Source organism: Billgrantia sp. Q4P2, assembly GCF_052806135.1.
Genome location: NZ_JBRBAI010000005.1, coordinates 227,907 through 285,577 on the forward strand (window position 1 = coordinate 227,907; position 57,671 = coordinate 285,577).

Genomic DNA, 57,671 nt, shown 5'->3' on the forward strand with positions numbered 1-57,671 from the left:
AAGCGCACGAGGTGAGCCACAAGGGCGAGCGAACCCCGGCACTGCGCGGCACTACCCTGGAGGGCGAGGAGGTACTGGTGTTTCCCGGCGAGGTCCCGGCCAGGCTGCCCGAGGCCGAGTTCTGGGCCCGTCAAGGGTTTGACTTTCGCGCCTTTCGCCCCGCTCCGCGGGAAGGCGGCGCCCTGCCCCACATCCGGCTCGATGCCGCTCTCGACTGGCTGATAGGAGACAAGCTGCAATGAGCGACCGCCGTGACGAGCCGCGGGGCGACGACCCACGGCCGGCTCGCCGTTTCACCCTCGATGAACCAGCCGCACCAGACCTGGAATCGCCGCGGCCACGCCTGGAGTTCGACAGCCAGCTACCCACACGCCCAGTGGAGGAGACCCCGGTCAGTCGCGCCGAGCGCGACCTGGCGGCAAGCCTCGGCCGCCCGCGCAAGCGGCGCTGGGGGCTGCTGGCCCTGCTGGGTGGCGGCATCGCGCTGGGCACCGCCGAAATGGTCCTGCGCCTTCCCGATGCCCTCCTCGGTGGAGATTGGCTCAGCGGCGGCTGGCACCTGCTGGGGCTGGGTGCCATCGCCTTGGGTGCCGGGGCACTGCTGCGCGAGGCCTGGCGCCTGCGCCGGCTTAAGCGCCACGATGCCCTGCGTAGCCGACTAGCCGAGCTGCCCCAGGCCGATGCCAAGCAGGCGCTTGACCTTGCCCAGGTTCTCAAGCATCAGCTCGGCCTCGACGACGACCACCCCCACTGGCAGGCCTTTCTCGCTGCCCGTGAGCCGCACCACGGCGGTGCGGAAGTGCAACAACTGCTGGCCCACCACCTGCTGGCTCCGCGCGACCGCCAGGCCCGGCGCATGATCTCGCGCATGGCCGGGGAAACGGCAGTGATGGTGGCAATCAGCCCGCTGACGCTGGTCGACATGTTCCTGGTGGCGTGGCGCAACCTGGCGATGATCGATCGTATCTGCCGTTTGTATGGGCTGGAACTGGGCTATGCCAGTCGCCTGCGCCTGCTGCGCAACGTGCTCTACAACATGGCCTTCGCCGGCGCCACCGAGATGGCCAGCGATGCCGGTGTGGATCTGCTCTCACTGAATCTGGCCGGGCGACTCTCGGCACGCGCCGGCCAGGGCATGGGGGTAGGCCTGCTGAGTGCCCGCCTCGGGCTACGCACCCAACGCCTGACCCGCCCGCTGGTGTTCGGTGAAGGCGAGGCACCGCGCATGGCTGACCTGCGCAGCGAACTCTGGCAGCAGCTACGGCGGCTGGAGGAAACCCAGCGACCGGGCGACGACCCGCCGAGACCTTGATCCGGGTCATGACGTCTCGGGTTCAAGGGTCTAGGCTCGTGGGTACGGACCGCTCAACTGCCGCATAAGGAAAACGCCATGTACACGTCCATCCTGGTACCCGTCGACGGTTCCGAAGGAGCCAAGAAAGCCCTCGAGGTTGCCTGTCAACTGGCCAGCCAGGCCGATGCCACCCTGCACATCCTTCACATCCCCGAGGAGTTCACTCACGAGACCACGCTGGTGTGGGGCATCGGTGCCATTGCCATCGAGGCATCCCGCCAGGAGCGCCAGGAGCCCCGGGTGCGCCGGGACATCGGCAAGCAGATCGTCGACAGGGCAGCCGAAGCGGCACGTGCCAACGGCGTTACCCAGGTCGAGACGGTAATCGGCCAGGGCGACCCGGCGCGCGGCATCGTCAGCGAAGCTCGCCGCCGCGGGGTCGAAGCCATCGTCATGGGCAGCCGCGGCCTGAGCGACCTGCGCGGGCTGGTGGTGGGTAGCGTGTCGCACAAGGTCAGTCACGTGGCCGAATGCACGGTGATCACCGTTCGTTGATCTGCTGCCAACAAGGCCGCCGCCCGGCGGGCGGCGGCCAGACATGGCTCAGGCCAGACGCTTCTCCGTCTCGCTGTCGAATAGCACCGCACGGCCCATGTCGATACGCAGCGTCAGGCGCTCGCCTGCCTTCACCCGGCACTTGGGGCCGACCCGAGCCGTGGCCTCACCCGCGCCCAGCTTTAGCTGCAGCAGGATATCCGCCCCGGTGGGCTCCACCACGCTGATACGCGGCGTGAACGCCACACCCTCGGCGAACTCGCCGAGCCGGGCATCGTCCTCGGCGAAGTGCTCCGGCCGCAGCCCCAGGATCACCCGCTGCCCGATCCGCTCGGCCATGGCCGGGGTTTCCCGCTCGCGCGGCCAGGGTAGCTGCAGGCTCTCCTCTTCCGGCGTGTCCACACGCAGCCGGTATTCTCCCGCTTCCTCTTCCAGCGTGGCAGCCAGGAAGTTCATCGACGGCGAGCCCATGAAGCCGGCGACGAAGATATCCACGGGGTTGTTGTACACCTCATCGGGCGAACCGAGCTGGAGGATACGGCCATCGCGCATCACCGCGATGCAGTCGGCCAGCGTCATCGCCTCGATCTGGTCGTGGGTGACGTAGACGATGGTGGTACCCAGGCGCTGGTGCAACTTCTTGATCTCGGTGCGCATGTCCACGCGCAGCTTGGCGTCCAGGTTGGAAAGCGGCTCGTCGAAGAGATACACCTTGGGCTCACGCGCCAGCGCCCGCCCCATGGCCACCCGCTGGCGCTGACCGCCAGAGAGCTGCGAAGGCTTGCGCGCAAGCAGGTGTGTGATCTGCAGCAGGTCGGCGACCCGCTCCACGGCTGCCTCGCGCTCGGCCTTGGGCACCTTGCGCATTTCCAGGCCGAAGCTGATGTTCTGGCCCACCGTCATGCTCGGATAGAGCGCATAGGATTGAAACACCATGGCGATGTCACGTTCCGCCGGGGTCTGCCAAGTGACGTCCTCGCCGGCGATGCGAATCTCGCCGGAGGTGACCGGCTCGAGCCCGGCAATGGCGTTCATCAGCGTCGACTTGCCGCAACCCGAGGGCCCCACCAGGATCAGGAACTCCCCCGAATCGATCGCCAGGCTCACATCCTTGAGCACCTGCTCGCTGCCGAAATCCTTGCAAACATTGTTGATTTCAAGCGCTGCCATGTCGAAAACCTCTGTGATTATTCTGTTTCTCAGCCCTTGACCGATCCGGCCGTGAGGCCGCGGACGAAATATTTGCCGGCCAGTACGTAGACGACCAGCGTGGGCAAGGCCGCAATCATCGCCGCCGCCATGTCGACGTTGTATTCGCGAGCCCCGGTCGAGGTGTTGACCAGATTGTTGAGTGCTACCGTGACCGGCTGGGTGTTGTGGGCCGAGAACGCCACGCCGAACAGGAAGTCGTTCCAGATCTGGGTGAACTGCCAGATCACCGAGACCACGATGATCGGTGCCGACACCGGCAGCAGGATGCGCCAGAAGATGCGAAAGAACCCGGCACCGTCGAGCTTGGCCGCCGACACCAGCTCGGTGGGTACTGCCACGTAGAAATTGCGAAAGAACAGCGTGGTAAAGGCGATACCGAAGATCACGTGGACCAGGATCAGCCCCGCCCGCGAACTCGACAGCCCCAGCCAGCCCAGTGTCTGCGCCATGGGTAGCAGCACTACCTGGAACGGGATGAAGCAGCCGAACAGCATCAGCGCGAAGACCAGCTCCGAGCCCTTGAAGCGCCACTTGGTCAGGGCGTAGCCGTTGAGTGCACCGATGATCGTGGAGATCAGCACGGCGGGCACCACGATGGCGATGGAGTTGAAGAAATAGACCCCCACGCCTTCGCAGCGCATGCCGGTGCAGGCTTCGCCCCAAGCCTTGGCCCAGGGCACCAGCGTGGGCTCCCGAGGCAGCGAGAGCAGCGTGCCGGGGGTGATCTCGGCCAGCGGCTTGACCGAGGTGATCAGCATGACCGCCAGCGGCAAGAGGTAAAAGAGCGCGGCCAGCACCAGTACGGCATAGAGTACGGCCCGACTCAGCCGGGCGCCGAAGGTACGGCGTCGAATCACGTCAGCCATGGCGGCGGTTCCTCAGCTCGGAATAGAGATAGGGAATCAGGATCGCCAGCACGCCGCCCAGCATCAGCATGGCGCTGGCCGAGCCCAGCCCGATCTGGGCCCGGGTGAAGGCGTGGGCGTACATGAAGGTGGCCGGCAGGTCGGAAGCGTAGCCCGGCCCGCCGCCGGTAAGCGCCACTACCAGATCGAAGCTCTTGATGGCGATGTGCGAGAGGATCATCACTGCACTGAATACCACCGGCCGCAGGCAGGGAATCACTACTCGCCAATAGATGCGCGGCAGGCTGGCACCGTCGAGCTGGGCAGCCTTGAGAATGCTGTCGTCGATGCCGCGCAGCCCGGCGAGGAACAGCGCCATGACGAAGCCGGAAGCCTGCCACACCGCGGCGATCACCAGGGTGTAGACGGCCATGTCCGGGTCGACCAGCCAGTCGAAGCGAAAATTCTCGAAGCCCCAGCTGCGCACCATGGCCTGGATGCCGAGACCGGGGTTGAGCAGCCACTTCCACACCACGCCGGTGACGATGAACGACAGCGCCATGGGGTAGAGATAGATCGTACGCAGCGCTCCCTCCTGGCGAATGCGCTGGTCGAGCAGGATGGCGAGCACGAGCCCCAATGCCAGGCAGATGGCCACGAACAGACCGCCGAACACCACCAGGTTGGTGGAAGCCACCCACCAGCGGTCGTTGGCCATCAGTCGCGCGTACTGCGCAAAACCGACGAAGTCGTAGCTAGGCAGCATGCGCGAGTTGGTCAACGAGAGGATGAAGGTCCACAGCATGAAGCCGTAGACGAAGAACAACGAGATGGCGATCGAAGGTGCCAACACCAGCTTGGGCAGCCAGGCCTGGAGCAGGCCGGAATGGCTGCGCCCGGAGCCGGTAGCCGGCCGCACCGCGGGACTCGACAGGGTCATAGTGGGAAACCTCGGACGTGAGCGGCGTGCCACCGGGACCGGGCCTGAAGACTCCAGGCCCGGCCCCACCTTGCGGCGGAGGTCAGGAGAGAGTGGATCTAGAGCGCGGCCTGGGCAGCATTCACCATCCGTCGGGCGGCCTCTTCTGCCGCCATGTCACGCGAGTTGAAGTAGTTGGTCACGACATCGAAGATGGCGCCCTGCACGTCGGCGCGTACCGCCATGCCGTGGGCCATGCTGGGCACCAGGCCGCCTTCGTCGGCGGTGCGCTGGAAGTCCTCCATGGAGCGCTGGGCGCACTGGTCGAACTCGCCCATGTCGAGATCGGGGCGGGCGGGAATCGAGCCCTTGGCCAGGTTGAAGGCTTCCTGGAAGGTCGGCTCCAGCACCAGCCGCGCAAGGGCGTGCTGGGCTTCGCGCTCCTCGCCCTCGACGCGGAACATGGCCAGGCTGTCGATGTTGAAGGTGAAGGCGTCCTGGGTGCCTGGGGCCGCGGCGCACAGGTAGTCCTCGCCGGCGGTGAGGCCGGCGGCGGTGAATTCGCCCTTGGCCCAGTCGCCCATCAGTTGCATGCCAGCGTCGCCGTTGATCACCATGGAAGTGGCGATATTCCAGTCACGGCCCGACATGTCATCATCCATCAGCTCGCGCAGGCGCTTGAAGGTTTCCAGCGCCTCGATCATCTGCTCGCTGCCCAGGGCCTCTTCATCAAGCTCGACCATGGTCTGCTGGTAGAACTCGGTGCCACCGGTAGCCAGCAGCACGGTCTCGAATACGGTGGCGTCCTGCCACGCCTGGCCGCCGTGGGCCAGCGGGATGTAGCCCGCCTCGCGAATCGCCTCGCCGGCGGTGAACAGCTCATCGAGGGTGGTGGGCATCTCGACGCCGGCCGCCTCGAGCACCTCAGGGTTGGCCCACAGCCAGTTGACCCTGTGCACATTGACCGGCACCGCGACATAGCTGCCGTCGTGGCGCATGATCTCGGCCACCGTGGGCGGCAGCAGCTCATCCCAGCCCTCGGCCTCGGCCACTTCGTCGAGTTCGCCGAGCAGCCCAAGCTCGCCCCACTCCTGAATCTCGGGCCCCTTGATCTGGGCTGCAGAAGGCGGGTTGCCGGACATGGCGCGGGATTTCAGCACGGTCATGGCAGTCTCGCCACCGCCACCGGCCACGGCGAAATCCTCCCAGCCATAGCCCTCGGCTTCCATCAGCTCCTTGAGCACGTTGGCGGCCCGGGCCTCGCCGCCGGAGGTCCACCAGTGCAGCACCTCCACTTCAGCAGCTTGGGCAGTGGAAAGCGTGAAAGAGGCCGCCAGCGACGTGGCCAGGGCGAGCGCTGTCTTGTTGAATGAACGCTTGAACGAGGGCATGGCATGCTCCTGCTGTTGTTATTGAATCCGGTAACCACCGGAGTATCAGTAACGTTAACCGAGAGCAGCCACGCCTAGGGTTACGTAGTCCTGCAAAGTATTGAGCAAATATTACAAGGCCGTAACATTTCTCGGCCGCGGCACGATGATGGTAGCCTCCAGCCCACCCCCGGCAGGGTTGGCGAGCACGATGTCGCCGCCCATGGCACGGGCGATATGGCGGGCAATGCCGAGCCCCAGGCCACTGCCGCCGGTGTTGCGGCTGCGTGAGGGTTCGAGGCGTACGAAGGGCGCGAAGACCCGCTCTTGTTGTTCTTTCGGAATACCCGGGCCATGGTCGCGAATGACGATCGTCAGTCGCTCGGGAGTATCGTCGAGTGCGACCTCGGCGCGCCGGCCGTAGAACACGGCGTTCTCCAGCAGGTTCGCCAGGCAGCGCTTGAACGCCAGCGGCTTGACCGGCAGCGGCTCGGCATGCCCCGAGACGCTCACCTCCCCCCCCTGCAACGCCAACGCTTCTGCCAGCTCCTCCAACACCGCCCGCGGATCGATCTCCTCCACCACCTCGTGCAGATCGAACCCTTTCACCGAGGCCAAGGCTCCCTTGACCAGTAGGTCGAGTTCGTCGAGGGATGCGCAGAAACGCTCGCGCTGCAGCGGATCGTCGAGCATCTCGGCACGCAGGCGCATCCGCGTGATGGGCGTCTTGAGGTCATGGGAGATGGCCGAGAACAGACGCTCGCGCTCGTCGACCTGATCGCGTATGCGCTCCTGCATGCGGTTGAACGCCGCTGCCGTGGCCGCTACCTCACGCGGACCGCTCTCGCGCAGCGGCGGCGCGTCGAGATCATCGCCGAGCTGACGTGCCGCCCGCGACAGGCGCGCCAACGGTCGGGTCACGCTGCGGATGCCGAGCAGCGACAGGCCAATCACCGTGAGCAACACCATCAAGCTTGCCAGCAGCCGCTCGCCGGAGAGCCAGCGGTATTCGTTGAACAGATCGGGCACCGGCAGCAGCGTAGCTACGTAGAGCCAGGTCTCGGGTCCGAGTTCCATCTGCACCACCAGGATCGGTGGCGAGAGCGGCTCCATCAGCAGGCTGTGCTGGCCCCAGCGCGGCGGCAGGTCGTACAACAGCACCTCGTTGTTGTAGACGCGCAACGTCTCAGGCCGCGAGAACTCCACCAGCACGTCATCAATGTTCAATTCAGCCGTGAGTATTTCGCGAAAGTTGTCGACCACCAGCGCCTTTTCCGGCCCCGAGCCGATGTCCTGCACCGGAATGCGCCGCTCGTTGACGCTGACGAAGAAGCGCGTGCCGCCCATGTTGCGCAGTTGGTCAAGTACGATGTGTCGATATTCAAAGGGCAGCGAGCGAAAAAAGCGCATGGTCGAGGCCACGCTGTAGGCGACGTTGCGCGACAGCTCGTCGAGCTGCTCGAGCTGGCTGGAGCGCACCTGGGAAGTCCACACGGTGTAGCTGGCCAACTGAGCGGAGAGCACACCGACGAGCATGATCAGCACGAAGCGACCGCGCAGCGTACGTGGCAGGAAACGCACCAGGTGGCGACGCCAGCGCTTGAGACGCCCTTCGTTCACGTCAGCGCTTCGACCCGGGCGGTAAAGACGTAGCCGGTCCCGCGCACGGTGCGGATCAGCTGATGGTAATGGGTGTCCTCACCCAAGCGCTGGCGCAGCCGGCACACGTGCACATCGATAGAGCGATCCAGCGGCGGTGACGGCCGGCCGCGGGTCAGTTCGTACAGCGCCTCACGCGAGAGCACCTGTTCGGGATGCTCGAGGAACACCTGCAGCAGCTGAAAATCGGCACCGGAGAGCGGCGTGCGCACTTCGTTCTCGTCGATCAGTTCACGGGTCATGCGATCGAGGCGCCAGGTGCCGAAAGCCACCAGCCGTGCCCGCACTGGATCGGCGGCCACGCCTCCGCGGGAGCGGCGCAGCACCGCCTTGATTCGCGCCAGCAGCTCGCGGGGGTTGAACGGCTTGCCCAGGTAGTCGTCTGCGCCCAGCTCGAGCCCCAGGATGCGGTCGGTCTCGTCGGCGCTGGCGGTGAGCATGATGATCGGCACCTCGCTCGAGCGGCGGATGTCACGGCAGATGGTGAAGCCGTCGTCGCCGGGCAGCATGATGTCGACGATGAGCAGGTCGGCGGCTTCGCTTGCCAGCAGGCGATGCAGCGCCTCGGCATCCTCGGCGGCCAAGGCGCGGTAGCCGTGGCGCCCCAGGTAATCGACCAGCAGTTCGCGGATCTCGGGGTCGTCATCGACCACGATCAGGGTGGCGGGCGTTGTGGTCATCGTCGTCCGATGGCAGGGGGCAATGCCGAGGCAATAGCCGTGAATCGTTGTCGTTATTCGGCTTCGATGATGGGCAAGCACGGCCGGCGCGGCAAGAGGCTCTAGACCAACGTCGCAACGTCCTATCTACCGGGAGACCGCTCTACAAGGAGAACCGCTGCTGCAGATGCCTGGCCACAGCGGTCTCGGCATGATGGCCGATGCGGCGGGCCACGGGCACCCGTGCGGCCAGCTCAGGGTGAGCATTGGCCATCACGTGCGCTTCACCAGCGAGCCTGAGCATCTCGGTGTCGTTGAGGTTGTCGCCAAAGGCCAGGCAGCGCTCGCTCCCGATCCCAAGTGCGCCAAGCAGCGCCTCGAGCGCCGTGCCCTTGTTGACACCACCGGCCATGATCTCCAGCGAGTTGACGGTGGAATAGGTAACGTGCAGGCGCTTTCCGTGGCTGACGCGAATCGTGGCCTCGAGCCCGGCCAGCCGCTCGGGCTCGCCGATGTAGAGCACCTTGCCCACGCCCTCTCCGTCGAGACTCGCCGGCTCGACCACGCGATAGCCGAAGCCGGTATGGGCATGATAGGCCAGCAGTCGCGGCTCGGGAGCGTCGATCAGCCACTCGTCCTCGAGGTAGAGATTGAGACGTACGCTGTCATGACGCTCCAGTGCGATCAGCTCGCGCGCCTGCTCGGCCTCCAGGTGACGCGACGCCAGCAGCTCGCCTTCGGGGTCGTGCAGGTAGGCACCGTTGGTGCTGATCACGTGGATCGGCACGCCCAGCCGGTCGCGGAAGGCCAGCATGTCGCGAAAATGTCGCCCCGAGGCGAAGGCCAGGCGATGCCCTCGTTCGGCCAGCTGGCGCAGGGTCTCGATGGTTTCGGGGTGCAGGTCGTGATTGGCATCCAGCAGGGTGCCGTCGAGGTCGGAAACGATCAGGTGCGGTGTCATGGGCATCCATTGCATCGAGTACCCGATAGAGGCTAACGCAGCATGCCGGGGGTTGCCCAGCGGACTGGGCGCTTTTAGGCCTGTCGGGCATAGAAGTCCCAGCAAGCGACTGTTTTGTCGTGGCCGACCAGGCAGGGTTTGGCGCCGGCTCCAGGAATCCGTATAGTGGCCCTCCTACCCCGCCACACGTTCGTGATCATGCTGCAGAACAACCCGCTGCTCGCCCAGCTCAAGCAACAGATTCGTGAAGTCACCCCCCGCGCCGAGGGGGTCATCAAGGCCACCGACAAGGGCTTCGGCTTCCTCGAGACCGACGACGGTCAGTCCTATTTCGTGCCGCCTCCTGCCATGAAGCAGGTGCTGCACGGCGATCGCGTCCAGGCCGTGATCCACGAGAATGGCGACAAGACTTCCGTCGAACCGGATACCCTCATCGAAGCGGGCCTCAGCCGTTTCATCGCCCGGGCGCAGAAGCGCGAGGGGCGTCTGGCCGTGGTACCCGACCACCCTTCGATCAAGACTTCGCTCAAGGCGCGTATCAAGAACAGCCTCGACGAAGCGAGCATCGGCGATGCCGACTGGGTCGTGGCGCGGCTGGTACGCCACCCGCTCAAGCCCGACGACCGTGCCTTCTTCGCCCAAATCGACGAACTGGTGGCCAAGGCCGACGACCCGGCCGTGCCGTGGCGCGTCACCCTGGCCCGCCATGCCCTGGAGCAGGAGTGCCCGGAGGCCGGCAGCGACTGGCCGCTGCGCGACGAGGGCCTCGAACGCGAAGACCTCACTGCCGAGCCCTTCTTCACCATCGACAGCGAAAAGACCCGCGACATGGACGATGCCCTGCGCATCGAGCCGCGCGAGGGTGGCGGCTGGCGCCTGACGGTGGCCATTGCCGATCCCACCGCCTATGTCGAGGAGGGGCATGCCGCCGACCTGGAAGCACGCACACGGGCCTTTACCGTCTACCTGCCAGGTCAGAACGTCACCATGCTGCCCGAGCAGCTGGCCGACGACCTGTGCTCGCTGCGCGAGGGCGAACAGCGTCCTGCCCTGGCCTGTACACTCGAGGTGAAAGCCGATGGTAGCCTCGGCGACTACCGCTTCTTTGCCGCGACGGTGCGCTCCCAGGCCAAACTGGTCTACGACCGTATCTCCGACTGGCTCGAAGGTCAGGGCGAGTGGACGCCGGCCGAGGAAATCGCCGGCCAGCTCCAGGCACTGCGCGACATGACCGAGGCGCGCGCCGCCTGGCGCGCCGAGAATGCACTGGTGTTCAAGGACCGCCCCGATTACGTCTTCGACCTCGACCCGGCAGGTAACGTGCTGGATATCCGCATCGAGGAGCGGCGCATCGCCAACCGCATGATCGAGGAGTCGATGATCGCGGCCAATGCCTGCTGCGCCCACCTGCTCGCCGAGCACGTCGGCCATGGCATCTTCAACGTGCACCGCGCCTTCGACCCGGAAAAGGCCGAGGCCGCCCACGAGTTTCTCACCGCCCAGCAGATCGAGGTCGAGCTGGAAGCGCTCTCCGAACTGCCGCGCTACAAGGAACTCAAGCGTGCACTGGAGAGCCGCGACGACGCCTGGCTCGATGCCCGCCTGCGTCGCTTCCAGGGCTTCACCAGCATGTCCGCCCGACCCGGCCCGCATTTTGGCCTGGGCCTGGCCGCCTATGCCACCTGGACCTCGCCGATCCGCAAGTACGGCGACATGGTCAACCATCGCCTGATCAAGCGCGTGCTCAAGGGCGAACAAGCCCCGGCAGAAGCCACCCAGGCACTGACCGAGCAGCTCACCGAGCGTCGCCGGCTCAACCGTATGGCCGAGCGCGACGTCAAGGACTGGCTCTACGTGCGCTACCTGACCCCCGCGGCCAAGGCGCAAGAAGCCTTCGAGGCCGAGATTTTCGGCATCAGCCGCGGTGGCATGCGCGTGCGCCTCACTGCCAACGGTGCCACCGCCTTCGTCCCGGCCCCGATGTTGCACAGCGATCGGGACAAGGTCGTGATTGACGACAAGGAAGGCCGTATCCAGATCGAGGGCGAGGAGCGCTACAAGCTGGGTGACGTGATTCGCATCGAGCTGGTCGAGGCGCGCGAGGAGACCCGCTCGCTGGTGGCACGCCCCTCCGCGTAAGCGGTAAGACGCGCCGACTTCCTGCTTGTCGCCACCGAACGAAAACCACCCGATACCTTGATATCGGGTGGTTTTCTGCTTCTTTTCGCCACTCGCATTACCCCCTGCCTTGTGGCATGTTGTGACTGACAAAAAACATACTTCAAGCATGACCTTTCTCGGTCTTGCCGCAGCGGGGAATCAGTACACACCATGGCCGCACGATGGGGGCTGCGTGGCAAGTCGGTTGCGACGCTGCTGCTCGCCTGTCTTCTCTCGTTGATCCCCGCCGTCCTGCTGGGCTGGAAAGCGATCGACGATATTCGACGTCACTTCGCCAACGCCTATGCGGAGAACTATACCCTGCTGCACATGCAGAGGATCCTCGCACCGGTGTCACGCGAACTGGCCCTGGCACAACGCTTCGCCAACAGCCTGGTGCTGCGGGAATGGCTAGCCAACGAGGAGGATGCGGACAACCAGGCGCGCTTCTTCGCCGAAGCCGAAGGGTTCCGCCAGGACTTCGCCGACCGCTCCTACTTCGTGATCGTCGATGCCAGCGGCGACTACTACTACACCGACGACGACAACGCCGACAGCCGCACGCCACGTTACCGCCTGGACGTCACCCAGCCGAACGACGCCTGGTATTTCCAGCTCCGCCGAACCAACGAGCCCTACAACCTCAACGTCGACCTCGACCGCGGGCTCAACGTGACCAAGGTGTGGCTCAACGTACTGGTACGCGATGGCGATACTCTGCTGGGTCTTGCCGGTACCGGCTTCGAGCTGGACGACTTCCTGAACGCCTTCCTCCGCGACGAGGCCGAGGGCCTGACGCCGATGATCGTCGACCGCCAGGGCGCCTTGCAGGCGCACCCTTCGCTCGATCGCATCGCCTTGGGCTCCGGTATCGGTGGGGGCGAGGTCGATGGCGAACGCACCATCCACGCCCTGCTCGGCAACGACGAGCAGCGCAGCGAGCTGACCCGCGCCATGCAGGCGGCCCGCCAAGCGCCGGAGACGATCCAGACCCTGTGGGGCACCCTCGAGGCTCGCGAGGGCCTGATCTCGGTGGGCTATATTGCCGAGCTGGACTGGTACCTGGTCACCGCGCTGGATATCGGCGTCGCCCAGATTCTCGACCGCCGCTGGCTGTGGCCGCTGTTGTTCGCCGGCGCGCTGATTCTCGGTTTCCTGCTGACCATCATCGCCGTGGCCACCGAGCGCCTGATTCTGGCGCCACTGACCCGCTTCAAGCAATCGGCCCAGGCCATCGCCGCCGGCCACTACGACTCACCGTTGCCCACCGCGCGTCACGACGAGATCGGCGAACTCTCTCAGGCCTTCTCGCACATGGCCGATCAGGTGCAGCGACATACCCGCGAACTCGAGGCCAAGGTGCGCGAACGCACCCAGGCCCTGGAACGGACCAATGCCGAGATGGCCGCCACGCAGAAGCAGCTGGGCGATTCGATCGATTACGCCAGCTTCATCCAGCGTGCCATCCTTCCCGACCGCCAGCTCGATCTACACCTCGAACATCACCATGGCGTGCTATGGAAGCCGCGCGACACGGTAGGCGGCGACTTCTACCTCTTCCGTGCCGATGCCGGCGGCTACCTGTTCGGCGTGGTGGATTGCGCCGGCCACGGCGTGCCCGGCTCGCTGATGACCATGCTGGCCCGGGCCATTCTCGACCACGCCATTCTCAAGGCGGGCTGCCAGGATCCAGCAGCGATCCTCGCCGAGACGGATAGCCAGAGCCGCGAGCTGCTGGGCGCCGAGCAGCTGCCCGCCTCGATTGCCACGCATATGGACGCCGGCCTGGCCTGGGTCGATCTCGCGACCCGCCAGATTACCTTCGCCGGCGCCAAGATCGGCCTCTACGCCAGCGACGGCGAGACGCTGACCCATCTCGCCGGCGACAAACGACCACTTGGCCACAAGCGTCGTATCGAGTATCGCAACCAGAGCGTCGACCTGCGCCCTGGCTGGACCTATTCACTGTGCACCGATGGCTTGCTCGACCAGGCCGGCGGCAGCGACGGTTTCGGCTTCGGCAACACGCGCTTCGAGGCGCTGTTCATGGCCCAGGCGCAGCGCCCCTTGCAAGCGCAGATGGAAGCCTTCGAGCAGGCACTTCGCGATTATCAGGGCGACTTGCCGCAGCGCGACGACATCACCCTGTTGAATTTCCGCTTCACCGAGCAGGACCACCCGCCCGGCAGCGAATCGACGCCCCCGCTTCCTGCCCCGGCAGGTGCCGCATCACAGGAGAAATCGTGATGAACCTGTTGAGTATGCGCCAGAGCTATCTCGAGCAGCGCATCATGCTGTGCTTCAATGGCCCCATCTCGCGTAGCCTGATCGAGGAGATCGGCAACGCCCTGCGCAACTACCTGAACTCCCAGCAGGCCACGCCATCCGACGCCATGGATGTCTTCGCCGCCTACATCGAAATGACCCAGAACATCCGCCACTATTCCATGCGCCTGGGCTACGACGAGGAGTCCGCCTCGGCCACGGTGGCGGTAGCCAAGGACGCCCAGGGCCGCTACACGGTTTCCGCCGGCAACCTGGTGGAATATGGCGATGGTGAACAGCTGGTTCGTACTATCGAAGCCCTCGCCGTGCTCGACAAGCAGGAATTGAAGCAGGCCTACAAGCGGCAGTTGCGCATGCCCCGCGAGGGGGTAAGCTCCGGCGCTGGCCTGGGGCTTCTTGATATCGCACGCAAGTCGAGCGAACCGATGCGGGCCTCGCTCGAGCCACTGCCCGACGGCAGAGGCTTCTTCAGCCTTACTGCCGTGATCTGATCAGCCGAGTGTTAGTGATGACCAACGATCTCGATATTACCGGCAGCCAGTCCACGCCAACCATCGTCAGCGATTGGCAGGCCGGTCTACTCACCATGCAAGGCGACTCCTACCCGGAGAATTCGTTCGAACTGTTCGACCGGGTGATCGATTGGGTCGAGCGTTTCCTCAGCGACGCATCGCGTCCATTGACGCTGGAACTGAAGCTTGTCTACCTCAATACCAGCTCGGTCAAGGCCATGATGGATATCTTCGACCTGCTGGAAGAAGCCCATCAGGACGGCCGAGAAATAGGGGTCACCTGGCTCTACGACCCACGCAACGAGCGTATCGCCGAGCTGGCCGAGGAATTTCGCGAGGATTGCACTTTCCCGTTCGCCATCACCCCGGCACAGGCCTCGACATGACGCGCGAGGAAGCCGAACTGCTGGCACAGGTCGAAGCGCTGCTGGACGACCCTGCCCATGCGGATAATCCGCTGCGGGCAACGCTGGCCCGGCTGCACGCGTTCCATCGGGCCGAGAAGCAGCGCCTGGAACGCCTGGTGACGATTTCCGACAGCTACCAGCGCTACGTTCGCGAGGATGAACTCAACGCGCGACGGCGCTATCAGAAATCGTTGCGCCGGCAAGAGAAGCTGTCACGCATCTCCGATGGCTACCAGCAACTCATGCACGAACACAACAACGCGCTGCGGGAAGCCTCGACCCATGACCCCCTCACCGGCCTGCCCAATCGGCGTCTGATCGATGAGCGCCTGCCCAAGCTCATCGAACGCAAGCAGTACACCCTGGTGATGCTCGACATCGACCACTTCAAGCAGGTCAATGACCTGCACGGCCACGAAGCCGGGGACAAGGTGCTGGTGGCCATCGCCCAGGAGATTCGTCAGGAGCTGCGCGATTACGACCTGTGTGCACGCTGGGGAGGCGAGGAGTTCCTGTTGCTGTTGGCCGACACCGGCCTCAGCGAGGCCAACGCGATCGTTGATCGCCTGCGCCAGCGGCTGGCCGAGCTGTCGATCCTGGTCGGCGACAGCCGGCTCTCCATCACCGCCAGCGCCGGGCTGAGCGAGTACCGCGACGGCGAAGACCTGCTCGACCAAACCTTGCAGCGTGCCGACCAGGCCTTGCTGCTGGCCAAGCGCAGCGGCCGCGACCGCAGCTGCGTGATCGTGTGACGCACCATGGCCGCATATCCTCGCGGCAATGCGGCCCCGGGAACGGCCGCTTCATCAGGGCTCGCCGGTAGCGGACTACCCTGGGTGCCGCCCCCTTCTCGGCCAGCTCATCGTGACCGGCTACGAGAGGCCATGCCCCGCATGGCGAGCGCGACATCAAGGATTGCCTTTGGCATGCAAATGGAAGAAACGCAGCATCTCCTTGGCCGCATCGGGTCCCTTGGGATCCGTGTAGGAGCCACGCGCATCGCCACCTGACCAGGCATGGCCGGCACCGTGGATCACCCACTGCTCAAGGCACGACTGCCCATCCACAGCCTGATGACAGGTTCGCGTATAGGCATAGCCATTGGGGACCTGCCCCCGCTCCACCGTCTTCCCGGCACCGCCCTGACGACCGTTTGCCGGCTCGCCATCCGCACGCGAGGCGGCGTACTGAGCGGCAACGCGATCCGCATTGCTGGGATGCACCGTGGTGTCTCGATCACCGTGGAAGACGATGGCGGGCACCCGCGATGCAGACACTCGTGCCGATGAAGCGTTGGCCATGGGGCCTGTGCCACCCTGCATCGCCGCCAATGCATCGGGAAGACTCTGGGCCACGCCGTGAGGCAGACCTGAGTGCACGCCCACCGCCGCATAGAGGTCCGGATAGGTCATCGCCAGTGTCGTTGCCATGGCACCACCGGCCGACAACCCTGCGACATAGACCCGGCTCGCATCGAGCCCGTACGTGTCGATGACCTGGCGGGTCATGCCGGCAAGGATCGCCGGCTCACCTCCATCGCGCCGCTGGTCTTCGGCCTTGAACCAGTTCCAGCACCTGGAACTGTTGGCGGTCATCGGCTGGGCCGGATAGAGCACGCAAAACCGTTGCTCTTCGGCCAGCCGGTTCATGTTGGTTCCGGCGGCGAAGTCATCGGGGTTCTGCGTGCAGCCATGCAGCATCACCACCAGCGGTAGTGCCTGGCCGTGATAGCCGCTGGGTAGATACAGCTTGTAATCGCGCGAGCCGGCCTGGCTGGTAAAGCAACCCGCGGTGAACGCACCGGGCTGTGCTGCCTCGTTGGTGCCCCGTTTCTGCTCGGGCTGGGGCATGGAATCACGCCACTGGCGCCACTTGTCGCGCCAGGCAGAAGGCAGCCCGATATCACCGCCCGGTATCGTCCCGGAGGCCGCCTGTCGGGTATGGCCAAACGCCGAGGAAGGCGCGCCTCCCGCTGACGATTCACCTGTCCGTTGCGAACCCGACTCGGCAGACGTTGGCCTTGACGCCGACACCGCCTCGTCAACGACCTGCCAGCTCCCCTCGAAGGTGTTCCCCTCGAAGGTATTACGCGCAGAGTAGGATTTACCCGGCGTTTCCTCGCCTCTCGTCCCGCTCTTTTCGTTCTTCCCACCGGGCAACGCGCCCTGGAGGATGGCCATGGCCTCATGCAGCTTCCCGGCGCGGGTGAGCCGCGTCGCTTCTTCCATTCGTCGCGTCATGGTGGCGTCGATCATCGTCAATGTCCCTATTCAATGATTCAGTGAATTCGATCCGCCAGGGCCGCCTTGACCGCCTTGCTGGCATGCAGGGCGCCCAGGACGACCACCGATTCGATGGTGGCGCGGGCCAGCTCCGGTGATACGTCGTCGGCAATGCTGGCCATGCCCAGGACCTGAATCTGCAGTGTCTCTCCCGCCGACTGCAGCGCTTCCAGATCCGCGCGGCTGTAATGCTCGAGCCCCAGCACGAAAGCCTTGCGAGTCACGGTTTCCCTGACCACCTCGGCATGGGCCGACAGCTGGTTACGGATGGCCGTGCGGATCAGATCGGTGCGATTGGAATAGAACCCTTCCTGGACCAGCAGATCGATCTGCCCCAGGTCGACTACCCCCAGATTTATGGTGATTTTTTCGCTGGAGTCGCCAGTCTTGCGGCGCAGTTCATGCACGCTCATGTGTTATGCCTCGCTGCCCTGAAAATAAAACCTTCGGCAAACTTCAACCATCCCAATGGAATCCATTAACCATCCACATGGATGGTATAATAGGCTTGCCGAGTGAATAGTCAACGTGCATGCAAAAAAATGGCCCGCCTGATAGCGGGCCATCAACCACGTCGTGGGGCAGGGGGTGGATCAGAAGCCGCGCTGACGTTTCTCCTCCGCCCAGTCGATTACCGGGCCGCGCAGTCCATGCCCACCGGCATAGGGAGAAGGTACCGGCGGCTGCCAGCCCTCGAGCAGGGCCGCATCGAGGCGGAACACCTCCACCCCGATGGGGTGACAGGTACTCAGTGGATCGCGGGCATCGGGACCCCACAGGTCCACCGACAGGTCGCCCCCCGGACAGCACGACAGCGCACACAGCAGGTCGATCTCGGCGAACAGTTCGAGGTAGTCGCCTTCTTCGGCCGGGCACGCTTTCATGAAGTACTGGTCGTCGTCGTTGAGCCCGGTGCACTGGAAGACGTTGAGCACGTCATGCACGTCGAACTCGGTAAGGCCATGCGGCAGCACCGCGCGCACCAGGTTGGAATGACAGTGGTGATCGAAGTCTTCGCCGGTGAGCAGGCGGTTGACGTAGGGGTCGCAGCGGGTGCCCAGCAGGTCGTGTATGCGACCGCCCTGCTCGTCCATGCCGCTGCCATCGACGCCATAGTTCGCCAGGGTGTCGTCGATGATGGTCGCCATGGGGCGCAGGTACGGCAGCGTCGACCACAGGCGGTCGAAGGTGGAAACATGGGCACGCTGCAACTGGCGGGTACGCGAGGCCCAGAAGCGCTCACGTGGATTGTGCAGGTTCCACAGATTCAGGTCGCCGACCTGAGGCCCCTCCAGGGTAGAGAGCCGCATCACGTGCCCCGCGGGCACCTTCCAGGCCCTCCCCTCGCGGATCGGCACCACCAGCGAGTCGACGCGCTCCCTCGCCGCCGGTTCGGTCAGTTGCGCATAGAATTGCCTGTCGACATCGAGGACGGATCCTCGGGTCGCCTGGTAGGCGGCAGGTACCCTGGCCATTTTCATCGTAGCTCCAAGTTCGTTCGCCACCAGCGTAGCCGATGCCGACGATAGCCGCCGCCATCCGGCGTCAACGCAACTCACCCGGCTAGCCCCTCATGGCCCGGGCCAGCACGTCGGTGAACGGCTTGAACAGGTAACTGGCGAAGGTGCGCTCGCCGGTATGAATCATGACCTCGGCCGGCATGCCCGCCACCAGCCGCATCTCCTCGGGCAGCAGCGCACCATTCACGGCAATGCGAGCCAGGTAATAGTCGCTTGCGGTGGTCTCGTCCACCAGGCTGTCGGCCGAGAGATGGATGAGTTCGCCTTCGACGGCGTGGGTCAGGCGCTGGTTGAAGGCGCTGAAGCGAATGCGCGCTGCCTGCCCGGGATACAGGCTGTCGATCTCGTTGACCGGCACGCGCGCCTCGACCACGAAACCCTCGCCGGCCGGCACGATATCCAGCACGGGATCACCGGCAGCGATCACTGCGCCATTGCTGTGCAGCCTGAGGTCGACGATGGTGCCCGCGACCGGCGCACGTATGGCGGTGCGCTGCACCTCGTCCTCGAGCGCGGTGATGCGTTCCTCGGCATCGGCGATCTGCGCCTGGACCTCCCGCAGCCGCTCGCCGGCCTCCTGATGGAATTCCTGGCGCCGCACCTGGCGCTGCAGCCGGTTCTCGCTGATCTGCGCCTCGATCCGCGAAACGTTAGCCTCCTGCTGGGCCGTTTCCCCTTGCAGTTCGAGGATGTCGCGCTCCAGCTCGCGTAGACGCTGCCGATCGCCGTGGCCGCGCTCGAACAGACCACGCAGGTCGTCCGCCTCCTCTTCCAACGAATCGATCCGCTGCCGGTTGACCTCGAGCAGTGCTTTCAGGCCCTCACGCTGCTCCTGGTACTGATAGGCCTGTTGCTCGAGGGTTTCCAGCGTGCTGTCGAGCGCTTGCCGCCGGGCGAAGAACAGCCCCTGCTGCACCGCCATCACTTCGCTGACCCGGTGCGACTCGCTGTCGTGCAGCTCGGCGGGAAAGCGCAGCGTCTCGCTCTCGGCCAGCTCGGCCGCCAGCCTCACCTCACTGGCCCGGTTGAGCAGGTACTGGTTGCGCGCCAACTGGAGATGCGAGCGAGCCCGGGTATCGTCGAGCACGATCAGGACCTCACCGGCTTCGACGCGATCGCCATCGGCAACGCGGATCTCGCTGACGATCCCCCCTTCGTAGTGCTGCACCGTGCGCGTGAACGAGGCCGCCGCTACCTTGCCCGAAGCGACGACACCGATCGCCAGGTTGGCCGCCACCGCCCAGCCGCCGAAGCCGCCGAAGGCGATCAGCAGCACCAGCAGGCCGATGCGCTGCCAGGGGCGTCCATCGACGGGCGGCTCGGGAGTGGCGGTGGCGTGTGTCGCTTGACCTCGTTCCTGCGGGTACATCAGACCCGATCCTCCTGCCCTACACGCCGGCGCGCCGACGCCTGGCCCTGGTTCTGGTTCTGGTCCCCCGGCGATGTTTCACGCTTGCGTGCTGTCGTACCCAGCCGTGCCAGCACCTCGTCACGCGGCCCACGCAGGCGCAGGCGTCCCTCGTCGAGCAGGAGCAGCGTATCGACGCTCTCCAGCACACTGCGTCGGTGCGTAATCACGATCAGGGTGACGCCATCGCGCTTGAGCTGCTCCAGCGCGGCCGATAGAGCGCGCTCACCGGCATCGTCGAGATTGGCATTGGGCTCGTCGAGCACCACCAGCACGGGCTCGCCATACAGGGCGCGAGCCAGGGCGAGCCGCTGGCGCTGCCCTCGCGATAGCACACCGCCGGCCTGGCCGAGCCGGGTATCGTAGCCTTCGGGCAGGCGCAAAATCATTTCGTGTACGCCAGCCTTGCGTGCCGCCTCGACGACGCGATGAGCGCACAGCTCGCCGAAACGGGCAATGTTTTCACCGACCGTACCGTCGAAGAGCTCGATCTCCTGGGGCAGATAGCCCAGAAAGGGACCCAACGCAGCGCGGTCCCAATGCTCGATACTGGCTCCATCGAGGCGTACCGCACCCCGCCCCGGGGGCTGGGCGCCTACCAGCAGCCGTGCCAGGGTGCTCTTGCCGGCGGCACTCGGCCCGACGACCCCGACGTGCTCGCCGGGGTCGATGCGAAAGGAAACGTCATCGAGTATGGCCCTGTCTGACCCCGGCGCCAGCACCGTGATCGATTCGACCGCCACATCGCCAAGCGGCGCGGGCAGGGCCAGCCGTTGCCGTTCGGCGGGCATCTCCCTGAACAGCGATGCCAGCCGTCGATAGGCGTCGCGGGCGCCCACGAAGCCCCTCCAGCCCCCGATCATGCCGTCGATGGGCGCCAGGGCGCGCGCCAGGATGATCGAGGCTGCGATCATGACGCCCGGCGTGATACGACCTTCCAGCACCAGCAGCGCACCCAGGCCCAGGATCAACGACTGCGAGGCCAGCCGCAGGGTCCTGGCGAGCTGGGTCAGGCCACTGGCCCGGTCGCTGGAGCGCGACTGCATGGCCAAAGCGGCCCGGTGCCTGGCGAGCCAGCGCTGCCGTAGCGCCGGCAACATGCCCAGCGATTGAGCGACCTCGGCGCCGTTGAGATTGTCGGCAACCTGCCCACGCGCCTCGCGGTACCTCTCGCCCGCCTCCCTCAGAAGCCCCCGTGTCGCCTGCTCGTTGGCCAGCGCCAGGCCGAGCAGGACCAGGCCTGCCAGGCTGGCGAAAGCGCCGAGCCAGGGATCGAAGAGAAACAGCAGGGCCAGGTAGAGCGGTACCCAGGGCGCATCGAAGAAGGCAAAGAGTCCATTTCCCGCAATGAATTGCCGTAGCGTGCGCAGGTCGTCCAGGGGTTGGACCGATGAGCGCCCCTCGCCGGAGAGACGCTGAGCGAACACGGACTGGTGCAGGCGTGCGCCCAGTCGAGCGTCGAGGAAGTTGCCGATGCGCACCAGCAGCCGGGCACGCACGACGTCGAGAAGCCCCATGACCGCCATCAGGAAGAGTGCCACCAGGGTAAGCAGCAGCAGCGTCTCGCGACTGCCGGTGGTGATGACCCGGTCGTACACCTGCAGCATGTAGAGCGCCGGCACCAGCATCAGGGCATTGACGAAAAGACTGAAGCCGAGCACCCACAGCAGAGCCGGCCGGCATTTGCGCAGCGCTTCCGTGAGATCGTTGGCGGTTTCGGAGGCCATGGCTTGCGTCCCCTCCCGAAGATAGGTCGCCTGCACGCTCGTTGTTCGAACCTGAAGCTGGGCAAGACAATAAGCAGGGCAGCCTAACAGAGCCGCAGCGAAGCCTTGACTACCGAATGATGGTTTTCGTAACGGTGGGTTTTGATGTGTTTCGCCCCGCTCGTCCATCTCCCTCAATACGAGGAAGCCGCTGACGCTTCCCATCACCTTTCGACGTCTTTTTCTATATTTAATTAGGCGTTACAAAGCAGAGATACCTGACGAAATTCCTGACTTTCGCTTTCCCGCCATCTGTCTTTCCTGCTTCGCAGCGGTTAGCATTCCGCCGCCCGTCACATCGCGATGTCTCGAAAACAAAGCGCATGAGGAGAGACGATATGTCCGTGTTGAAGGCCGATACCTCGACCACGGCAGAAGCACTGCAGACCCTGATCGACGACGCACCGAGTGGCTCCACCATCGAGCTTTCGGCGGGCGAATATACGCTCGACAAGGCCATCACCATCAACCGCTCGGACCTCACCCTCACGGGCGCAGGCTCCGACAGCACCCGCCTGACGTTCACCCGCGACGCCCTGGACCAAGGCCACGCCATCAAGCTGGATGGTACCGCCGACAGCCTGACCCTCGGCACGCTCGATGCTTCCGCCCAGCAAGGGGATACGAGCATTGCCCTCGATGCCGAGCTGGACGTCGGCGATACCCTGCGAATCTGGCAGGACAACGACGGAGCCTTTCTCGACGAGATCGGCGATAGCGCGTGGCGCAAGCAGCAGCACGCCGAACTGCGCACCAGCATGGCCAAGGTCACGGCAGTGGAAGACGGGCGGATCAGCCTGGATCGCGGTGTACATTTCGACTTCGAAGCGGGCAAGACCCAGGTGGAAAGAATCGCCAGCGTCGATGACGTTTCACTGTCCGGATTCAGCATCGACTTCAAGCTAGGCAGCCCGGATAGCTCGGTCTTTCGCAACCTCGAAAGCGAGTTGACCGGCTTCCATGGCATGTATCTCGACGGCACGGCCGATGCCGAACTCAGCGATATCAGCGTCGTCAATGGCCCGTCCACCGCCTTTCATTTCTCCCGCACGTTGGATGTGAATGTCGCCGATATTCATGCCGACGGTGCCCTCAACAAAGGGAGCGGTGGCAACGGCTACGCCTATGAATTGCGCGAGAGCTATGACGGGAAGTTCACCGGCCTGGAGGACAGCGGCATGCGTCATGGTCTGCTGTTCGCTTCATGGCGCTCTTCCGTCGACAACGACATCGAGATCGCACGGACCGATCGCGATGTCAACTTTCATGGCGGTCGCGACCATGGCAACCAGGTTCGGGTCGAGCGCTCCCTTCGCGACCCCGAAGACGACGGCCTGTCACCGGTACTGTGGGTGAACGAGGGCGGACATACCTTCGGCGCCCCTACCGACCCCGATGCCAACGAGGTTCGCTTCGACTATGTCATCGGTTCTCGGCGCGACGACGCGATTCAGGGCAGCAATGATGGCGTTTACCTCAACGGTGGCCTGGGCCACGACATCCTGGTCGGCGGTGCCGGCAACGATATCCTGCAGAGCGGCCCCGGCCATGACTGGTACGACGGCCAGGACACGCTGATCGGCGGTGGTGGCACCGATACCGCGCTCTATACGGGCGATTTTGCCGACTATCGCATCGACTTCATGGATGAAGAGGTCAGGGTTCGTGACGACATGGGCACCGACGACACGCTGATCGACATGCAGTACGCCGTATTTGGCGACGGTACCACCCTGCACGTCGCCTCGCGCAGCCTGTTCGAGGCCGAGCCGATGCCGACGCCAGACGAACAGCACGTACTCTCGAGTGACGGCCTGCTGCCCCCGCTGATCGACGACACCACCGATCTCGTCGTGACGGGCAATACGACCAGTGAATGGGACGATGGCCATACCGCCGAAATCTTCATCGAGAACGTGACGAACGAGACGCTGGCCGTGCCGGAACTGCGCGTCGAGCTGAGCGACGAGCTGGATACGCTATGGAATGGCGAGTTCAGCCGCGAGGGTAATACCTATCGGATCGGCGACTCGCAGGAGCTGGCACCGGGCGAGGCCTGGCGCTTCGCCTACCGGGCCCATGGCGACGACAAGCGGCTGCCGGAATCCGTCGAGGCAGACGATCTGGAGGTTCAGCTGCTGGGCATGGACGCCCCGCACTTCGATGAGGCGCTGGCCTGAGCCGGGAGTGACATGGAGGAAAGCGGGAAAAACGGAGGGCGCCTCGATGAGGCGCCCTCGCGTCGTCACCCGCAGTAAGCAGCGCTTACCAGCCGGTCACGTCCTTCAGTGCATCGCCGATCTCGGCCAGGGAGCGGACGGTACGCACGCCGGCGTCTTCCAACGCAGCGAACTTCTCGTCAGCGGTGCCCTTGCCACCGGAGATGATCGCACCGGCGTGGCCCATGCGCTTGCCCGGAGGGGCGGTGACACCGGCGATGTAGGACACTACCGGCTTGGTCACGTTGGCCTTGATGTAGGCCGCGGCTTCTTCTTCGGCGGTACCGCCGATCTCGCCGATCATGACGATCGCCTCGGTCGCCGGGTCCTTCTCGAACATCTCGAGGATGTCGATGAAGTTGGAGCCCGGGATCGGGTCGCCGCCGATGCCCACGCAGGTGGACTGGCCGAAGCCGTGGTCGGTGGTCTGCTTGACGGCTTCGTAGGTCAGGGTACCGGAGCGCGACACGATGCCGACACGGCCCGGCTTGTGGATGTGACCCGGCATGATGCCGATCTTGCACTCGCCCGGCGTGATCACGCCCGGGCAGTTCGGACCGATCAGGCGTACGCCCAGCTCATCGCACTTGACCTTGACGTCGAGCATGTCGAGCGTGGGGATGCCTTCGGTGATGCACACGATCAGCTTGATGCCTGCATTGGCGGCTTCGAGGATCGAGTCCTTGCAGAAGGCAGCCGGGACGTAGATCACGCTGGCTTCGGCACCGGTCTTCTCGACCGCTTCCTTGACGGTGTTGAACACCGGCAGGCCCAGGTGCTCCTGGCCGCCCTTGCCCGGGGTCACGCCGCCGACCATCTTGGTGCCGTAGGCGATCGCCTGCTCGGAGTGGAAGGTCCCCTGCCCGCCGGTGAAGCCCTGGCAGATGACCTTGGTGTTCTTGTCGATCAGGATACTCATTACTTGCCCTCCGCTGCCTTGACGACCTGATGAGCCGCATCGGTCAGGCTGGTAGCAGCGATGATGTTCAGTCCGCTGGAAGCCAGCTTCTCGGCGCCCAGCTCGGCGTTGTTACCTTCGAGACGTACCACCACCGGCACGTTGACGCCGACCTGCTCGACGGCACCGATGATGCCCTCGGCGATCATGTCGCAGCGCACGATGCCGCCGAAGATGTTGACCAGCACCGCCTTGACGTTGTCGTCGGAGAGAATCAGCTTGAAGGCTTCCGCCACGCGCTCCTTGGTCGCACCGCCACCTACGTCGAGGAAGTTGGCCGGCTTGCCACCGTTGAGGTTGACGATGTCCATGGTGCCCATGGCCAGACCGGCGCCATTGACCATGCAGCCGATGTTGCCTTCCAGCGCCACGTAGTTCAGCTCCCAGGCTGCCGCTTCGGCTTCACGCTCGTCTTCCTGCGACGGGTCGCGCATCGCCTGCAGGTCCGGATGACGATACAGCGCGTTGCTGTCCAGGTTGATCTTGGCGTCGAGGCAGTGCAGGTTGCCTTCGTCGGTGATCACCAGCGGGTTGATCTCGAGCAGCGCCAGGTCCTTCTCGTGGAACAGGCGCGACAGGCCCAGGAAGATCTTGGTGAACTGCTTGACCTGGTCGCCCTTCAGGCCCAGGGCGAAGGCCAGCTCACGCGCCTGGTACGGCTGCGCGCCGACCAGCGGGTCGATCTCGGCCTTGAGGATCTTCTCGGGCGTTTCCTCGGCGACCTTCTCGATCTCGACGCCGCCCTCGGTGGAGGCCATGAACACCACACGACGCGTGGTGCGGTCGACGACCGCACCCAGGTAGAGTTCGCTGGCGATGTCGGTGCAGTTCTCGACCAGGATCTTGGCGACCGGCTGACCCTTCTCGTCGGTCTGGTAGGTCACCAGGTTCTTGCCCAGCCACTGCTCGGCGAAGGCCTTGGCCTCTTCCGGGCTCTTGATCAGCTTGACGCCGCCGGCCTTGCCGCGGCCACCAGCGTGGACCTGGGCCTTGACGACCCACATGTCACCGCCGATCTTCTTGCAGGCTTCCGCCGCTTCCTCGGGGGTATCGACTGCGAAGCCCTTGGATACCGGCAGACCATAATCAGCAAACAGCTGCTTGCCTTGATACTCGTGAAGGTTCATCGATTCATGCCATTGGTTGCATGTGACTCGAATGGCAACCGCGAAACACCGCCTGCGATGGTCGATGTCGGGTCACCCCCGTCCGCGCCCGGTACATTGCCGGACACGACGCGCCATCTCGCTGGATGGCGCTCGTTGTTACGTCTACTGCGTGAGCTGGCTTACTTGCGCTTCTTGCGGTTGGCCATGTGAATCGCGTGTCCGTCCACCGCCAGGGCCGCTTCGTGAATGGCTTCGGAGGTGCTCGGGTGCGCATAGCAGGTCAGCGCCAGATCCTCGGCGCTGGAACCGAACTCCATGGCGATCACGCCCTGGGCGATCAGCTCGCCAGCGTGCTGGCTGACGATATGCATGCCCAGGATGCGATCGGTCTCGGCGTCGGCGATGACCTTGGCCATACCCTCGGGCGCATTGTTGGCCAGCGCCCGGCCGTTGGCCGAGAACGGGAAGCTGCCGGTCTTGACCTCGATGCCCTTGGCCTTGGCTTCCTGCTCGTTCATGCCGACCCAGGCCACTTCCGGTGAGGTGTAGATCACGCTGGGGATGGCGTCGTAGTTCATCTCGGCCTTATGGCCGGCGATGATGTCGGCGACCATCACACCCTCTTCCGAGGCCTTGTGGGCCAGCATCGGGCCGCGCACGCAGTCGCCGATGGCGTAGATGCCCGGCACGCTGGTACGGCACTGGTCGTCGACATGGATGAAGCCGCGCTCATCCAGGCCCACGCCAACGCCCTCGTCGACCACACCTTTGGTGTAGGGACGACGGCCGACACAGACGATCAGCTTGTCGAAGGTCAGCTCCTGCTCGCCGTCCTTGTCGCTGTACTTGACCACCACCTCGTTGCCCTTGATCTCGGAGCCGGTAACGCGTGCACCGAGCTTGATGTCCAGGCCCTGCTTCTTGAGCAGCTTCTGGGTCTCCTTGGCAATGGCGGTGTCGACCATCGGCAGGAAGGTGTCCATGGCCTCGAGCACGACGGTCTCGGCGCCCAGACGGCTCCATACGCTGCCCAGCTCCAGGCCGATGACGCCGGCGCCGATCACGCCCAGGCGCTTCGGCACTTCGGTGAACTCCAGCGCGCCGGTGGAAGTGACGACGATGTCCTCGTGCAGCGGGGTCGGCGGGATCTCCACCGGCACCGAACCTGCGGCGATGACGATGTTGTCGGCCTCATAGGTGCTCTTCTCGCCATCGTGGCCAGTGACTTCGACCTGCTTGGTACCGACGACTTTGCCGGTGCCATCCAATGCGGTGACGCCATTGGCCTTGAACAGGGCGCTGATACCGCCCACGTTCTTGGCGATGACGGAGTTCTTGAACTCCAGCATCTTGGCCACGTTGGCCTTGGGTGCTTCCAGATCGATGCCGATCTCGGCGAAGTGATCGCGCGCCTCGACGAACTTGTGGGATGTCTCGAGCAGCGCCTTGGAGGGGATGCAGCCCACGTTCAGGCAGGTGCCGCCGTGAACGGTCTTGCCTTCCTTGTTGACCCACTTCTCGACGCAGGCGGTCTTCAGTCCCAGCTGGGCGGCGCGGATGGCGGCCACGTAGCCCCCGGGGCCCGCACCGATGACGATCACATCAAATTTGTCGGCCATGTGGTTTTCCTGTTGATCGGTTCGCGTTTGAGTCCGTTGGTTCGGGCGCCGTCAGATATCCAGCAGCAGGCGCGCCGGATCCTCGAGCAGTTCCTTGATGGTGACCAGGAACTGCACCGCATCCTTGCCGTCGATCATACGATGGTCGTATGACAGGGCCAGGTACATCATCGGGCGGATCTCGACCTTGCCGTTGACGGCCATGGGACGCTCCTGGATCTTGTGCATGCCCAGGATGGCGGTCTGCGGCGGATTGATGATCGGCGTCGACATCAGCGAGCCAAAGATGCCGCCATTGGTAATGGTGAAGGTGCCGCCCTGCATCTCGTCGATGCCGAGCTTGCCGTCACGCGCACGCTTGCCGAAATCGACGATGCCCTTCTCGACGTCGGCGATCTTCATGCTGTCGGTATCGCGCAGTACCGGCACCACCAGGCCGCGGTCGGTGGAAACCGCCACACCGATGTCCTGGTAGCCGTGATAGACGATGTCGGTGCCGTCGATGGAGGCATTGACGTCGGGGAAGCGCTTGAGCGCCTCGGAGGCCGCCTTGACGAAGAAGCCCATGAAGCCGAGCTTGACGTCGTGCGCCTTGAGGAAGGTGTCCTTGTACTGTGCACGCAGATCCATCACCGCGCCCATGTCCACCTCGTTGTAGGTGGTGAGCATGGCGGCGGTCTGCTGGGCCTGGACCAGGCGCTTGGCGATGGTCTGGCGCAGACGGCTCATTGGCACGCGCTTCTCGGGGCGCTCGCCCTCGAAGGCCGGTGCCGCAGCGGCGGCCTGCTTGGGCGCAGCGGCAGGAGCAGCGCTCTTCTTGGCCGTGCCGGCCTGTACGGCGCGCTGCACGTCTTCCTTGAGGATACGGCCACCCTTGCCGGTGCCGTCGATCTTGCTGACGTCGAGGTCGTGCTCGGCGACCATCTTGCGCGCCGCCGGGGCCAGGATCTTGTCGCCGATCTTCTCATCGCCGGAGCCATCATCGGCGGAAGCCGCTGGCGTTTCGTCTGCCGCAGTCGCGGCACCACCCGCGCCCTCGGTGAAGATGGCCAGCACCGCCTCGGATGCGACCTGGCTGCCCTCTTCCGCCTTGATCTCGGCAATGGCGCCATCGGCCGGTGCAACGACCTCGAGCACCACCTTGTCGGTCTCGATGTCGGCCAGCACCTCGTCGCGCTTGACCGCCTCGCCGACCTTCTTGTGCCAGGTGGCCACGGTGCCTTCCTGGATCGACTCGGGAAAGGTCGGTGCCTTCACTTCGTGTGACTTGCCACCAGCAGCCGGCGCGCTCTTGGGCTCCGCCTTGGCTTCGTCTTTCGGCTCGGCCTTGGCGTCGGCCTTCTCGCCCTTCTTCTCGCCGCCCTTGGCGCCGCCTTCACCGATCCTGCCCAGCACCTGCTCGGACTGCACGGTGTCGCCCTCTTCCACCAGCACCTCGGAGAGGGTGCCGGCTTCCGGCGCCACCACCTCGAGCACCACCTTGTCCGTTTCGATCTCGACGATCAGCTCATCGCGCTCGACGCTATCCCCCGACTTCTTGTGCCAGGCAGCCACGCTGCCTTCGGCAACGGATTCCGGAAAGGTGGGCGCTTTGATCTCGGTAGCCATGTCGTTTCCCTTGTATGTTCTCTCTCGTCCCGGTGGGTCGCCTCAAAGATTGAAGGCGTCTTCCACCAGCTGGCGCTGCTGTTCGGTATGCACGGACATGTAGCCCGCCGCGGGTGCCGCCGATGCCGGGCGACCGGCAAACTTGAGTTCGCCGCCCAAGCCACCCTTGAGCATGTCGGCCACGGCCCGCATGTGGTGCTGGCTCGAGTACCAGGCGCCCTGGTTGAGCGGCTCCTCCTGACACCACACCACGCTCTCGAGGTTGACGTAATCCTTGAGCGCCTCGAAGAGCTCCTCCTTGGGGAAGGGGTAGAGCTGCTCGATGCGCACGATGGCGGTATCGTCACGCTCGTTCTCGGCACGCCAGGCCGCCAGGTCGTAGTACACCTTGCCGGCGCACATGACGACGCGCTTGACGCGCTGGGCGTCGAGGTTGCCCTGGTCCGGCAGCACCATATGGAAATGGCCATTGGCCAGATCGTCGAGGCTGGAGGTCGCCTCCTTGTGGCGCAGCAGGCTCTTGGGCGACATCACGACCAGCGGTTTTCTCAGCGGGCGGATCACCTGGCGGCGCAGCAGGTGAAAGATCTGCGCCGGCGTGGTGGGAACGCAAACCTGCATGTTGTGTTCGGCGCACATCTGCAGGAAGCGCTCGAGGCGCGCGGAGGAGTGCTCGGGCCCCTGCCCCTCGTAGCCATGAGGCAGCAGCATGGTCAGGCCGCACAACCGGCCCCACTTGGTCTCGCCCGACGAGATGAACTGGTCGACCACCACCTGGGCACCGTTGAAGAAGTCGCCGAACTGCGCCTCCCAGATCACCAGGTCGTTGGGTGCCGTGGTGGAATAGCCGTACTCGAACGCCAGCACCGCTTCCTCCGAGAGGAAGGAGTCGTGGATGGTGAAGCGCGGCTGCCCGTCGGACATGTGCTGCAGCGGCACGTAGGTGGTGCCATCCTTCTGGTTGTGGACCACCGCATGGCGATGGGAGAAGGTGCCGCGACCCACGTCCTGGCCGGTGATACGCACCGGATGGCCCTCGTCGAGCAGCGTGGCGTAGGCCAGGGTCTCGGCGAAGCCCCAGTTCAGGCCCAGGCCACCGGCCTGCATCTTGCGGCGGTCCTCGTAGATCTTGGCCACCTGGCGCTGCACCTCGACGCCGTCGGGAATCTCGCACATGCGCGCGGCCAGGCGCTGCAGGCGCTTCATATCGACGCTAGTGTCGGCGTAACCGCTCCACTCGTGGCCGAGGTAAGGCTTCCAGTCGACGAACAGCGAGGTGTTGGGCTGCTGCACCAGGGCGTTGGCCACGTGGTTACCGGCCGTCAGGTCCTCGCGGTAGGTCTCGATCATCGCCTGGGCCTCGTCCTCGCTGACCACGCCCTGCTCCACCAGACGCTGGGCATAGAGGGTGCGCGACGAGGGATGATCCTTGATCTTCTTGTACATCAGCGGCTGGGTGCCGGACGGCTCGTCGGCCTCGTTGTGGCCGCGACGGCGATAGCAGACCAGGTCGATGACCACGTCCTTCTTGAACTGCTGGCGATAGTCCAGCGCCACCTGGGTGGCGTGCAGCACGGCATCCGGGTCGTCGCCGTTGACGTGGAAGATCGGCGCCTGAACCATCTTGGCGATATCGGTGCAGTACTCGGTGGAGCGAGTGTCCTGCGGGTGCGAGGTGGTGAAACCGACCTGGTTGTTGATGACGATGTGCACCGTACCGCCGGTCTTGTAGGCGCGGGTCTGGGACATCTGGAAGGTTTCCATGACCACGCCCTGCCCGGCGAAGGCGGCATCGCCATGCACGTTGATCGGCAGAACCTTGGTGCCGTCGAAGTCGTCGCGGCGATCCTGGCGGGCACGCACCGAGCCCTCCACCACCGGCGAGACGATCTCCAGGTGGGAGGGGTTGAAGGCCAAGGCCAGGTGGACCTCGCCGCCCGGCGTCATCACGTTGGAGCTGAAGCCCTGGTGGTACTTCACGTCGCCCGAGCCGCGCTCGATCAGTTTCTTGCCGTCGAATTCGTCGATCAGCTCGGAGGGGTTCTTGCCGAGGATGTTGACCAGCAGGTTGAGACGTCCACGGTGGGCCATGCCGATGACGACTTCCTTGACCCCGTAGCCGCCGCCACGTTGGATCAGCTCGTCCATCATGGGAATGAACGACTCACCGCCCTCGAGGCCGAAGCGCTTGGTGCCGGGGTACTTCGAGGCCAGGTAATTCTCCAGGCCTTCTGCGGCGGTCAGGCGCTCCAGCAGGTGCTTGCGCACGTCGTCACTGTACTTGGGTGCCGAGCGAACCGACTCGAAGCGCTGCTGCAGCCAGCGCTTCTCCTCGGTATCGACGATGTGCATGATCTCGCAGCCGATCGAGCGGCAGTAGGTCTGCTCCAGCGCCCCGACGATCTCGCGCAGCGGCGCCTTGTCCATCCCCAGAAAGAAAGAGCCGGTCTGGAATTCGGTATCCAGATCGGCCGGTGAAAGCTGGTGGAAGGAGAGGTCGAGGTCGGGAATGGGGGCCTGGCTGCGCAGCTTGAGCGGGTCGATATCGGCTTTCTGATGACCCCGGAAGCGGTAGGCGTTGATCAGCTGCAACACCTTGACCTGTTTCTTGCTCTCGCCACTGTCGGCAGCCGCCGCCGTCGTGGCTCGCCGCGCACGCGCCAGCTGCTGGAACTGATCGCGTACGGGACTGAGGGGGACATCATGGGAGGCGCTGCCTTCGACATTCGGCAGCTGATTGAAGTAGGTCCGCCACTCGTCGGGGACGGAACCTGGGTCGGCGAGGTATTGCTCGTAGAGCGCTTCCACATAGTGAACGTTGCTGCCGCTCACGTGGGAGCTGTTCCACATCAACTCCATTATGCCTTGTTGCATCTCTCGGTCACCCTACACTGATGGGGTGTTGTCGGCGCCGTCGCGGGCCAGCCGCGACGGCTTGGCTGGTGCCCTGCCGGAGGGGCGTCTTCTCTTCCCGGCGGTTCCAGCCGCGAGGCCGGAATCCTTGCAATTCATGCTCAAGAGCCGGTACCTGTGGCACCGGCTCTCTTGCTGCTGGCTGCGAGCCGACCGCGACATGACGTCGCGGTCGCACTGCGGCCAGTATGATAGCAAGCTACGCGCCACGATTTAAGTGGCATTCGCCAGTAGCATGTCGCGGATCTTGCCGATCGCCCGCGTGGGGTTGAGCCCCTTCGGACATACCGCGACGCAGTTCATGATGCCGCGGCAACGGAACACGCTGAACGGATCCTCCAGCTCGGCCAGGCGTTCGCTGGTGGCGGTATCACGCGAATCCGCCAGGAAGCGGTAGGACTGCAGCAAACCGGCCGGGCCAACGAACTTGTCCGGGTTCCACCAGAACGACGGGCAGGAAGTCGAACAGCAGGCGCACAGAATGCACTCGTAGAGACCATCCAGCTTGTCGCGATCCTCCGGCGACTGCAGGCGCTCGATGGCCGGTGCCGGCTCGTCGTTCTGCAGGTACGGCTGGATGCGCTCGTACTGCTTGTAGAACAGCCCCATGTCGACCACCAGGTCGCGCACCACCGGCAGGCCCGGCAGCGGGCGCAGCACCAGCTTGTTGTCCTTGACCACATCGGATATCGAAGTGATGCAGGCCAGGCCGTTCTTGCCGTTCATGTTCATGCCGTCGGAACCGCACACGCCCTCGCGGCAGCTGCGACGGAAGGCCAGGGTGGTGTCCTCGGCCTTGAGCATTTCCAACACGTTCAGGACCATCAGGTCACGGCCCTGGGTGTCGAGCTGATACTCCTGCATGTAGGGTGCGGAGTCGGTTTCCGGGTTGTAGCGGTAAATGGATACCTGAAGCATCTCGTGACTCCCCCTTTAATAAGTACGGATTTTCGGCTCGAAGGTGTCGACGGTCTTCGGTTTGAAGTTGACGTCGCGCTTGCCGACCCGCTTCTCGGCCGGGAAGTACATGGAGTGCTTCAGCCAGTTGGTGTCATCGCGATCCGGATAGTCGTAGCGCGAGTGGGCGCCACGGCTCTCCTTGCGCTCCAGCGCCGCGATGGCGGTGGCTTCGGCCACTTCCATCAGGTTGTCGAGTTCGAGTGCCTCGACGCGCGCGGTATTGAAGGCGCCGGACTTGTCGACCAGATGCGCCTCGGCGATGCGGCCGCGCAGGTCGGCCAGCTTCTTGACGCCCTCCTGCATGTGATCCTCCTGGCGGAACACGCCGAAGGAGTTCTGCATGATGCTCTGCAGCTCGGTCTTGAGGTCGGACACGGACTCGCCGCCAGTGGACTCGTTCCAGCGCGTGATGCGCTTCATGGCCGCGTCGATGTCCGAATCGGTGGCACCGAGGTAGTCGATACCCTCGTTGAGCGCACCCTCGATGAACATACCGGCCGCACGGCCGAACACCACCAGGTCGAGCAGCGAGTTGCCGCCCAGGCGGTTGGCGCCGTGCACCGAAACGCAAGCCGCCTCGCCACAGGCGAACAGGCCGTTGACGATGTGATCGTTGCCGTCGGCATCCTGCATGATCGCCTGACCATGCACGTTGGTCGGAATCCCGCCCATCATGTAGTGGCAGGTCGGCACCACGGGAATCGGCGCATTGGTCGGATCGACGTGGGCGAAGATCTTCGACAGCTCGCTGATGCCGGGCAGGCGCTTGTTGAGCACCTCTTCGCCCAAGTGATCGAGCTTGAGGAAGACATGGTCGCCCTTCTCGCCGCAGCCGCGGCCCTCGAGGATCTCCATGACCATGGAGCGTGCCACCACATCGCGGCCGGCAAGGTCCTTGGCATTGGGCGCATAGCGCTCCATGAAACGCTCGCCGTCCTTGTTGACCAGGTAACCACCCTCGCCGCGACAGCCTTCGGTGACCAGCACGCCCGCACCGTAGATGCCGGTGGGGTGGAACTGCCACATCTCCATGTCCTGCATGGGGAAGCCGGCGCGCAGCGCCATGCCGATACCGTCACCGGTATTGATCAGGGCATTGGTGGTGGAGGCGTAGATCCGCCCGGCGCCGCCGGTGGCCATGACGGTGGCCTTGGACTGGACGTGCACCACTTCACCGGTCTCGATGCACATGGCGATGCAGCCCACTACGTCGCCGTTGGCGTTCTTGACCAGATCGACCGCGAACCACTCGTTGAGGAAGGTGGTGTTGTTCTTCAGGTTGTTCTGGTAGAGCGTGTGCAGCAGGGCGTGTCCGGTACGGTCGGCCGCGGCACAGGTGCGCGCCGCCTGGCCACCCTCGCCGAAGTTCTTCGACTGGCCACCGAACGGACGCTGGTAGATGCGGCCGTTGTCGAAACGCGAGAACGGCAGGCCCATGTGTTCGAGTTCGAAGACCGCCTTGGGGCCTTCGGAGCACATGTATTCCGCGGCATCCTGGTCGGTGATGTAGTCGCCGCCCTTGACGGTGTCGTACATGTGCCAGCGCCAGTCGTCGTTGGGGTCGGCCGAAGCGATGGCACAGGTGATCCCACCCTGAGCGGAAACGGTGTGCGAGCGAGTCGGGAAAACCTTGGACAGCACGGCGGTCTTCTTGCCGGACTTGGCCAGCTCGAGCGCGGCCCGCAGGCCGGAACCGCCACCACCGATGATGATGGCGTCGTAGGACAAGGTACGCATGTTAGACATGAATCAGGCTCCCCACAGAACTTGGATGCCCCAGACCAGGAACACGAAAACGGCCAGGATGATGACGATCTGGACGCCGAGGCGCACGGGCGTGGATTTCAGATAGTCGGTGGTCACGGTCCAGAGACCGACCCAGGCGTGTGCAGCAAGAGAAATGAAGGCCAGCAGGGAGAAGATACGCATCCAGGTCTGGGCAAACAGGTTGCTCCAGGTAACATAGTCGAGCGCGGGGTTGAACAGCAGGTACGCGACGATGAAAATCGTATAGAGTGCCAGGATAACAGCCGAGACACGCTGGATCAGCCAGTCGGAGAGGCCGCTACGACCCAGATTGGTGATGTTGGTTACCATACCCAGACTCCCGCCAGAATGATCAGGACGGCACTAATGACCACGGTGGCCTGTGCCTTCTTCACGCCACCTTCAAGGGTCACGCCAAAACCGGCATCCATCAGCATGTGCTTGATACCGGCCACTAAGTGGAACGCCAGTGCCGACAACAGGCCCCAGGCGATCAGCTTCGCCAGGATGTTATTGGCCAGGGTATCCCTGACGGCCGCAAAACCCTCGGGGGACGACAACGACTTGTCGAGGGCCCAGAAGGCGAAGATGAGACCAACGAACAGGATTACGCCGGTGATGCGGTGGGCGATCGACGTCAAGGCGGGAAGCGGGAAATGTATCGTGGTGAGATCTAGGTTGACGGGTCGTTTGCTATTCACGGCTCTATACACACTCTCTTGGCTCGCTCTACGACCGATGGGACCAGGCTCGAGCGGGCGGTGGTTTGAGGTAGGGGGCTCGCCGCTGCCGGGACGGGCATGACAACGAGTACCTGCCAGTCGCGCGGTGTGGATTATAGGGACATGAACCCCCAGTGACAAATGCGCGGCGCCCTGACTCGACCATGGTACAAGCCTTGCGTCACGGTCAGGCGGCTATCATACGGACCTTCATGCAGACCTTCATACGGACCTTGCCCGACAGTTGGCGGGCTGCGGGGCTTTCCAGTGGTGCAAAGCACCATTTCTTGTACTAAATGCTATACACCAAAACGCATCTCGTACAATGAGCCGGTCGCTTTGGCCTAATTGACAATCACGGGAACGCTTCTATAGTGGGCAAACCTTTTTCGCGGGCCAGCGGTTCAACAGGGTTTGCGAAAGAATGAGTTAACGTTCTTCGAGAGGAGGCCAGAATGGCTGACAGGAAAGCGACACTGACGGTAGACGGCCTGGAAAAGACGATCGAGCTGCCTGTCTACTCAGGCACCCTGGGCCCTGACGTGGTCGATGTTCGCGGCCTCGGCGCCGACGGCCTGTTCACCTACGACCCTGGCTTCATGGCAACCTCCTCGTGCCAGTCGGCCATCACCTACATCGATGGCGCCAAGGGCGTACTGCTGCACCGCGGCTACCCGATCGACCAGTTGGCCAAGGAGTCCAACTTCGTCGAGCTGTGCTACACGCTGCTGTTCGGCGAGCTGCCGACCGACGAGCAGTACGCCGACTTCGAGTCGCGGGTCCGCAACCACACCATGGTGCACGACCAGATCAACAACTTCTTCAAGGGCTTCCGGCGCGACGCCCACCCGATGTCGATCCTGTGTGGCGTGGTCGGCGGCCTGGCGGCCTTCTACCATGACCACATGGACATCACCCAGGAAGAGGACCGCGTGATCAGCGCCATCCGCCTGATCGCCAAGATGCCGACCCTGGCGGCAATGTCCTACAAGTACAATGTCGGCCAGCCCTTCAACTACCCGCGCAACGACCTGAGCTATGCAGAGAACTTCCTCTACATGATGTTCAGCAACCCGTGCGAGGAGTACAAGGTCAACTCGGTCTACGCCAAGGCCATGGACCGCATCTTCATGCTCCACGCCGACCACGAGCAGAACGCCTCCACCTCCACGGTGCGCCTGGCCGGCTCCACCGGCGCCAACCCGTTCGCCTGTATCAGCGCCGGCATCGCGGCACTGTGGGGCCCTGCCCACGGCGGTGCCAACGAGGCGGTGCTGAAGATGCTCGACGAGATCGGCGACGACTCCGAAGAGAACATCCAGCGCTTCATCGACAAGGCCAAGGACAAGGACGACCCGTTCAAGCTGATGGGCTTCGGCCACCGCGTGTATCGCAACTTCGACCCACGCGCCAAGGTAATGAAGGAGACCTGCGACGAGGTCCTGGCCGAACTGGGCATCGACGACCCGCAGCTCAAGATCGCCAAGCGCCTGGAGCAGATCGCCCTGGAAGACGAGTACTTCGTGGAGCGCAAGCTCTACCCCAACGTCGACTTCTATTCCGGCATCATCCTCAAGGCCATGGGCATTCCGACCAACATGTTCACGGTGATCTTCGCCGTATCGCGCACCATCGGCTGGATTTCCCACTGGCACGAGATGCTCTCCAGCGACTACAAGATCGGTCGCCCGCGTCAGCTCTATATCGGGCACACACAGCGCGACTATCCTGCCAAGTAAGCCAGCAGGACGCGGCCCTGGTCGCAGCGCAGTCGAAAGCCGCCTTCGGGCGGCTTTCTGCGTAGTGGCCTACCGTTAACGGGCCGGCTTGCTGGCAATCTCACCAACAAGCCGCAACCATCAAGCCAGCACCCACAAGAGAGGGAAATACAATGCAAGAGCAGATCTCCACCGTCGCCTTCATCGGCCTGGGCGTGATGGGCTACCCCATGGCCGGCCACCTGGCCCAGGCCGGGCTCGCCGTGCGCGTTTACAATCGCACCGCGGCGAGGGCCGAGTCGTGGGCCGCAGAGTACGGCGGGAGCCACCACGCCACACCGGCGGAGGCCGCCCGCGGAGCCGACCTGGTGCTGGTCTGCGTAGGCAACGACGATGACGTCAGGCAGGTCACCCTGGGCGAGCAAGGCGCCCTCTCCGGCATGACAGCAGGCAGTCTGCTGGTCGACCACACTACCGCCTCGGCCGATCTCGCCGAGCAGCTCGACGCTACTTGCCGCGAACGCAGTATCGGCTTCGTCGATGCTCCGGTCTCGGGCGGCCAACAAGGTGCCGTGAACGGCGTACTGACCATCATGTGCGGCGGCGAACAGGCCGACTTCGATCGTGCCGAGCCCGTGCTCGACCACTACGCGCGCGCCGTCAGCCTGATGGGTCCCGCCGGTAGCGGCCAACTGACCAAGATGGTCAACCAGATCTGCATCGCCGGACTGGTCCAGGGCCTGGCCGAGGGCTTGCACTTCGCCGAACAGGCTGGGCTCGACCAGCAGCGCGTGGTCGACGTGATCTCCAAGGGAGCCGCCGGCTCCTGGCAGATGGAGAATCGCCACAAGACCATGATCGCCGACGAATACGAGCACGGCTTCGCCGTCAACTGGATGCGCAAGGACCTCGGGATCTGTCTCGAACAGGCGCGACGCCTCCAGGCCCGCCTGCCTGTCACCGCCCTGGTCGACCAGTTCTACGGCGATGTGCAGGTCATGGGAGGCGGGCGCTGGGACACCTCCTCCCTGCTGCGTCGCCTGCGCACCCGCGGAGACGACTGAGCCGGCTCACGACCATTAGACGCTGAGAGGCGTCGCCTATCCGCGACGCCTCTCAGAAGAAAGTACCAGAAAAGTGGCCAACCGATCTTGACAGGACCCACTTTACACGGAGCGAATCACGGCTCTCCAGCGGCCTGAACGTTTTCCACACATTCTGTGGATAACCCTGTTCACAACCGCAAGAAAACATCATCGGATCGGCATGAGAAGGGGCTTCTACTTAGATTGGCTATTTTTTGATCAATTTTAAGTTACTGATACTTATGATTTTTTGCAGCTGCACACTCGCTCAGCGCCATTTCGGGCAATTACACACAGGAGGAAAGCCAAGACACTGAGCAAGTGGACAAGTCAAGCCTAAAAGGCTGAAAAAACGGCCTCTTCAATGGGCTTTTCACGCAAAGAAACATGTCGTAACGCACTCATACACCGAGCGCCAAAAGCACTAGTGAGGCGATGAGCCAACAGAGGGGGCAATCGGAAGAAGTGGCGTCCCATAGGGGGTTCGAACCCCTGTTCCCGCCGTGAAAGGGCGGTGTCCTGGACCACTAGACGAATGGGACGCAATGTCGCTCACGGATTGGCACATGAAGATTTGGTGGAGCCTAGCGGGATCGAACCGCTGACCTCGACACTGCCAGTGTCGCGCTCTCCCAGCTGAGCTAAGGCCCCACATGTGCCGTGAAGACGGGGCGTATGTTACTGATTCACCCCGCCTTCGTCAAGCGGGAAAATCAGGCGCGGCTGCGGGCTGCGGGCTGCGGGCTGCGGGCTGCGGGCTGCGGGCTGCGGGGTGGATTGTCGCTCGCAGCCCGTAGCTCGTGACTCAAAGCTCGCGAAACTCCTTCTCGAAGCGCTTGGCCTGCTTCTTGGAAACGCCGCCGAGCACTTCGATGGCATGTCGCAGCCGCGCCCGGGTCACGTCGGAGCCCAGGATCGCCATGGCGTCCATCACCGAGGTGCTCGCCGTGGAGCCGGTAATGGCAATGAAGACAGGCGCCAGGAAATCCTTCATCTTGAGTTCGAAGTGGCCGGCCAGCGACTTGACCTCGGCGAGCAGCGTCTCCTTGTGCCAGGCCGGTACCGCCTCGAAGCGCCACACCAGGAACTGCAGCAGCTTGACCAATTCCTCACGCTCCAGCTTGACGGCCTCGAAATCGTCTTCGCGAATCGCCGGCACACCGCTGAAAAAATGACCAGCCAGCGGAGCCACCTGGGACAGCGTCTCCACCCGCGTGCGCACCTGAGGCAGAATCTGACCCACGTACTCCTCATTGAACGCCCACTGCATCAGCGCCTCGAGGAAGGCCCTGTCATCCAGGTCCTCACGAATATAGAGCCCGTTGAGCCAGGTCAGCTTTTCCAGGTCGAAGACCGGTCCGCCCAGCGACACCCGCTGGATGTCGAAGCTTGCCATCATCTCGTCGAGACTGAACTTCTCGCGTTCATCCGGCATCGACCAGCCCATGCGGCCCAGATAGTTGATGACCGCCTGCGGCAGGAACCCCATGCGTCGGTAATAGTTGATGGAGGTGGGATTCTTGCGCTTGGAGAGCTTCGACTTGTCGGGGTTGCGCAGCAGCGGCATATGGCACAGCACCGGCATATCCCAACCGAAGTACTCGTAGAGCAGTTGGTGCTTGGGTGCCGAATTGATCCACTCCTCGCCACGCAGCACATGGGTGATGCCCATGAGATGGTCGTCCACCACGTTGGCCAGGTGGTAGGTAGGCATGCCGTCGGACTTGAGCAGGATCTGGGCATCCACCTGCGCCCAGTCCACCTCGATAGGGCCGCGCAGCATATCATCGATCACGCAGGTTCCACTGGAGGGCACCTTCATGCGCACCACGTACGGCCAACCCTCCCGCTCACGCCGGCCCTCCTCTTCCTCAGGCAGCGCCAGATCTGCGGGCTTCAGCGCCAGGTGCATGCCGGAGGCCTTGCGTGCCTCCCGCAGCTCGTCCAGCTCTTCGCTGGTGCGGTAACACTTGAAGGCGTGGCCGGCTTCGATCAACTGACGGGCGTGCTCGGCATAGATGTCACCACGTTCGCTCTGGCGGTAGGGGCCGTGAGGACCACCTACGTCGGGCCCTTCGTCCCACTCCAGCCCCAGCCAGCGCAGCGAGTCGAGGATCATCTGCTCGGATTCGAGCGTGGAGCGTACCCGGTCCGTGTCTTCGATTCTCAGGATGAACTGCCCGCCGTGCTGCCTCGCAAAGCAGAGATTGAACAGCGCGATATAGGCGGTGCCTACGTGAGGATCGCCGGTAGGTGACGGCGCAATGCGAGTACGTACAGTCATGTGGTCCTTTATCCAATCGGGTATGCGTATGGCGGCATTATACGCACCTGAGTCGACACAGGCAGCCGCACCGGCGTCCTTGCAATAGCCAATGCGGACAAGCATATATAGAATGATTCTTATTAGCCAATGCAGCGAACAACAGCCAAAGGTCGATTTATCGTTGACGCGTTAAATTTGCACAGTTAACACAGATCATTGACTATCGACTTTCTTTAGTACCCACAGTCGTCAGGTTAATGAAATGGATTCATTGGGCGAAAGAATCAAGCACTTACGTTTGCAGGCAAATCTGAACAAGGCCGCCCTGGCAAGGAAGGTTGGCGTTTCTGACGTCACGATCTCGTATTGGGAGTCGGGAGCCATCAAGCAAATTGGCCATGAGAGGCTGGTTGCGCTGGCGGATGCCCTTGGCTGCACGCTGGCTCAACTGCTCGAAGGCGATGTTCGGTTGACGCCAGCACCGCTCTATCTACGCGGGCAGCCTCCCGTGCCATGGCTGGACCCCAATGCCAATCGCTTCACGCTATCCAACGAAATACTGGCAGGTGTCGACTGGCAAGGTGAGTGCTACCTCGTCACTCCCGCACCAGGCGAGCAGTTCGATTATCTCGAAAGTGGCGACCTGGCTGCCTTCGGCCCCACGGAGAACTGCGACCAGCCTGGCCGCTATCTGATCGAAGGGGCTGGAGGGCTGTATATCGGTCGACTCGAGTATGGCAACAGCGGTGAGCTGCTGTTCAGCAGCGAAAACGACCCCAAGGGGTTACCGATCCCGCTGGATGAGACCGAGAGGGTCGTGGGAAGGCTATTGGCTCGTTGGCGAAAAGATGGCGCCTGAAGGCGCCACCGCATTCATTCGACTTCCAGCACTTCTACCTGATCGGTGGCCCGACGTGGCTCACTGCCGATCAGGTAGCGTCGCGAGTAACTTGCCACCTGCCCCAGGCCATGGCGAGCACTCCGGACCAGCGGGCCCTCGAGATATTCGCCTTCATCACCGATTCGTTCGCGTACGGCGGTTGGCTGGACGCTGGATTCCACCAAGTTGACCGTGATGGTGTAACCGCCATCGGGCAGGCCACTACCCGGCCCGAACGGCCCCGCGGCAAAATGTCCCTCCGACACTGAAGTTCGTGACTGCCAACGCACTCCGCTCAGTTCACGCTCCACCACTATCAGAAGGCGCGTCTCATCCGGCAGGTTGCTCTCCCCATCCACCATTAGCCGGCGATCGCTGCGTAACGTAGCCGATACGTGGATCTCGACCGGCAAGGGGTCTACCGCAACCGGTTCTTCTTCTGGCTCACTCACGATATCGACCGGCTGTTCAGGCTGCGTCTCTTCCTCTGCTGTCGTGTCGTTGCCATCACCACCGCAACCCGACAGCCACAGCACCGTCAGCAGCCCTGCGCAGGATCGCCGCCATGCCTTCATGCCCTTCTCCTGACCGAACATTGCCTTCCTAGACTAACACTCGGGTAGGCGGCAAGTCCTGTCCGGGGCGGCTAAGGCTCTCCCTCCTGTTCAGCGCAGTCGAGACAAAGCGTAGCGTAGGGAATCGCTTCGAGTCTCCGGGGATCGATCGGTTCGCCACAGCGCTCACACAGCTCGCCCTCGCCCTCCTCGATGCGCTCGAGCGCATGCATGACCTGCCCCAGCTCCTCTTCAGCCTCTTCCTCGAGAGCATCGATCACGTCTTCGTTCTCGAGCTCGATAGCCTGCTCTTCCATGTCCCGATCCAAGGGATTTTCCAGGCGCATCTTGTGGACCTTGTAGCGATCTACCCGTTCGACAAGCTCATCACGTAGAGCTTCGAGCAATTCCTGACGCTGTTCCATCATTGCACCTCCAGAAGCGCTCACTCTCCTCTTCTACATAGCACATGATGGCAAGAGCGACTCTCCTGCAGTGTCAGCCTCGGCCTGGCGAAGTGCGTTGAGCCTGCCCGTAGGACATGCAGTGGGAGGTATGTTCACCCGCCCGGGACAGTCGATCGGCGATCTCGATGCACTCGCCTTGGGTCAGGAAGGGGCCGATGGTCCGCTCCCGGCCCCGGGCATGCAGCATTAATTCATGAAGTTCGGGATGAAATTCGCCCCAGTCATCAAGCCGTTGGGCATAGGTATCGACCATAGCCGCTGCATCGGAAAAGATGCTGCACAGGGTCTCGTAATGGTCCAGGGTCGCGGGCCGTAGCCGCACCTCCTGCTCCCGGTCCAAGTATTCCGTCATCAAGCAGTAGTATTTTTTAGTATCGAGAATGCTCAGGGAACGAGAAAATATATCCTCATCATAACGCATGAGCTCGGCTGCACTTTTAGAGTAATAGGCACTCACTTTCTCGTATCCAACATCTTCTACCTCCTCCCCTGAAGCCGCATTAATACCAACCCAATGCGGCCAGAAAAGTATCCAGGCCATGAATAACAGGAGCAGCGTTATTGCGAAACCTGGCCCTTTGTCATCAAGAAATTTCGACCCCAATTTCCATGTTAGCCTGATCATTCTTTTTCCCCTGCCTCACCAGCTCCAAAGTGAGACTCAAGTCAAATTCATTTAAACTCCTTTAAGTACACATTTTCACTCAGTCATTCGCGGACCTATTTTCTTGGCCCCAAAAGCCAATAGCAACGCGGCCTTCCCCTCCGGCTCCTCGTTCACTCTGTACAGTGCCACTAAGCCGCTGCGAGCGAATTAACCCAAGTTAAAGTTCCGCGTAAAATTTTTCCTGTCGGCAAGGCGATGTCAGGCCATTGAATCTTCAGCCTTTTTCCTGAACCCCAGCAAACTCTCGGCAATATCCGCTGTCGACAACAAAAAAAGAAAGCCCGGCACAAGGCCGGGCCTCAATTCCTGGTTCCTTTCCAGCTCACCATGACGATCCTGTCATGCATCCTTGGCGTCATCGAGCTTCCTCTGCTCGGCTTTCCCTAATCCCCACCTCCTTGCGAGATACTTGCCAGCCTAGTGGCGAAACCTGCTATTGACTAATAAGCAAACTTCATCGCTACCCTCAAGGCGGAAAGGTTCTGACAATCCTCGATCGCCACAACGCGACACCTCCGGGCCGGCACGCCTGCAAGCAGCAAGCATGAGGTAAGCCCGGCATGCAGCCGGGCTCGTTTCGATTCCTTCCACACTCCACGGCATCCTTGCCATAACTCCCTGATTACAAAGCCATCCTAGCACATTCTTCCTTGCAGAGCCTCCCTGGCTCGACCTGGGACAGCTTGACAGATCAGACATGGAAAAGATGCTACCTTCGTCTCTTCGTTCTGTAAGACATTGCCGACACGGGTTGTAATCCACTTGCTCAAGAGGCGACGTCAGCGCACTCCCAAGGCAGCATACCCCCGCGAAGTGACCTCGATACGCTCCAGCCCTCCTTCATCATCACGCCACACCCTGGCCAGTCCATTCGCTTCCAACCCAGCCGCATGTTCTTTCATATCTGACACCAGGCTATCCTCACCAAGGTGACCGAAGGGAGCAGCAAGCACGCCGCCATGTTGCAAGGCACGCGACAGGAGTTCTATTTGAAGATCCGTCAGGTCGTCGCTCATGTGGCCTCCTTGCTCGTCGTGGAGACAGGGCATGGTGACAGGATTTCCTACTCTTCTTTATCTTTAAAAAGAAGCAGCCCCCTCACCATCAAGATGAGGGGGCTAACAAGCTTCACTACACAGGTCATGCAGTTGGAACTTCCTGGCCACCGTGACATCCTGTCTCGATCCGCCTTCCCTGTTTCATTGCTCAAGCTTCCTGCCATCAAAGGCATCCTGCCTTTGGAAGGCTTCCATGCCTTGCTTACATCCTCAGAATAGTTCGACATTGGACCTGTTCAAGGCGACTTGGGAAAAGTAATGTTCCTATCCTGTAACAAAACGTCAATCCTATAATCGCTCGTCTCCTTCATCCTGCTCCCATCATCCGCTGCCTGACTGCGCCGGCCACAAAAAAGCCTGGCCGTCAGGCCAGGCTGAATTTTTGCTTCCTTACATCCTTCTCAAGCATCCTGCTCGAGCATCCCTGGTGCAGAGCCGTCCCTGACTCGGTCTTCCTTGTTGGGCTCTCCTTGCCCGACATGCTCACTGTGACAGCTAACGGGACGCTCTATCGTTAACCTGGGATAAGTCAGCATGTAAAAGATCACCAACAATTTTCTTTTGGATAGGCAAGGCCCCAGCCATCCCTGGCCAGGGCCTTGCAGGCGCGCTTCTTTTCTTCCTTGGCGACCGGGGCGAATCGATCGCTTATCGAAGCGTCCCGTCTAACCTACCAATCGCTCGGTAGTGGTGATAGAGCCAAACGCTTACGCTGTTGTAGGAAATTTGCCATTCATGCCGCATGGCGTGCTATTGCCGAACGTTCGGCCCCCCAGGCCGACCTCACCCAGCGAGGGATAAGGCTGCTTGTAGAAGATTGCCGACACGGCTTGTGAGCGTTCACTTCTACAGGCAGCCCAGCCAGGCCGCCATCTCCAGGCCAAGTCCCGCCCTGTCTCTTTTTTTGCCCGATGCACCGACAATGGCTAATTTTCATTAGCTTTTGCCTGTTGCCTGGAAGCGGCGCTGTCGAGAATACTGTATAAAACGACAGCAACCCAAAGGGACTCACCATGACACTGGCAAAGCTCATCCCGGCTCATCGCGAGCCGCTATCGCTTGCGCTTCCCTACCCGCTCGCCCTGGGCCGCGCTGGCCTCAGTGGCTTCCCCAGCCCCGCCCAGGACTACGAAGGCCGCACGCTCGACCTAAACGAGCGCTTCGTGAAGCGCCCCTCGGCGACGTTCTTCATGAGCGTGACCGGTGACAGCATGGAGCGCCTGGGCATCCACGAAGGCGATCTGCTCCTGGTCGATCGCTCACTCGAGCCTCGCCCCGGCCATATCATCGTCGCCATGGTCGACGGCGAAATAACAGTCAAACGCTACGAGCTGAGGGGCAACGTGCCGTGCCTCTGCTCGGGCAACCCTCGCTACGCCCCTATACCGCTCGTCGACATCGAGTGCCAGGTCTGGGGGGTCGTTCGCTCGGTCATCCATGAGTACCAGGTATGAGCATGATCGGCCTGATCGACTGCAACACGTTTTACGTCTCGTGCGAACGCGTGTTCCAGCCCCGGCTGCGTGGCCTGCCGGTGGGCGTGATGTCGAACAACGACGGCTGCGTCATCGCGCTCTCCACTGAGCTGAAGGCCCTCGGCATCACCATGGGCACGCCGGCGTTCGAGCTACAACATCTGGTGCGACAAGGCCGCATTCATCTCCTCTCAAGCAACTACGAGCTCTACGGCGACATGTCGGCCCGCGTGCTGGCGGTACTCGAGGAGTACGCCCCGGCCGTCGAACCCTACTCCATCGATGAAATGTTCGTGCGCTTCGATGGCTTCAAGCACGACGCACTGCTCGCGCATTCCCGGCAATTGCACCACAAGGTGCGCCAGTACACCGGCATTCCGATCTGTGTGGGCGTCGCGCCCACGCGCACCCTCGCCAAGCTGGCGAACCGTGCGGCAAAGAAGATCCCGGCTTACCAAGGCGTATGCGTGCTACATCCCGACAGCCTGGAAACCCGCGGCCTGCTGCAGCGGATCGAGCTGGGCGATGTGTGGGGCGTCGGCCGCCGGCTCGTCGAGCGCTTGGCCATTATGGGCATCAAGAGCGCCTGGGACCTCGCCCAGGCCAACCCCAAGGATATCCGGCGGCGCTTCTCTGTCACCTTGGAACGTACCGCCCTGGAGCTACGCGGCGTGCCCTGCATCGAAATGAATGACTTCGATGAAGCTCGAAAGCGCATCATGACCAGCCGCAGCTTCGGCAAGCTCACCGACGACATTAAGGAGATTCGCGAGGCGATCCGACAGTACGGCCAGCGTAGCGCCGAGAAGCTGCGCCGCCAGAACGGGCTCGCCAAGGCGGTGCTGGTATTTCTCAAGACCAACCCGCACCGGCAGGACCTGCTCCAATACTCACCGAGTCTGGCGCTCGAACTGCCCCGCCCAACGGCCGATAGCCGCGAGATACTGCACACCGCCGGCCAAGCCCTGGAGCGGATCTACCGCAAAGGCTACCTGTACCAGAAAGGCGGCGTGATGCTGATCGACTTGGTCGACGCCGACCGGCAGCAGCTCTCGCTGCTGGATACGCCGCAGAGCGATGCGGAGCGACAGCGCAGTGCGAAGCTGATGTCAGCAATGGACGCGCTCAATCAACGCATGGGGCGTGATACCGTCAAGCTAGGTATGCCGAGCCCTGGGGCGGCGTGGCACCTTCGCTGTGCCCATCGCTCGGCGCGGTGGACCACGCGTTGGGACGAGCTACCAACGTTATACGCAGGATAACCATCACAATCAGGCTGCGATAAGGCATGGAGGGCGCAATGCCCTCCAGAGCTTGTTATGTGATTATTTTTTCTCTTTCAAAAACAACTCTAACTCCTTCAAAACATCTTCCTCAGAGTTAATAGATCTCATAGTGAACACTTTTCTGGCCTCTTTCTCCCAGCGGTTTAGAAGCTCAAAATCAAAACCTATTTTCAGAAACGTCAACCACTTAAGTCTTATTCCAAAATCCCTTTGCAAATATATTCGATACACAGGAAAAATCGAGTCATATCGCAGATAAGTATACAAAATATATACCGCAGGAATAAACATTGCAGCAAAATAAGGAACAATGATATATTGCCTTAGCGCTAAATAACTAAACAGTGTCTCATAATCTTTTACCAAGCCCATCAGAGCATATACCACAATCCCCAAACCAATAAAAATTAGAACCGACTCTGTTATAACCTCAACAGATTTATACTCATCCTTTTTTTCTACATAAACATTAACCATTGCTACAAGAGCTGCAAAAGGAACAAGAAAAATTTCAATATACAAAGGCATAGTATAGAAATCTATCAAAAAAGAGACCGTAAAAAATATCAAAACCTGCCATCTTAAAATTGACGAAAAACTTGGCGGATTATTCATGTTGTTCAATATATTAAAGAGCTGAACAAAAGAACCAAAAGCCCAAAAAACGGCCGTCGTTGTAAGCGCTAACTCCCAAATCCCTATGAAAGAAGCCAGAAAGACACCCAGAGTAAAATAAGCCAGCAAAAAAATCCAAACAACCAAGAGATGCTTATGAAAAAAAGCTTTAACCAAAGCTCTTAAAGAAGACCTTAACTCAACCTTAGAAAGCATAAAGATGATGATCACCACACACCATATTATTATTGCCATCTCACGACTATTTGGCATGCTCGCCTCGATTTGTTCAAACACTTCTATCAGTTATTCATACCACTACCGGCCGGCAACAGCCTGTTAAGGCGTGGAATCTGCCTTTACTCGGCCACCACAACGCCTAGTCCACGGGCTAGCTTGGGATAGGCGTTGTAGGAAGCGAAGCGGCCGCACATTGAAAAATGATCCAGATAGAATAAATTAATAAGGTTTGCGGACCCAAGCCAGCGTATGAGAGACCTGGCGTGGCGCCGCAAGCGAAACACTTAATTGATTCATCACCCTTTCAACCGATCTTTGTCGATAAGATCCGCAAGCCTGAAAGATATATTATAAATCGAATCAAGGTATTTTTTCGAGCTTTCTTTATCTAGATCGGAAGACTGACCATGCGCAAGACGGTGCCTAATATTTCTAAGCATAAGAAGAACGGCGTACTCACTTTCCGATATCAAACCCTTCGCCCTTAGAATTAAAATCTGATCTAAAACAGAACTACCTTCATACTCAGGGAAGTTATGAGAAACAATCTGGAAAATCAATCTTTCCAGCTCCGCCCACCCCTTCATAATAATAAAAACCAGCTTCCTTTCATCGTCAATATTTTCATCCAGACTGAGCTTATCGAGAAATTTCTTGTTAGTTAAAAATTTGTAATCAGACCAAAAATCTTCATTCAACAGCTCATTCCTGTCAATTATATTATTCTTTTCACTCAACTTCGCATAAGGGTTCTGATAGTCTTTGTTCTTTGAAACTCGATCTGCTCTGATACGAGATGTGGCATTATCTCTTGCAATACTATTGTATTTCTTTTTTCCTGATTGATACGCCAACGAAGGCTCATTCCGGTTAGTGCGCTCTGCGCGCTCAGGCGGTTCAGACGGTTCAGACGGTTCAGACGGTTCAGACGGTTCAGACGGTTCAGACGGTTCAGACGGTTCAGACGGTTCAGACGGTTCAGACGGTTCAGACGGTTCAGACGGTTCAGNTCAGACGGTTCAGACGGTTCAGACGGTTCAGACGGTTCAGACGGTTCAGACGGTTCAGACGGTTCAGACGGTTCAGACGGTTCAGACGGTTCAGGCGGTTCAGACGGTTCAGACGGTTCAGACGGTTCAGACGGTTCAGACGGTTCAGACGGTTCAGACGGTTCAGACGGTTCAGACGGTTCAGACGGTTCAGACGGTTCAGACGGCTCAGACGGCTCAGACGGCTCAGACGGCTCAGTCAGTTCTGAAGGCTCAGGTGCAGTCAGAGGTTCTTTCTGGTTATCTTTAGATTCCTTCATTTCCGAAGATAGCCAGTGTACCAAGTCTATCTCCATACCCAGTCCTTTTACATTCGAAACACGTGAAATTAAAAAAGATAGCTGGCGCTTAAAAATAAATGCCACTATGACAAATGCCATTGGCCATGCAAGACTACTCAATGCGTTAACGAAAAACCCAGCACCTAGAGAAAAACGAAGAAACAAATAAATCGAAGCCGCCAGCACGGTAATTTTCAAACAATTATACGAAACACCATACGATTTCAAATGTCTTCTAAATCTTGCCAGTTTAACATTCATAAAATAGCCTTAAAGCACCTTCAATAGGTTGCTTATCACGAAACCCGCCCAATCCTTATCTCACACCGCCCCAGGATCTCCACCTCCCCCATCTGCTGCGGTGTGATCATCTCGGGCTGGTAGTGCTCGTTATCGCTAATCAAATACAGCGCGCCGTCGGCGAGGCGCTGCAGACGCTTGATGCGCCGCTCACCACTCACCATCAGCAGCCCCCTTCCTGCCGAATGTCGCGGTTAGCCAAAGTGCCCACCAGCGACTGCCCACGCGCCCCGATACCACGCCCCAGCCGCACGCCAACTCCGCCTCTGCTCTGGGCTCGCCGCTCCTTCTTGCGTACAATGGCCGGCCATCTCATTTCTGCTCCCTGCTTCTCGTCACGCCCAGCGAGCCGGTTACGTATCGATACCTTACGGTCGTTGTCTCGATAGTACCGAACGCAGGCACGTGGCGAAATGAGCAGGATCAAACGGTAATGACGGCAGCATCCCTGGAGGCCATAGATGAGCAACACGACTGGAAACGACCCGCTGGCTCGGGCGCGCCGGTTTTCCGTGGCCCCCATGATGGACTGGACGACCCGTGATTACCGGGCCTTCGCCCGCACCCTGACGCGCCAGGCGCTGCTCTATACCGAGATGGTGACCACCGGTGCCATTCTGCACGGCAGCCCGCGCGAGCGCTTCCTCGGCTATGACGAGGTCGAGCATCCCATCGCGCTGCAGCTGGGCGGCAGCGACCCGGGCGAGCTGGCGGAGTGCGCGGCGATTGCCGAGGCGTGGGGCTATGACGAGGTGAACCTCAATGTCGGCTGCCCCAGCGACCGGGTGCAGAACAACCTGATCGGCGCCTGCCTGATGGGCCACCCGGAGAAGGTCGCCGCGGCGGTGCGCGCCATGCGCGTGGCGGTGAGCATTCCAGTCACGGTGAAGTGCCGCATCGGTATCGACGATCAGGACGAGGACGCCGACCTGGAGCGCTTCATCGCCCTGGTGGCAGATGCCGGCTGCGAGGTGTTCATCGTGCATGCGCGCAAGGCGTGGCTGCAGGGGCTCTCGCCCAAGGAGAACCGCGACATCCCGCCGCTCAACTACCCGCGAGTGCACCGTCTCAAGGCCAGCCGGCCGGAGCTGCACATCGGCATCAACGGCGGCATCAAGACGCTCGACGAATGCCGCGAGCAGCTCGCCCACGTGGATAGCGTGATGGTCGGCCGCGAGGCTTACCAGAACCCCTGGCTGCTGGCCGGTGTGGACCAGGCGCTCTACGGCGAACCCGGGCCGGCCGTGAGCCGGCATGCCGCGGCCCGCGCCTTCCGCCCCTACATCGCCCGCCGGCTCGAGGAAGGCGCCAAGCTCAACCATGTCACCCGTCACCTGCTCGGCCTGTTCCAGGGCCAGCCCGGCGGGCGCCGCTTCCGGCGCCATCTCTCCGAAAACGGCCACCTCGACGGCGCCTGCCTGCGGGTGTTCGACGATGCGCTGAGCCTGGTGCCGGAAAGCGATGCCCGTGAAACCGAACCCAGCCTCGCCGAAGCTTGATCAATAGAGCGGATCGGGCGGTGGCTCGAGGCTGGAGTGGAAGTCCTCGATGGCACTCTCGGCCTCTTCGATGGCATCGAAGCGGGCGATATGGAACAGCGCTTCCCCTTCGTTGGCCAGCGGCAGCCGGCTCATGCCGATCACGATACCGTCGGCCATGGCCTTGACCGCAGCTTCGGCGTTGCCGAAGGGGTCTGCCACCTTGCCCAGCACATCGCCCTTGGCCACCCGCGCACCGAGCCGTACCTTGGGCCGCAGGATGCCGTCGATGGGGGCCCGCGCCCAGCTCGAGCCGTTGGCCAGCTCTGCCGCTGGCGGCGTCCGCCGACGATGCTCTCCCGCCAGCATGCCCAGCCGACGCATGACTCGCAGTACGCCACGCACCCCGGGCGCAATTGCCCACTCGTCGAAGCGCAACGCCTCGCCGGCTTCATAGGTCAGCACCGGAATGCCCCGCGTCTGGGCGTAGTGGCGCAGGCTGCCTTCGCGCAGCTCGGCATTGAGGATCACCGGTGCGCCGAAGGCGTTGGCCATGCGCTCGGTCTCACTGCCCGGGCTGAGCTGGGCGCGGATCTGCGGCAGGTTGGTGCGGTGAATGGCCCCGGTATGCAAGTCGATGATGTGCGTGGCGTAATCGACGATCTGCTCGCGAAACAGCGCCGCCACCCGCGCTCCCAGCGAGCCCGTCTCGCTGCCGGGAAAGCAGCGGTTGAGGTCGCGCCGGTCCGGCAGGTAGCGGCTGTGCTGCATGAAGCCGAAGACATTGACGATGGGCACACCGATCAGGGTGCCATTCAGCCCCTGAATCTGCTTCGAGCGCATCAGCCGACGCACGATCTCCACGCTGTTGATCTCGTCGCCATGGATGCCCCCACACACCAGCATGACCGGCCCCTGACGGCGGCCATGCACCACTTCGACGGGAATGTGCAACGGTGCATGGGTATAGAGACGCGCCACCGGCACGTCGACCTGTAGACGGCTACCGGGTTTGATCTTGGTGCCATTGAGCTCGAAGGATGCGCGGGGCATGGCTCTTCCCGAAACAGAACGGTGTTCGATCCGTTATACCCTGCCACTGCGTGGAATACGAGAGATGGACATACGAGAGTTGGACAGGGATGGCGCTGCGCAGCGAAGCATGACATACATATACGAATGTAAGCTCGCCAGCGCTGCGGTAGAATGGCAGAAACATGACAGCTCCGAGGAGAAACGACTCACCATGGCCCGACGTACCAAGGCAGAAGCCGCCGCCACGCGCGAAGCCCTGCTCGATGCCGCCGAGGCTGTCTTCCTCGAGCGTGGCGTGGCTCGCACCTCGCTGGAGCAGATCGCCCGCGCGGCCGGGATGACCCGCGGCGCCGTCTACTGGCACTTCAAGAACAAGGCCGACCTGTTCCGGGCCATGCTGCAACGGGTGCGTATGCCGTTCGAGGAACTGGTCGAGGAGATCGGCGACCCGGGGCTCGCCGAAAGGCCGTTGGATGCCATCCACCAGGCCTGCCAGCGCGGCTTCGAGCGTCTCGAGCAGCCGCGCTATCGGCGCGTTCACGCTATCCTGATCCACCACTGCGAGACCTTCGCCGAGATCGACCCGTTGGCGATGCAGAACGAGATGGCCGAAGAAGCCTGCGGCGCCCTGCTCGACTACTTCGGCTGTGCCGCTCGGCTCGGCCATCTACGCGATGACATCCCGCCGGAAGTCGCCGCCCGCCTGTTCCAGGCGATACTGGGTGGTCTGTTCCACGACTGGCTGCGCAACTACGAGACCTTCAGCCTGCGCGAACGGGGCGCACAGCTCGTCGAGACGCAATTGAAGCTACTACGTTCCTCCTAGCACCACGCTATAGCGGCGCCTCGGCCCCGCCATGGCTCGGCCCGGCACCGCCGCCTCGTGCCAGCCGCAGCCGGCGCAGGTGCACGCGCGCCTCGCAGTAGCGGCTCTCCGCCACGCTGCGGTAGGCGCCCTCCCCGGCCACGTACTTGACCAGCACCCGCCGCTCACCAGGGCGCGGTAAATCGCCGGGCTTGGCGTGCAGGCGCACCTCGCACGCGGGGTCGTCGACCACGGTGGCCGTGGTCCAGCCCTGCGCATTGGGCGCGAAGCGTACCTGCACGACTTCACCCAGCAGGCAGCGCGGCCGAGCCCTAGCCACCCGGTGGAAACGATGATGCAGTGCATGGCACAGGCTTGCCGCCAGCGGTGAGGCGAGGACGAAAGCCGCCCACAGCACCGCCACGCCCACGGGTATGCGAAACAGGCCCAGCGGTAGCCAGCGCAGCACGGCCAGCTCGATCGCCAGGGTCATGGCACCGGCCAGCACCAGCAGCACACTGAGGGCAAAGGTGACCGGCACGCCGGCAAAACCCAACGCCACCATGGTGCTTGCCAGGTGATCCCCTTTCAGGCTGTCGCGCGCGAACAGCTCCAGCGGCGCCAGGCGCAGCAGCGCCAGCAGCCAGTAGAGCAGCACCAATGGCAGCAGGGCACTGAACACGACGACGGGAAAACTCAGGGCAATCTGACGCAGCGCTTCCATGGCGGCCTCCTCGCGATGGACACTCGACTCACCTTCAGCCTAGTCCAAGGGGCTCGGCGCCGGGCATGCTTCAGGTCATGAAGTGAAGCGGGGCGCCATCCCGCAGGATGCGCCCCGTCTGCCGCCCATGGCATGGCCGATGCTCAATGCTCGGCTGCCGTCTCGTGTCGGCCGCGCAGATGGTAGCGCAGCCAGTCGGAGATACGGGCGATCACGGCGTAGAAACTCGGCACGAAGAGGCTGCCAAGCACCGCCACCGAGGCCATGCCCACCGCCACGGTGGTGCCGATGTGGTGGCTGCTGACGTCGCTCGCCCCACTGGCGAGTGCCAGCGGCAGCGTGCCGAAGATGAACGCCAGCGAGGTCATCACGATCGGCCGAAAGCGCAGTTCCGCCGCCGTGATGGCCGCCTCGCGGATCGACTTGCCCTGCTCCTTGCGTTGCAGTTCGGCGAACTCGACGATCAGGATGGCGTTCTTGGCCGCCAGCCCCACCACCACCAGCATGCCGATCTCCACGTAGACGCTGGTATCGAGCCCACGCAGCACGATACCGCCGATACCGCCCAGGAAGGCAAAAGGCGTCGCCGTGAGCACCGCCAGCGGCAGCGACCAGCTCTCGTACTGCGCCGCCAGGATCAGGAATACCATCAGGATGCCGAAGACGATGGCCAGCGTCGCGGTATTGCCGAGCTGGCTTTCCTGGTAGGCGGTACCGGTCCAACCCATGCCCCAGCCGCTGCCGAGAGTTTCCTCGACGATCTCCTCCATGGCGGCGATCGCCTGGCCGGAGCTGTAGCCCGGCGCGGGGCCACCCTGGAACTGGGCTCCCAGGTAGACGCCAAAGCGCGACACCACCGCCGGCTTGGCCTGGCGCTCCAGCGTGACGAACTCCGAGAGCGGTATCCGTTCGCCATTGCCACCGCGCACATAGACGCTGCTGATATCGTCCGGGGTCTTGCGGAAGTCATCCTCGTTCTGCAGGTAGACCTGGAAGTTACGGTTCTGGTAGCTGAAGAAGTTGACGAAACCGTTGCCGAAGGTGTTCGACAGGGTCGCGTTCAGGTCCTCCAGCGCCACGCCGTAACTCAGCGCCTTCTGCTGGTCGATCACGGCGCGATAGCCCGGCACGTTGACGTTGAAGGTAGTGAATACCTGCTGCAGGGCGGGATGCTGGTTGGCCGCCTGCATCACCTGTACCGAGGCCTGGAACAGCTCTTGTGGCGAAGCCCCTGCGAAAGATTGCAGATAGCCGGTGAAGCCGCCGGTGGTGGAGAGCCCCATGATCGGCGGCACGTTGAACGCCATGGCCGAACCGCCGGGAATCTCCGCGCCCAGCTGCATGATGCGCCCCACCAGTTCGGTGGCGGTCAGCTCACGCTCGTCCCACGGCTCCATGTTGATGAACATGATGCCCCGGGCGGTATTGACCGAGCTGGAGAGAATGTCGTAGCCGGCTACGGCAGTGGAGTACTGCACCCCTGGAATCTCCTGGATGCGCGAGCTGAGTTCGTCCATGTAGCTCTGGGTACGCGCCAGGGAAGCGGAGTCGGGCAGTTGAACGCTGGCCAGCACGATGCCCTGGTCGGTCTCGGGCACCAGGGTCGAGGGCGTAACCTGATAGAGCCACCAGGAAGCGCCGATGACCAGCCCCGTCAACAGCAGCGCCAGACCCCAGAAACGCACCAGCACCTTGACCGTCCACATATAGGCGGCGGTGATCCCGGCAAACAGCCGATCGAACAGCCGCAAGGGGGTATTGATCGCCCGCATCAGCTTGGACTGCCCCACGCCCTTGGGCTTGTGCTTGATGAAGATGGCCGAGAGTGCCGGGGTGAAGGTCAGCGCCATGAGCGCCGAGAAGGCCACCGAGACGGCGACCGTGATGGCGAACTGCTGGTAGATCTGCCCAGTGAATCCCCCCAGGAAAGCCACCGGCACGAACACCGCCGCCATGATCAGCGAGGTGGCAATGACCGGGCCGCCGACCTCCCGCATGGCACGGATGGTGGCCTGGGTCACCGTGATCTCGTCGTCCTCGCTGAGCACGCGCTCGACGTTCTCCACCACCAGGATGGCATCGTCTACCACGATGCCGATGGAGAGTACCAGGGCGAACAGTGTCAACAGGTTGATCGAGAAGCCGAACATGAAGAAGCCGGCGAAGGTGGCCAGTACCGACACCGGCACCACCGACATGGCGATTACCGTGAAGCGCCAATTCTGCAGGAAGATGAACAGGATCACGCCGACGATCAGGAAGGCTTCGATGAAGACGTTGGTGACGGTATCCACCGAGGCCCCGATGAATAGCGTGGTGTCGTAGGGCACCACGTATTCGAGCCCGGGCGGGAAGCGCGTCTCCAGCTCGGCCATGGTCTCGTGCACCGCCCGCGCCGTTTCCAGGGCGTTGGCACCCGGCTGCTGGTTGATGATGATCGGCGTCATGGTGGCGCCGTTCAGACGCGCCTGCACACCGTAATAGGAAGCCCCCAGTTCGATGCGCGCCACGTCGTCCAGGCGCAGGGAAGAGCCATCGGGGTTGGTGCGCAGGAAGATGTTGCGGAAGTCCTCGACGTCGTTGAGCCGCCCGCCGGCGGTGATGGTATAGGTGAAGGCACGGGGATCACGCTGCGGCGTAGCCGCCAGGCTGCCTGCCGGCACCTCGGTGTTCTGGGCGCGAATCGCCCTGGCCACCTCGGTGGGCGTCAGGTCGTACTGGGCCAGCTTGTCGGGGTCCATCCATACGCGCATGGCGAACTCGCCGCCGCCCAGCACCGACGCCTCGCCGACGCCGGGCACCTGGCGCAGCTCGTCGAGGATGTTCAGCGTGGCATAGTTCTGCATGAAGACGTTGTTGTAGTCGCCCTGCGGCGAAATCAGCGCCACCAGCATCAGGATCGAGCTTGAGCGCAGCTCCACCGTCACGCCCTGGGCCTGCACGGCTTCCGGCAGGCGCGACAGCGCGCCCTGCACCCGGTTGTTGACGTTGATGGTGTTGATGTCGCCGTCGGTACCGATATTGAACGCCACGTTCAGGCTCATCGAGCCGTTGTCGCCACTGGTCGAGGTCATGTAGAGCATGTCCTCGACGCCGTTGATCGCCTCGGCCAGCGGTGCCGCCACCGTCTGCGCCACGGTTTCAGCGTCGGCACCCGGGAACTGCGCCTGCACCGACACCGTGGGCGGTACCACGCTGGGATACTGCTCGATAGGCAGTACCCGCATGCTGACCACCCCCATCACGGTGAGGATGATCGCCAGCACCGTGGCGAAGATCGGGCGCTTGATGAAGAAATTGGAAAAATTCATGCGTCGTCCTCACCGCCCTCGGCGGCTCCCTCTCCCGGCATGGCCTCGGCGGCTTCCTGCTCCTGCATGGCCTCTGCAGCCTCCTGTTCGGCTTCGGCTTCGGCCTGTTCGACCTCCTCGACCAGCGCCTGCGCATCGCCTTCGAAGGGCTGCGGGTCGATGGGTGTGCCGGGGTCGATGCCGGCCGGGTCGCCAACCACCACCCGCTCGCCAGGCTCCAGGCCGCCGCGGATGATCTGCCACGGCCCCGCCACTTCGCCCAGCTCAACGGTCCGTGCACGGGCTACGTCGTCTTCATCCAGGACGAACACCTGCGGCCCCATCAAGCCCTGAGTGATGGCGATCTCGGGAACCGCCAGTACGTCGAAGCGCTTGAGCCCCTCCAGGCTGACGCGGGCGAACTGGCCGGGCAGCACCTGGGCCTCGGGATTGGGGAAGGTGGCACTGGCCTGGACCGTACTGGTGCGCTCGTCCACGCGCGAGCCCAGGAAGTCGAGCCTGCCGGCCAGGGTCTGGCTAGCGGCGCCGTTTCCACCTGGAGCTTCGAGTACGGCACGAATCGACTCCACGTTGCCATCCGTCAATTGATGACGCAGTTCGAAGGCATCGCGCTGCGGCAGTTGAAAACGTACCTCCAGCGGATTCAGCGGTGTGATGGTGGCCAGGGTCGTGCCGGGGCTCACCAGG

General features: G+C 62.7%; 49 protein-coding genes and 2 tRNA genes (2 of these 51 cut by a window edge). 16 read left to right on the top strand and 35 right to left on the bottom strand.

The window, feature by feature from the left end; genetic code table 11:
• The 3 genes from ACUY1T_RS11280 to ACUY1T_RS11290 all read left to right on the top strand — a co-directional run.
• Window positions 1-242: the final stretch of a YcjX family protein gene (locus ACUY1T_RS11280; RefSeq protein WP_446022801.1), read on the top strand. The gene continues 1,150 nt to the left of window position 1, outside the view; the window shows 242 of its 1,392 coding nt (coding positions 1,151-1,392); its start codon lies beyond the left edge, outside the window; its stop codon occupies window positions 240-242.
• Complete coding sequence (locus ACUY1T_RS11285; RefSeq protein ID WP_446022803.1) at window positions 239-1,312, top strand: YcjF family protein; 1,074 nt, start codon at window positions 239-241, stop codon at window positions 1,310-1,312. The genes ACUY1T_RS11280 and ACUY1T_RS11285 overlap by 4 nt, the downstream gene beginning before the upstream one ends.
• 78 nt (window positions 1,313-1,390) lie before the next feature.
• Entirely contained in the window at window positions 1,391-1,849 is a 459-nt protein-coding gene (locus ACUY1T_RS11290) for a universal stress protein (RefSeq protein ID WP_446022805.1), read from the top strand.
• 48 nt (window positions 1,850-1,897) lie between these two features.
• On the opposite strand, the gene ACUY1T_RS11295 is transcribed toward ACUY1T_RS11290, so the two are convergent.
• The 7 genes from ACUY1T_RS11295 to ACUY1T_RS11325 all read right to left on the bottom strand — a co-directional run bounded on the left by ACUY1T_RS11295 (window position 1,898) and on the right by ACUY1T_RS11325 (window position 9,474).
• Window positions 1,898-3,019 carry an ABC transporter ATP-binding protein gene (locus ACUY1T_RS11295; protein WP_446022807.1) on the bottom strand — a complete coding sequence of 374 codons (1,122 nt, stop codon included), beginning with the start codon at window positions 3,017-3,019 and terminating at the stop codon, window positions 1,898-1,900.
• A gap of 29 nt (window positions 3,020-3,048) precedes the next feature.
• Entirely contained in the window at window positions 3,049-3,927 is an 879-nt protein-coding gene (locus ACUY1T_RS11300; RefSeq protein WP_446022809.1) for a carbohydrate ABC transporter permease, read from the bottom strand.
• Window positions 3,920-4,846 (bottom strand): carbohydrate ABC transporter permease, encoded by a 927-nt coding sequence (locus ACUY1T_RS11305; protein WP_446022811.1) that lies wholly within the window; start codon window positions 4,844-4,846, stop codon window positions 3,920-3,922. Before ACUY1T_RS11305 ends, ACUY1T_RS11300 begins: the two co-directional genes overlap by 8 nt.
• Before the next feature lie 98 nt (window positions 4,847-4,944).
• Window positions 4,945-6,216, bottom strand: coding sequence for an ABC transporter substrate-binding protein (locus tag ACUY1T_RS11310; RefSeq protein WP_446022813.1), 1,272 nt, complete (start codon window positions 6,214-6,216; stop codon window positions 4,945-4,947).
• A gap of 111 nt (window positions 6,217-6,327) precedes the next feature.
• Window positions 6,328-7,815 (bottom strand): ATP-binding protein, encoded by a 1,488-nt coding sequence (locus ACUY1T_RS11315; protein ID WP_446022815.1) that lies wholly within the window; start codon window positions 7,813-7,815, stop codon window positions 6,328-6,330.
• Window positions 7,812-8,534, bottom strand: coding sequence for a response regulator (locus ACUY1T_RS11320; RefSeq protein ID WP_446022816.1), 723 nt, complete (start codon window positions 8,532-8,534; stop codon window positions 7,812-7,814). The genes ACUY1T_RS11315 and ACUY1T_RS11320 overlap by 4 nt, the downstream gene beginning before the upstream one ends.
• A gap of 142 nt (window positions 8,535-8,676) precedes the next feature.
• A complete protein-coding gene (locus ACUY1T_RS11325; protein ID WP_446022818.1) occupies window positions 8,677-9,474 on the bottom strand; it encodes a Cof-type HAD-IIB family hydrolase in 798 nt (265 codons plus the stop codon).
• Window positions 9,475-9,672: 198 nt separating this feature from the next.
• On the opposite strand from ACUY1T_RS11325, the gene ACUY1T_RS11330 reads away from it, so the two are divergent.
• From ACUY1T_RS11330 to siaD, 5 genes are all read left to right on the top strand, one after another.
• On the top strand, window positions 9,673-11,613 hold the full coding sequence (locus ACUY1T_RS11330) for an exoribonuclease II (protein ID WP_446022994.1): 1,941 nt from the start codon (window positions 9,673-9,675) through the stop codon (window positions 11,611-11,613).
• Between the two features lie 192 nt (window positions 11,614-11,805).
• Complete coding sequence (gene siaA, locus ACUY1T_RS11335; protein WP_446022820.1) at window positions 11,806-13,881, top strand: biofilm regulation protein phosphatase SiaA; 2,076 nt, start codon at window positions 11,806-11,808, stop codon at window positions 13,879-13,881.
• A complete protein-coding gene (gene siaB / locus ACUY1T_RS11340; protein WP_446022822.1) occupies window positions 13,881-14,411 on the top strand; it encodes a biofilm regulation protein kinase SiaB in 531 nt (176 codons plus the stop codon). Before siaA ends, siaB begins: the two co-directional genes overlap by 1 nt.
• Before the next feature lie 17 nt (window positions 14,412-14,428).
• A complete protein-coding gene (gene siaC, locus ACUY1T_RS11345) occupies window positions 14,429-14,818 on the top strand; it encodes a biofilm regulation phosphoprotein SiaC (RefSeq protein WP_446022823.1) in 390 nt (129 codons plus the stop codon).
• Window positions 14,815-15,591 carry a biofilm regulation diguanylate cyclase SiaD gene (gene siaD / locus ACUY1T_RS11350; RefSeq protein ID WP_446022825.1) on the top strand — a complete coding sequence of 259 codons (777 nt, stop codon included), beginning with the start codon at window positions 14,815-14,817 and terminating at the stop codon, window positions 15,589-15,591. The genes siaC and siaD overlap by 4 nt, the downstream gene beginning before the upstream one ends.
• Window positions 15,592-15,747: 156 nt before the next feature.
• Here siaD and ACUY1T_RS11355 read toward each other — a convergent pair whose 3' ends face one another.
• From ACUY1T_RS11355 to ACUY1T_RS11375, 5 genes are all read right to left on the bottom strand, one after another.
• Entirely contained in the window at window positions 15,748-17,094 is a 1,347-nt protein-coding gene (locus ACUY1T_RS11355; RefSeq protein ID WP_446022827.1) for an extracellular catalytic domain type 1 short-chain-length polyhydroxyalkanoate depolymerase, read from the bottom strand.
• Window positions 17,095-17,117: 23 nt separating this feature from the next.
• Window positions 17,118-17,534, bottom strand: coding sequence for a CopG family transcriptional regulator (locus ACUY1T_RS11360; RefSeq protein WP_446022829.1), 417 nt, complete (start codon window positions 17,532-17,534; stop codon window positions 17,118-17,120).
• A gap of 180 nt (window positions 17,535-17,714) precedes the next feature.
• A complete protein-coding gene (locus tag ACUY1T_RS11365; RefSeq protein WP_446022831.1) occupies window positions 17,715-18,602 on the bottom strand; it encodes an urea carboxylase-associated family protein in 888 nt (295 codons plus the stop codon).
• 82 nt (window positions 18,603-18,684) lie between these two features.
• Complete coding sequence (locus tag ACUY1T_RS11370) at window positions 18,685-20,010, bottom strand: HlyD family type I secretion periplasmic adaptor subunit (protein ID WP_446022833.1); 1,326 nt, start codon at window positions 20,008-20,010, stop codon at window positions 18,685-18,687.
• A complete protein-coding gene (locus ACUY1T_RS11375) occupies window positions 20,010-21,776 on the bottom strand; it encodes a type I secretion system permease/ATPase (RefSeq protein ID WP_446022835.1) in 1,767 nt (588 codons plus the stop codon). The genes ACUY1T_RS11370 and ACUY1T_RS11375 overlap by 1 nt, the downstream gene beginning before the upstream one ends.
• 377 nt (window positions 21,777-22,153) lie before the next feature.
• Between ACUY1T_RS11375 and ACUY1T_RS11380 the strand changes: the two genes are divergently transcribed.
• On the top strand, window positions 22,154-23,995 hold the full coding sequence (locus tag ACUY1T_RS11380) for an alginate biosynthesis protein (protein ID WP_446022837.1): 1,842 nt from the start codon (window positions 22,154-22,156) through the stop codon (window positions 23,993-23,995).
• Between the two features lie 85 nt (window positions 23,996-24,080).
• Here the strand turns inward: ACUY1T_RS11380 and sucD are convergent, their stop codons facing one another.
• From sucD to sdhC, 9 genes are all read right to left on the bottom strand, one after another.
• Complete coding sequence (gene sucD, locus ACUY1T_RS11385; protein WP_446022839.1) at window positions 24,081-24,953, bottom strand: succinate--CoA ligase subunit alpha; 873 nt, start codon at window positions 24,951-24,953, stop codon at window positions 24,081-24,083.
• Complete coding sequence (gene sucC, locus ACUY1T_RS11390) at window positions 24,953-26,119, bottom strand: ADP-forming succinate--CoA ligase subunit beta (RefSeq protein WP_446022841.1); 1,167 nt, start codon at window positions 26,117-26,119, stop codon at window positions 24,953-24,955. The genes sucD and sucC overlap by 1 nt, the downstream gene beginning before the upstream one ends.
• Window positions 26,120-26,280: 161 nt before the next feature.
• The gene (gene lpdA / locus ACUY1T_RS11395; protein ID WP_446022843.1) at window positions 26,281-27,720 is read right to left on the bottom strand and encodes a dihydrolipoyl dehydrogenase; all 1,440 of its coding nucleotides are present in this window, start codon (window positions 27,718-27,720) and stop codon (window positions 26,281-26,283) included.
• Between the two features lie 51 nt (window positions 27,721-27,771).
• Window positions 27,772-29,328 carry a 2-oxoglutarate dehydrogenase complex dihydrolipoyllysine-residue succinyltransferase gene (odhB, locus tag ACUY1T_RS11400; RefSeq protein WP_446022844.1) on the bottom strand — a complete coding sequence of 519 codons (1,557 nt, stop codon included), beginning with the start codon at window positions 29,326-29,328 and terminating at the stop codon, window positions 27,772-27,774.
• A gap of 42 nt (window positions 29,329-29,370) precedes the next feature.
• Window positions 29,371-32,202 (bottom strand): 2-oxoglutarate dehydrogenase E1 component, encoded by a 2,832-nt coding sequence (locus ACUY1T_RS11405; RefSeq protein ID WP_446022846.1) that lies wholly within the window; start codon window positions 32,200-32,202, stop codon window positions 29,371-29,373.
• A 252-nt stretch (window positions 32,203-32,454) separates the two neighbouring features.
• On the bottom strand, window positions 32,455-33,159 hold the full coding sequence (locus ACUY1T_RS11410; RefSeq protein WP_446022848.1) for a succinate dehydrogenase iron-sulfur subunit: 705 nt from the start codon (window positions 33,157-33,159) through the stop codon (window positions 32,455-32,457).
• Window positions 33,160-33,174: 15 nt separating this feature from the next.
• Window positions 33,175-34,947 carry a succinate dehydrogenase flavoprotein subunit gene (gene sdhA / locus ACUY1T_RS11415; protein ID WP_446022850.1) on the bottom strand — a complete coding sequence of 591 codons (1,773 nt, stop codon included), beginning with the start codon at window positions 34,945-34,947 and terminating at the stop codon, window positions 33,175-33,177.
• Window positions 34,948-34,950: 3 nt separating this feature from the next.
• Window positions 34,951-35,298, bottom strand: coding sequence for a succinate dehydrogenase, hydrophobic membrane anchor protein (sdhD, locus tag ACUY1T_RS11420; protein WP_446022852.1), 348 nt, complete (start codon window positions 35,296-35,298; stop codon window positions 34,951-34,953).
• Window positions 35,292-35,669, bottom strand: coding sequence for a succinate dehydrogenase, cytochrome b556 subunit (sdhC, locus tag ACUY1T_RS11425; RefSeq protein ID WP_446022854.1), 378 nt, complete (start codon window positions 35,667-35,669; stop codon window positions 35,292-35,294). The genes sdhD and sdhC overlap by 7 nt, the downstream gene beginning before the upstream one ends.
• A gap of 476 nt (window positions 35,670-36,145) precedes the next feature.
• Here sdhC and gltA point away from each other — a divergent pair, with 476 nt between their 5' ends.
• Window positions 36,146-37,429 carry a citrate synthase gene (gene gltA, locus ACUY1T_RS11430; protein ID WP_446022856.1) on the top strand — a complete coding sequence of 428 codons (1,284 nt, stop codon included), beginning with the start codon at window positions 36,146-36,148 and terminating at the stop codon, window positions 37,427-37,429.
• A 152-nt stretch (window positions 37,430-37,581) separates the two neighbouring features.
• Window positions 37,582-38,472 carry an NAD(P)-dependent oxidoreductase gene (locus ACUY1T_RS11435; RefSeq protein ID WP_446022858.1) on the top strand — a complete coding sequence of 297 codons (891 nt, stop codon included), beginning with the start codon at window positions 37,582-37,584 and terminating at the stop codon, window positions 38,470-38,472.
• 487 nt (window positions 38,473-38,959) lie between these two features.
• Here ACUY1T_RS11435 and ACUY1T_RS11440 read toward each other — a convergent pair.
• The 3 genes from ACUY1T_RS11440 to gltX form a co-directional block, all read right to left on the bottom strand.
• Window positions 38,960-39,035 (bottom strand) — tRNA-Glu (locus ACUY1T_RS11440).
• Window positions 39,036-39,068: 33 nt separating this feature from the next.
• Window positions 39,069-39,144: transfer RNA gene (locus ACUY1T_RS11445), tRNA-Ala, on the bottom strand.
• Between the two features lie 154 nt (window positions 39,145-39,298).
• Window positions 39,299-40,777, bottom strand: a complete 1,479-nt coding sequence (gene gltX, locus ACUY1T_RS11450; protein WP_446022860.1) for a glutamate--tRNA ligase — start codon at window positions 40,775-40,777, stop codon at window positions 39,299-39,301.
• Between the two features lie 244 nt (window positions 40,778-41,021).
• On the opposite strand from gltX, the gene ACUY1T_RS11455 reads away from it, so the two are divergent.
• The gene (locus tag ACUY1T_RS11455; RefSeq protein WP_446022861.1) at window positions 41,022-41,618 is read left to right on the top strand and encodes a helix-turn-helix domain-containing protein; all 597 of its coding nucleotides are present in this window, start codon (window positions 41,022-41,024) and stop codon (window positions 41,616-41,618) included.
• A gap of 14 nt (window positions 41,619-41,632) precedes the next feature.
• On the opposite strand, the gene ACUY1T_RS11460 is transcribed toward ACUY1T_RS11455, so the two are convergent.
• The 4 genes from ACUY1T_RS11460 to ACUY1T_RS11475 all read right to left on the bottom strand — a co-directional run bounded on the left by ACUY1T_RS11460 (window position 41,633) and on the right by ACUY1T_RS11475 (window position 44,343).
• A complete protein-coding gene (locus ACUY1T_RS11460) occupies window positions 41,633-42,214 on the bottom strand; it encodes a hypothetical protein (protein ID WP_446022863.1) in 582 nt (193 codons plus the stop codon).
• A 71-nt stretch (window positions 42,215-42,285) separates the two neighbouring features.
• Window positions 42,286-42,621, bottom strand: a complete 336-nt coding sequence (locus ACUY1T_RS11465; protein ID WP_446022865.1) for a TraR/DksA family transcriptional regulator — start codon at window positions 42,619-42,621, stop codon at window positions 42,286-42,288.
• 70 nt (window positions 42,622-42,691) lie between these two features.
• On the bottom strand, window positions 42,692-43,285 hold the full coding sequence (locus ACUY1T_RS11470; protein ID WP_446022866.1) for a hypothetical protein: 594 nt from the start codon (window positions 43,283-43,285) through the stop codon (window positions 42,692-42,694).
• Window positions 43,286-44,106: 821 nt separating this feature from the next.
• On the bottom strand, window positions 44,107-44,343 hold the full coding sequence (locus ACUY1T_RS11475) for a hypothetical protein (protein WP_446022868.1): 237 nt from the start codon (window positions 44,341-44,343) through the stop codon (window positions 44,107-44,109).
• A 1,055-nt stretch (window positions 44,344-45,398) separates the two neighbouring features.
• Here ACUY1T_RS11475 and ACUY1T_RS11480 point away from each other — a divergent pair.
• Together ACUY1T_RS11480 and ACUY1T_RS11485 are read left to right on the top strand one after the other, a co-directional pair.
• Window positions 45,399-45,839, top strand: a complete 441-nt coding sequence (locus ACUY1T_RS11480) for a LexA family protein (protein WP_446022870.1) — start codon at window positions 45,399-45,401, stop codon at window positions 45,837-45,839.
• Between the two features lie 2 nt (window positions 45,840-45,841).
• Window positions 45,842-47,122 carry a Y-family DNA polymerase gene (locus ACUY1T_RS11485; RefSeq protein WP_446022872.1) on the top strand — a complete coding sequence of 427 codons (1,281 nt, stop codon included), beginning with the start codon at window positions 45,842-45,844 and terminating at the stop codon, window positions 47,120-47,122.
• Window positions 47,123-47,185: 63 nt separating this feature from the next.
• Here the strand turns inward: ACUY1T_RS11485 and ACUY1T_RS11490 are convergent, their stop codons facing one another.
• The 3 genes from ACUY1T_RS11490 to ACUY1T_RS11500 all read right to left on the bottom strand — a co-directional run bounded on the left by ACUY1T_RS11490 (window position 47,186) and on the right by ACUY1T_RS11500 (window position 49,795).
• Window positions 47,186-48,034 carry a hypothetical protein gene (locus tag ACUY1T_RS11490; protein ID WP_446022873.1) on the bottom strand — a complete coding sequence of 283 codons (849 nt, stop codon included), beginning with the start codon at window positions 48,032-48,034 and terminating at the stop codon, window positions 47,186-47,188.
• A 263-nt stretch (window positions 48,035-48,297) separates the two neighbouring features.
• Entirely contained in the window at window positions 48,298-48,699 is a 402-nt protein-coding gene (locus ACUY1T_RS11495) for a hypothetical protein (RefSeq protein WP_446022875.1), read from the bottom strand.
• 928 nt (window positions 48,700-49,627) lie between these two features.
• Window positions 49,628-49,795: a S24 family peptidase gene (locus ACUY1T_RS11500; RefSeq protein ID WP_446022877.1), complete on the bottom strand. Its 168-nt coding sequence runs from the start codon at window positions 49,793-49,795 to the stop codon at window positions 49,628-49,630.
• Between the two features lie 297 nt (window positions 49,796-50,092).
• On the opposite strand from ACUY1T_RS11500, the gene dusA reads away from it, so the two are divergent.
• Complete coding sequence (gene dusA, locus ACUY1T_RS11505; RefSeq protein WP_446022879.1) at window positions 50,093-51,130, top strand: tRNA dihydrouridine(20/20a) synthase DusA; 1,038 nt, start codon at window positions 50,093-50,095, stop codon at window positions 51,128-51,130.
• Here dusA and ACUY1T_RS11510 read toward each other — a convergent pair whose 3' ends face one another.
• Complete coding sequence (locus ACUY1T_RS11510) at window positions 51,131-52,162, bottom strand: succinylglutamate desuccinylase/aspartoacylase family protein (protein ID WP_446022881.1); 1,032 nt, start codon at window positions 52,160-52,162, stop codon at window positions 51,131-51,133.
• A gap of 193 nt (window positions 52,163-52,355) precedes the next feature.
• Between ACUY1T_RS11510 and ACUY1T_RS11515 the strand changes: the two genes are divergently transcribed.
• Window positions 52,356-52,970: a TetR family transcriptional regulator gene (locus tag ACUY1T_RS11515; protein ID WP_446022883.1), complete on the top strand. Its 615-nt coding sequence runs from the start codon at window positions 52,356-52,358 to the stop codon at window positions 52,968-52,970.
• 7 nt (window positions 52,971-52,977) lie between these two features.
• Here the strand turns inward: ACUY1T_RS11515 and ACUY1T_RS11520 are convergent, their stop codons facing one another.
• The 3 genes from ACUY1T_RS11520 to ACUY1T_RS11530 all read right to left on the bottom strand — a co-directional run.
• Complete coding sequence (locus ACUY1T_RS11520; protein ID WP_446022884.1) at window positions 52,978-53,673, bottom strand: hypothetical protein; 696 nt, start codon at window positions 53,671-53,673, stop codon at window positions 52,978-52,980.
• Between the two features lie 143 nt (window positions 53,674-53,816).
• Window positions 53,817-56,984 carry an efflux RND transporter permease subunit gene (locus ACUY1T_RS11525; RefSeq protein ID WP_446022886.1) on the bottom strand — a complete coding sequence of 1,056 codons (3,168 nt, stop codon included), beginning with the start codon at window positions 56,982-56,984 and terminating at the stop codon, window positions 53,817-53,819.
• Window positions 56,981-57,671: the 3' portion of an efflux RND transporter periplasmic adaptor subunit gene (locus tag ACUY1T_RS11530; RefSeq protein WP_446022888.1), read on the bottom strand. The gene runs 593 nt beyond the window's last position; 691 of the gene's 1,284 nt are visible here — the last part of the coding sequence; the start codon falls outside the window, past its right edge; its stop codon occupies window positions 56,981-56,983. The genes ACUY1T_RS11525 and ACUY1T_RS11530 overlap by 4 nt, the downstream gene beginning before the upstream one ends.

Coding starts and splice junctions, on each gene's coding strand:
- ACUY1T_RS11460 (WP_446022863.1), bottom strand. CDS start 42,214: ATGAAGGCATGGCGGCGATCCTGCGCAGGGCTGCTGACGGTGCTGTGG.
- ACUY1T_RS11515 (WP_446022883.1), top strand. CDS start 52,356: ATGGCCCGACGTACCAAGGCAGAAGCCGCCGCCACGCGCGAAGCCCTG.
- ACUY1T_RS11300 (WP_446022809.1), bottom strand. CDS start 3,927: ATGGCTGACGTGATTCGACGCCGTACCTTCGGCGCCCGGCTGAGTCGG.
- siaB (WP_446022822.1), top strand. CDS start 13,881: ATGAACCTGTTGAGTATGCGCCAGAGCTATCTCGAGCAGCGCATCATG.
- ACUY1T_RS11355 (WP_446022827.1), bottom strand. CDS start 17,094: ATGATCGACGCCACCATGACGCGACGAATGGAAGAAGCGACGCGGCTC.
- ACUY1T_RS11365 (WP_446022831.1), bottom strand. CDS start 18,602: ATGAAAATGGCCAGGGTACCTGCCGCCTACCAGGCGACCCGAGGATCC.
- dusA (WP_446022879.1), top strand. CDS start 50,093: ATGAGCAACACGACTGGAAACGACCCGCTGGCTCGGGCGCGCCGGTTT.
- ACUY1T_RS11405 (WP_446022846.1), bottom strand. CDS start 32,202: ATGCAACAAGGCATAATGGAGTTGATGTGGAACAGCTCCCACGTGAGC.
- ACUY1T_RS11485 (WP_446022872.1), top strand. CDS start 45,842: ATGATCGGCCTGATCGACTGCAACACGTTTTACGTCTCGTGCGAACGC.
- ACUY1T_RS11525 (WP_446022886.1), bottom strand. CDS start 56,984: ATGAATTTTTCCAATTTCTTCATCAAGCGCCCGATCTTCGCCACGGTG.
- ACUY1T_RS11435 (WP_446022858.1), top strand. CDS start 37,582: ATGCAAGAGCAGATCTCCACCGTCGCCTTCATCGGCCTGGGCGTGATG.
- ACUY1T_RS11330 (WP_446022994.1), top strand. CDS start 9,673: ATGCTGCAGAACAACCCGCTGCTCGCCCAGCTCAAGCAACAGATTCGT.
- gltA (WP_446022856.1), top strand. CDS start 36,146: ATGGCTGACAGGAAAGCGACACTGACGGTAGACGGCCTGGAAAAGACG.
- ACUY1T_RS11470 (WP_446022866.1), bottom strand. CDS start 43,285: ATGATCAGGCTAACATGGAAATTGGGGTCGAAATTTCTTGATGACAAA.
- ACUY1T_RS11310 (WP_446022813.1), bottom strand. CDS start 6,216: ATGCCCTCGTTCAAGCGTTCATTCAACAAGACAGCGCTCGCCCTGGCC.
- sucD (WP_446022839.1), bottom strand. CDS start 24,953: ATGAGTATCCTGATCGACAAGAACACCAAGGTCATCTGCCAGGGCTTC.
- lpdA (WP_446022843.1), bottom strand. CDS start 27,720: ATGGCCGACAAATTTGATGTGATCGTCATCGGTGCGGGCCCCGGGGGC.
- ACUY1T_RS11480 (WP_446022870.1), top strand. CDS start 45,399: ATGACACTGGCAAAGCTCATCCCGGCTCATCGCGAGCCGCTATCGCTT.
- ACUY1T_RS11360 (WP_446022829.1), bottom strand. CDS start 17,534: ATGAGCGTGCATGAACTGCGCCGCAAGACTGGCGACTCCAGCGAAAAA.
- ACUY1T_RS11325 (WP_446022818.1), bottom strand. CDS start 9,474: ATGACACCGCACCTGATCGTTTCCGACCTCGACGGCACCCTGCTGGAT.
- ACUY1T_RS11410 (WP_446022848.1), bottom strand. CDS start 33,159: ATGCTTCAGGTATCCATTTACCGCTACAACCCGGAAACCGACTCCGCA.
- gltX (WP_446022860.1), bottom strand. CDS start 40,777: ATGACTGTACGTACTCGCATTGCGCCGTCACCTACCGGCGATCCTCAC.
- ACUY1T_RS11320 (WP_446022816.1), bottom strand. CDS start 8,534: ATGACCACAACGCCCGCCACCCTGATCGTGGTCGATGACGACCCCGAG.
- ACUY1T_RS11285 (WP_446022803.1), top strand. CDS start 239: ATGAGCGACCGCCGTGACGAGCCGCGGGGCGACGACCCACGGCCGGCT.
- ACUY1T_RS11295 (WP_446022807.1), bottom strand. CDS start 3,019: ATGGCAGCGCTTGAAATCAACAATGTTTGCAAGGATTTCGGCAGCGAG.
- ACUY1T_RS11370 (WP_446022833.1), bottom strand. CDS start 20,010: ATGTACCCGCAGGAACGAGGTCAAGCGACACACGCCACCGCCACTCCC.
- ACUY1T_RS11510 (WP_446022881.1), bottom strand. CDS start 52,162: ATGCCCCGCGCATCCTTCGAGCTCAATGGCACCAAGATCAAACCCGGT.
- ACUY1T_RS11475 (WP_446022868.1), bottom strand. CDS start 44,343: ATGAGCGACGACCTGACGGATCTTCAAATAGAACTCCTGTCGCGTGCC.
- siaA (WP_446022820.1), top strand. CDS start 11,806: ATGGCCGCACGATGGGGGCTGCGTGGCAAGTCGGTTGCGACGCTGCTG.
- ACUY1T_RS11500 (WP_446022877.1), bottom strand. CDS start 49,795: ATGGTGAGTGGTGAGCGGCGCATCAAGCGTCTGCAGCGCCTCGCCGAC.
- sucC (WP_446022841.1), bottom strand. CDS start 26,119: ATGAACCTTCACGAGTATCAAGGCAAGCAGCTGTTTGCTGATTATGGT.
- ACUY1T_RS11490 (WP_446022873.1), bottom strand. CDS start 48,034: ATGCCAAATAGTCGTGAGATGGCAATAATAATATGGTGTGTGGTGATC.
- sdhA (WP_446022850.1), bottom strand. CDS start 34,947: ATGTCTAACATGCGTACCTTGTCCTACGACGCCATCATCATCGGTGGT.
- ACUY1T_RS11455 (WP_446022861.1), top strand. CDS start 41,022: ATGGATTCATTGGGCGAAAGAATCAAGCACTTACGTTTGCAGGCAAAT.
- odhB (WP_446022844.1), bottom strand. CDS start 29,328: ATGGCTACCGAGATCAAAGCGCCCACCTTTCCGGAATCCGTTGCCGAA.
- ACUY1T_RS11305 (WP_446022811.1), bottom strand. CDS start 4,846: ATGACCCTGTCGAGTCCCGCGGTGCGGCCGGCTACCGGCTCCGGGCGC.
- ACUY1T_RS11465 (WP_446022865.1), bottom strand. CDS start 42,621: ATGATGGAACAGCGTCAGGAATTGCTCGAAGCTCTACGTGATGAGCTT.
- siaC (WP_446022823.1), top strand. CDS start 14,429: ATGACCAACGATCTCGATATTACCGGCAGCCAGTCCACGCCAACCATC.
- siaD (WP_446022825.1), top strand. CDS start 14,815: ATGACGCGCGAGGAAGCCGAACTGCTGGCACAGGTCGAAGCGCTGCTG.
- ACUY1T_RS11290 (WP_446022805.1), top strand. CDS start 1,391: ATGTACACGTCCATCCTGGTACCCGTCGACGGTTCCGAAGGAGCCAAG.
- ACUY1T_RS11520 (WP_446022884.1), bottom strand. CDS start 53,673: ATGGAAGCGCTGCGTCAGATTGCCCTGAGTTTTCCCGTCGTCGTGTTC.
- ACUY1T_RS11380 (WP_446022837.1), top strand. CDS start 22,154: ATGTCCGTGTTGAAGGCCGATACCTCGACCACGGCAGAAGCACTGCAG.
- ACUY1T_RS11375 (WP_446022835.1), bottom strand. CDS start 21,776: ATGGCCTCCGAAACCGCCAACGATCTCACGGAAGCGCTGCGCAAATGC.
- sdhD (WP_446022852.1), bottom strand. CDS start 35,298: ATGGTAACCAACATCACCAATCTGGGTCGTAGCGGCCTCTCCGACTGG.